This window comes from Dasania marina DSM 21967, assembly GCF_000373485.1.
GTDB lineage: Bacteria > Pseudomonadota > Gammaproteobacteria > Pseudomonadales > Dasaniaceae > Dasania > Dasania marina.
In genome coordinates this window covers 852,345-910,015 of sequence record NZ_KB891575.1, presented here as the reverse complement: position 1 = coordinate 910,015, position 57,671 = coordinate 852,345, and the positions used below count along the sequence as shown (strand labels likewise).

Sequence of the window (57,671 nt, the reverse complement as noted above, 5' to 3'; positions counted from 1 at the left end):
GATTAAAGGGGGATGCCAACACACAGCCCGCTTTAGCGTCGGCAATAAAAGGAGCGTAGCCGCACACGTCGGTGACTAGCACCGGCAGCCCTGCCACCAGTGCCTCTAATAACACGATACCCGCGGCTTCATCCAAGGCAGGGTGCACCAACACATCAGCGCTCAACAAAAAGCGTGGCACATCATCGCGGCCAGACATGAATTTAACACGGCTAGCCACCCCCAACTGCCTAGCCAGCTGCTCAAAGCGTTTCTGCTTATCTTGCCCTAATATAAATAGCTGGGTTTTATTTTGTACAGCTTCAGGTAAGGCGGCCAATGCGGTAATGGCTCTACCCAAGCCTTTTTTAATAAAGCCTGATCCCACAAACAATAGCAGATTGTCGTCTTCGGCCAGGCCAAACTCCCGCCTAAACTGCTGGCGTATCTCTGGGGCATTAGTAGGCGCGCATCTATCTTTGCTAATCCCCGGGGGCAACATATGCATACGCTGCTCTTCGGTATGATAGTGCTTTATAAATTTTTGCTTTTCCGTTTCGGAGATTAACAAAATATCCGTGTGCTGGCCGCGGGTAAATATCGCCTGTTCATAACGGGAAAAATGCTTATAGCGTGCACCTAGGCGGTATAAGAAACCACGGCTATATTTTGCCTTATCTTCATAACAAGAGTCGGCCGCGTAATAAATATCCAAGCCCGGCATTTTATTAAAGCCGAAGACTACATCAACCGGATCTTGCGCTAAATCTTGCTGCACCCAGCGAGCGTATTTTTCATTACGCCTATGATTACTCCAAGCCTTGGCCGGCACAAAACGCAGGTCTACATTGGCCGGTTTGTCACCCTGCCAACTAATACAATAAATACGGCACGGATAACCACGGCTCTGCGCCTCTTGTAAGAAACGGATGAAATCACGCTGCAAGCCACCGTAGGGGAAATATTTATAAAGGCAGAATGCAATGCGCATAATTTATACCGGTAACATGGGTAATAAAGGCAGCAAGCGCTCCGCCACCACTGCCGGTGTTAGCGCGGCCATTTCTTTCGGGTCTATAGCCGTATCATTAACCGGGGTGAAATCTTTAGCGCATAAATGCATTTGGTGGTCGCCATAGGCGCCGATTAAATCGGGGCTGGTGGTGCCATATAAAGATATAGCCGGTATGCCCAAGGCGGCAGTTAAGTGACCCAGCCCTGTGTCCACGGCTACTACCGCGTTGGCCTTGGCTAACACACAGGCTACGCCGCGTATATTTAATTTGGGTAACACTTCTGCACAGTTAGCCTTTTCGGCGATGCGCTGGGCGCGGGATTGCTCCACCTCGTTGCCCCAGGGCAGGTAGACAGCATAGCCTTTGGAGCAAATAATTTTACACAGCTCTACCCAGTATTGTTCAGGCCAGTGTTTATTGTGGCGGGTAGTGCCATGTAAAAACACCACGTTGGGCTTGCTTTCGCCCGAGCCGATAAATTGTTCTTTTCCCACGCCGTAGCAACCTTTGCTGACTACGCCATTTTCTGTGGGTAATTGGTAACCCAGCGACTCGGCAAATAAGCGACGGGTGCGCTCTACTGCGTGCATATCTTTGGGTACAGAAATTTTGTGATGATAGGCCAAGGTGGCTAAACGTTCACGCACCGAGTGTTTGTCGTAGCCAAAGCGCGGGGCGCGGGTATAACGAGCTAGCCAGGCGCTTTTTACCAAGCCCTGGGCGTCGATGACACAATCGTAGTGACGTTGCCGCAGCATTTGTTTGCACTGCTTCCATTCGGCGCTACCTAAACTTTGCCATAAGCTTTTACGCCAGCGCCGTATGGCGACGGGGATGACTTCGTCTACCGCGGGGTGCCAGCTGGGAATTTCTTCAAAGCCCTCTTCTACCACCCAATCAAAACGAATTGTGGGTATGGCTTTAACCGCATCATTTAATGCCGGCAGGGTGTGGATAACGTCACCCATAGAGGTTGTTTTAATGATGAGTACGCGCATTGCAGCGAAAACCTTTTGTATTGTTAATCAGGGCTTTAATAATTGATCGAGTGAAGCTATCACTCGGCTTGCTGGTAAATCTTGCAAGCATTTTAAATGCCCCAGTGGGCACTCGCGTTTAAAACAGGGGCCGCAGTCTACTGCGATTTGCTCAACCCTAACATTATCACTTAATGGTGGAGTGAATTCTGGTGAGGTAGAGCCATACACGACTACCATAGGTCGCGCCAAGGCGGCAGCGATATGCATCAAGCCTGAATCATTACTGACCACAGCATCGGCCTTGGCCAATAAATCTACTGCTTCGGCTAAACTGGTTTGGCCAGCCACGCTAATGCAGTGTTCGCGTAAATCTGCACTGATTAAACCCTGTATGCTTTCGGCTACGGCCACATCATTGGCCGATCCAAATAAAGCCACGCGCCAACCGCGCTCTAAAAATTGTTGTGCGACTGCCGCATAGTGCTGCTCGGGCCAACGTTTGGCCGGGCCAAACTCAGCACCGGGGCACAGCGCCAAAAAGGGCTTATCCGCCAAGCCAAATTTCGCCACAACGGCAGCCGCGTTGGCAGCATCGACTTGCAAGGCAGGCCTAGGTAAATCTTGCGGTAATTCTGCACCCGGCTTATAGGCTAGGGCGACAAAACGTTGCACCATCAGGGGATAACGTTTTTTACTTAACAGGCGTATATCGTTCAGTAAAAAATAACGCATCTCACCACGCCAGCCGGTGCGCTCGGGTATTTCGGCAAAAAACGGCACCAGTGCAGACTTAAATGAGTTGGGCAATAAGATGGCTTGCTGGTAATGCTCGCTCGCCAATTGCTGCCCCAGGCGCTGACGCAAAGCTAAGTCCAACTTGCCATGGCCTAGCGGCATCACTATACCCGCGTGCACTTCCGGCATGCGCTCTAAGATAGGCAGGCTCCACTCGGGTGCCAACACGTCGATAATGCAGTTGGGGTGTTTTTGCTTAAGAGCAATAAATAGAGCTTGCGCCATCACCATATCGCCTACCCAAGAAGGGCCGACGATAAGGATTTTTTTTGCGCTGCTGTTTGCGGCCATAATAACGCCGGGCTATTTAGCGACTGGCGCTAACCAATCACGGTTTTGCGGGCGACGCCCTTTCACTGCATCAAAGTACATACTTTGTAGCTTTTCAGTGACGGGGCCACGCTTGCCGCTGCCGATAACACGGCCATCCAGCTCACGTATAGGTAGCACTTCTGCGGCAGTACCGGTAAAGAAAGCCTCATCGGCGATATAGACTTCATCGCGGGTAATGCGTTTTTCTTTAATGGTGTAACCCAACTCGGCGGCCAATTCAAAAATGGTGCCGCGAGTAATGCCGTCTAAGCAGCTGGTTAATTCGGGTGTGTAGATAGTGTCTTTATAAATAAGGAAGAAGTTTTCGCCGCTACCTTCAGCAACATAGCCTTCGTTATCTAACAATAGCGCTTCTTCGCAACCGCAATCCAAAGCCTCTTTTAAGGCCAGCATAGAATTGATGTAGTTGCCGTTAGCCTTGGCCTTACACATGGTGATGTTGACATGGTGACGGGTGTAAGAGGAGGTGCGCACTTTAATGCCCAGCTCTTTGGCCTCGGGGGACATATACGAGGGCCATTCCCACGCGGCAACCATTACATGGGTTTGCAGATTATCGGCGCGCAGGCCCATGCCTTCTGAACCGTAAAAACACATGGGCCGCAGGTAGGCTTCTTCTAAACTGTTTTCACGCACTACCGCTTTTTGCGCTTCGTTGAGCACTTCTTTATCAAAGGGCATTTTCATGCCCAGTATATGCGCCGAGCGAAACAACCTATCGGTGTGATCGTGTAGGCGAAAAATAGCGGTGCCATCACTCTCGGTATTGTAGGCGCGCACGCCTTCAAATACACCTAAACCATAATGCAGGGTATGGGTTAATACATGCACTTTAGCTTCACGCCAAGGCACCATTTCGCCATCCAGCCAGATTAGACCATCACGATCGGCCATTGACATAACTTACTCCTAAATCTATTTTAAAAATCAGATAATGCGTAGCGCTTTATTACCCTGGTTACTGCGCTGGATCGAGCTCTACAGCCAACAGCTGCTGCCACTTTTGCTGCACGGCTAGGCGGTGCTCAGCCACACTGTCGCCGGCCACCTCTACCTTGTGCTCTTGCAGGCTCAGTTTATGGGTAAGCGACCGAAAAACCTTATAGGCCTCGGTGAGTGCAGCCACTTCCAGCTCACTAAACAAGCCCTCATTTTGAAGCGATTCAAGAATGCGGATATTGTCTGTGTATGTCGCTAATGCAGGGTATTGATGCGACCAAGCTAAAACGGCGTATTGCACCATAAATTCGATGTCAACGATACCTCCCCAGCCCTGTTTAATGGCAAATATTCCGCTTCCGTTAAGGTCGTCCGCTTTTTCGGCCTGCTTGGGTAATAAATGGCCACGCATTTTCTGGCGCATGGCCGCCACGTCCGCTTTTAGGCTTGCCTCATCTCGGGGCTGGGCCAGTATTTCATGGCGCACCTGCTCGAAGTCCTTGGCCAGTACCGCATTGCCCGCCACCACTCTGGCGCGCACCAGCGCCTGATGCTCCCACACCCAAGCATTGTTTTGTAAGTAATGCTGATAGGCGGCTAGCGACGTGGTAAGCAAGCCCGAATCACCGGAGGGGCGCAGCCGCATATCGGCATCGTATAATGCCCCCAGCTGCGTTTGGGTGGTAAGTATATGTATCATGCGCTGGCCCAGCCGGGTCATAAACAGACTGTTATCTATGGGCCGCCCGCCGTTGGTATGCTCTTGATTGGGCACATCGTGGATAAACACCAAATCTAAATCCGAACCATGGCCCAGCTCTATACCGCCCAGCTTGCCATAACCCACCACGATAAAGCGGCGCTCGCAGGGCACGCCCTCAGATTGCTGCGGGCAACCGTGACGCTCTTCTAGATTGTGCCAGGCCACCGCCAGCACATGCTCTAAAATCACCTCGGCTATCCAGGTGAGGTAATCGCTCACCTTCATTAAAGGTAAACGCTCCGCCACTTCGCAGGCCGCCACTTTTAAGGCGTGAGCCAGACGAAAATAGCGCAGGGTTTCCATATGCGCCTCTAGGTCATTTAACGGTAAGCGCAGCACTTGCTGCTGCAGGTCGTCGCGCAGCTCGTCTTTATCGGGCACATGGTAGAGGCTGCTAGCGTTTAATAACTCGTCTAGCAGTACTGGGTGCCTCGCTAATTGGGTGGATATCCACGGGCTGGCGGCGCACAGGCGCACCAGCTCTTTTAGCGCACCTTGGTTTTCTACCAATAGCACTAAGTAGGCCGTGCGCCTAAGCACCGCTTCGACAAAAGGGAATATGCGCAGCAAGGCTTGGGAAGGGTTTTCTACCTCGGTAACCGCTTGAATTAACAGCGGCATAAATTGATCCAACCGTTCGCGGCCGCTGGCCTGCATACGCGCCAACTGCTGGCTATTGCGCAAGCGAACAATGCGCTCGGCAATTTGCGGCGCCTGCTCGTGGCCACCCTGCTCTAACACTATGGCCATTTCCTCCGGGCTGAGCTCGTCCAGCCACAAGCCCTGCCAACGCAGGTCGGCGCTGCGCTGCTCTAAATGCTCGGGAGCATCACTAATCACCGCCGAAAAATGCTGCATCACATGGTCGCGATGTTGCTGCAAGGTTTTTGCAAAGTCCTGCCAGTTAGCAAAGCCCATGCTATAGGCTATGGCCGCTTGGTGACATGCATCCACCGGCAGCTGCTGGCTTTGTTTATCTTGGTAGCCCTGTATGGCGTGCTCGGTGTTGCGCAAAAAAACATAGGCCTCACGCAACTGCTGCACCACCAGCGCGGGCAGGTATTCGTTGTCCATAAGACACTGCAACACTCGCAACAAAGAACGATCTTGCAACTCTAACTCGCGACCACCGCGTATCAGCTGAAAACTTTGCGCAATAAATTCTATTTCGCGTATGCCGCCCGCCCCCAGCTTAATATCCCCGGCTAATTGCCTACGCAGTAACTCCTGCTCAATCATGCGCTTCATAGAGCGCAGCGCATCGATAGCGGTAAAATCTATATAACGTCTATAAGTAAAAGGACGCAGCAGCGCCATTAACTCTGCACCCTGCGCTGCCGGCCCAGCTACGACGCGCGCTTTAATCATGGCGTAACGTTCCCAGTCGCGGCCCTGATCTTGGTAATATTGCTCCATGGCGGCAAAACTTTGCACCAGCGCGCCGCTGTCACCATAGGGGCGCAAACGCATATCCACCCTAAACACAAAACCATCTTCGGTGGGCGCATCCAAGCTTTGGATTAGCCGCTGGCCTAAGCGGCCGAAAAAGGTGTGGTTATCGATAGATTTTTTTTCGCCCACGGTTTCACCGGAATGGGGAAAGCAAAAGATTAAATCGATATCGGAGGAGAGATTTAACTCATAGGCCCCCAACTTACCCATGCCCAACACTACTAAGTGCTGGGGTACGGATTGGCCGTTGATATCGCTGCAGGGCTGGCCATAGGCTTGCACCAATTCCTTATGGTGGAAATCTAAAGCCTGCTGTATGCAGGCATCGGCTAAGTGGCTGATGTCGGCGGTGGTTTCTACCATGTCGGCCAAACGATTAAAGTCGCGCCAAATAATACGCAGCATTTCGCGGTTGCGAAACTGACGCAGCGCGGCATCAAGCTGCTCTTTTGTTGTTAAGCTTTGTAATTTTTGGCTTAGCCGCTGGGCTAGGCTTTTATCATCGTAGCTCACTAAATGCTCTTGCTGCTCTATCAGCTGTTTAAACGCATGGGGTTTGCGCTGACAGTACTCGGCGACAAATACACTGCAACTCCAGGCTGTCGCCAATTGCTGAGCGAAGTCGTCATTGCCTAGCTGCGCCTGCAACCATTCAACGTAATCGGGGCAACGCTCGTTAAAATGTTTGAGCTGGGTTTGAAAAACTTGCTCTAATTTTTGCGGGCGTTTAATGGCGGGGTTATTCTGTGGCAAGAGTAAAGCCCTGTTTGTTTTTTGCTTGATGGGTTGATGAGTGCGTTTTTTGCGTACGTAACAATAATACGTAACAATAAAAAGAGTCGCTATGCGGCGAGTGATTTTTAATCCCTATAAAAAATCACTCGCTCAGCAAAAACTATTTATCCTGCGGTGGCGGCGCGACACGCATCACTTCGGCAATAGTAGTCATGCCTGCAGCGACTTTTTGCGCGCCCGATAAACGCAAGGTGTGCATACCTTCACGTATAGCTTGGTTGCGTATATTGCGTATGCTGATGTCGCCATCTAACTGGTCTTGTATATCGTCCGATAAGGGCAGTATTTCGTATACCCCCTGGCGGCCTTTGTAACCGGTGTTGCGGCATTCTAAACAGCCTACCGGCTTAAACACTTGTTTAGGTAGGGCCGCTTTCCATGGCGCGGTTAATTGCTGCCAAGCTTTTTCATCTATCTCATCGGGTTCTTTGCAATCGGGGCAAAGGGTACGCACTAGGCGCTGGGCCATCACCCCCAACACTGTGGCTTTTAATAAATAGGAAGGCACACCTAATTCCAATAAGCGGGTAATCGCCGAGGGCGCATCGTTAGTGTGCAGCGTGCTCAATACTAAGTGGCCGGTGAGCGCTGCCTGTATCGCCATTTCGGCGGTTTCTAAATCGCGTATTTCGCCCACCATAATAATGTCGGGGTCTTGCCGCATCAGGGCGCGCACGCCGCTGGCAAAGTCTAGGCCTATATTGTGCTGCACCTGCATTTGGTTGAATTGCCCCTCCACCATTTCTATGGGGTCTTCTATGGTGCAGACATTCACTTCTGAGGTAGCTAGCTTTTTTAAGCTTGAATATAAAGTGGTGGTTTTACCCGAACCAGTAGGCCCCGTAACCAAGACTATGCCGTTGGGCTTTTCTATCATGCCTTTCCAGCGCTTATAGTCTTCATCGGCCAAGCCCAGCTCATCAAAGCCGCGCAGCAACACCTCAGGGTCGAAAATACGCATCACCATTTTTTCGCCAAAGGCGGTGGGTAAAGTGGATAAGCGCAACTCTACCTCTGAGCCATCGGGGGTTTTGGTTTTGATGCGGCCATCCTGCGGCTTGCGCTTTTCGGCTACGTTTAAACGGCCCAGTATTTTTAAGCGGCTGGTGACGGCCACCCCAACTTGCGCGGGGAATTCATAGACATTGTAAAGCACGCCATCGATGCGAAAACGTACATGGGCGATGTCGCGGCGCGGCTCTATGTGTATATCACTGGCGCGTTGGTCGAAGGCGTATTGAAACAGCCAGTCGACGATATTGACGATGTGTTGGTCGTTGGCGTCCGGGTCTTTTAACTCACCCAACTCTACCATTTGCTCTAGGTTGCCCACCCCGACATTACCGCCGGGTTCACCGGTGCTAGCGCCGCGCACGGATCTAGCCAGGCTGTAAAACTCTACGGTGTAGCGTTTGAGGTCTTCGGGGTCGACTAACACCCGCTTAATGGGGCGACGCAGTACATGCTCTAAGTCCGCTTTCCACGCGCGCATATAGGGTTGAGCACTGGCTATCACCACTTCCTCGCGGTTGACGGCCACGGCCAAGATACCGTGACGCTGGGCAAACTGGTAAGACATCACCTCGGTGATGGCCGGCACATTTATTTTTAGCGGGTCTATGTTGTAATGGGGCTGCTGGCAGTTGCCGCCCAACCAATCCAACAGCCGCTCTATAGTCAGCAACTTATAGTTACTGGCCATTAATTGTTGGCTGGCAATATAGTTTAAGGGGTGCTGCGCGGCCTGTTCATGGCTGCGGGTACTAGCCAACAGTTGCTGAGCCGCCTCGGCATTAATGACGCCGTCGGCCTGTAAGTCGGCAACAATGCGGCCTAATTGTAAAGGCTGTTCGGGCTTAAACGCCTCAACCTGCATAGCGTATCCTTAGTCTTTATTATTGATCTGTGGGCATGTGTGGTCTGCAGGCTACTATAGCTGTTTCTTAGGGTCTACGTTAGGGTCTGTGGCCGCCGCAGCGGCACTTTTTGTGACATTTAACGGCCAGCGCAACAACTGTCTACAAATAATAAGCCGCTGTAACATTACTGTCATATGAATGTAATAAATTGCCCATTGCTTTAAGCCTTACTCCCCTCAAGCGGGCATGGGCCTAATCTCGGTAGCCATATTTAGGACTAAGCCCTATACTTGGCCAAATTTTTCCAGGAGTCACTCACATGGCAAGAGGTTATCCCTTCGGTAATTTGTTTGGCAAATCACCGTTTCAACCCATACAAGACCATATGGCCAAGGCTCATGAATGTGCTGAAGCCCTTATTCCCTTCCTAGAAGCAGCCATGGCCGATGACTGGGAGCTGGCCACCAAACACCGCAGCATCATCACTAAACTAGAGGATGAAGCGGATGAGTTGAAAAGCGAGATGCGTGCCAGCCTACCCAAAAGCTTGTTTTTACCGGTACCGCGCTCTGATTTGTTAGAAGTCATATCCGCTCAGGATAAAATTGCCAACGCCTCCAAAACTATTTCCGGCTTAATGATGGGCCGTAAAATGCACATACCCGAAGCGATAGCCGCCAGTTTTATGGAGTTTGCACTGGAGTCTATCGCCACGTCTGCCCAAGCCCTCAAGGCCATCAATGAGCTGGATGAGCTGGTAGAAACCGGCTTTAGAGGCCGTGAGGTCAATGCGGTAGAAGCACTGATAGACGAGCTGGATCACCTAGAGCACCGCAATGACGAGCAGGAAATTGCCATACGCGCCAGCTTATTCGCCATCGAGAAGGACCTTCCCCCCATAGACGCGATGTTTCTATACAAAGTTATCGACTCCATCGGTGACCTCGCTAACCGCGCCCAAAAAGTGGGTAGCCGTTTACAAATCCTCATCGCCCGTTAACATATTCAATAGGTACTAACGATGGAAATTATTTCTCAACACGGCCATATTTTACTGGTCCTGGCCTGCCTGTTTGGCTTTTTTATGGCCTGGGGCGTAGGGGCTAACGATGTCGCCAACGCCATGGGCACCTCAGTAGGCTCACGCGCACTGACCGTTAAACAAGCGATTTTTATCGCTATGATTTTTGAGTTTGCCGGCGCCTATTTAGCCGGCGGTGAAGTGACCTCGACCATACGCAAGGGCATCATCGATCCCGCCATGATGGCAGGCACCCCCGAATTATTAGTCTACGGCATGATGGCCGCGCTATTGGCCGCCGGCACCTGGCTGTTAGTAGCCAGCATGATGGGCTGGCCCGTCTCTACCACCCACTCTATAGTCGGCGCACTGGTAGGTTTTGCTGCGGTAGGCATAGGTATTGATGCCGTAAACTGGGGCAAGGTGGGCTCTATAGTGGCAAGTTGGGTGGTCTCCCCCATCTTGGCAGGCACCATATCCTATGGTTTATTTATGAGTGTACAGAAACTCATACTCAATACCGCCACCCCTTTTGCCAACGCTAAAAAATACGTACCCATGTATATGTTTTTAGTGGGCTTTATGATTGCCATGGTCACCCTGTTAAAGGGCCTAAAGCATGTAGGCATAGAAATAGAATTAGGCTTGGGCTCTAAATTTGCCAACGCCATGCCCATTGCCGCCGTTATTGGCTTGATGGTTGCTGGCATAGGCATGATCTTTTTAAACCGCATCAAAGACGAGTCAATCCCCTCTCACCGCAACCGCTTTGGCAATGTAGAAAAGCTGTTTGCGGTATTAATGGTATTCACCGCCTGTGCCATGGCCTTTGCCCACGGCTCTAACGATGTCGCCAATGCGGTAGGTCCGCTGGCGGCAGTGGTGAGTGTTCTTAGCAGCGGTGGCGACATCGCAGCCAAGTCAGCTTTGCCGGGATGGATATTACTATTAGGCGGTGGCGGTATCGTGTTAGGCCTGGCCACCTATGGATTTAAAGTAATGGGCACTATAGGCAAGAAAATCACCGAGCTGACCCCTAGCCGCGGCTTTGCTGCCGAGCTGGGCGCCGCCACCACCGTGGTATTTGCCTCGGCCACCGGCCTGCCTATTTCTACCACCCACACCTTAGTGGGCGCGGTATTGGGTGTGGGCATGGCCCGCGGCATAGGCGCACTTAACCTGCGCGTTATCAGCACCATCTTTATGAGCTGGATTATCACTCTGCCGGCCGGTGCAGGCTTGGCGATTATCTTCTTCTTTTTGTTTAAAGGCATATTTGGCTAAAACCCAATCCAATATTAACCAAAGCATCATCAAGGCGACCCTAGGGTCGCCTTTTTTCTTGTTGCGGATTTACTCGCCGCCAGTGGCGCAAACCTTATACGCTACACTGTAAGCACTACTTATTAAGCACCTTGGATTATTTGGACGTTATTATGCCCAACGCTGTACCACCATTAATGACCATTATGCACGAGTTGGTGAGTGAAATATCGGTAAGCTCCAGCAGCGCCAAATGGGATCACAGCAATCGCAAAGTGATAGACAAACTCGCCGACTGGTTAAGTACGCTAGGCTTTCGTTGTGAGATTCTACCCCTGCCCAACAACCCACAAAAAGCCAATCTTATTGCTACCTTGGGTAGCGGCCCCGGCGGTTTGGTGCTGTCTGGCCATACCGATACCGTACCCTTTGATGAGGCCCTGTGGCATAGCAACCCGCTGGCCATTACCGAAAAGGATAATAAGTTATACGGCTTGGGCTCCACCGACATGAAAGGCTTCTTCCCTATCGCCATAGAAGCGGCGAAGGCGTTTTTGGATACGCCCTTAAAAGAACCGCTAATCATTTTAGCCACCGCCGATGAAGAATCCACCATGGACGGCGCCCGCGCACTGGTACAACACGGCGGCCCCAAGGCGCGCTATGCGGTGATAGGGGAGCCCACTGACTTACGACCCATACGCATGCACAAGGGCATTATGCTCAACGCCATTACCATACAAGGCAAAGCCGGCCACTCCTCCAACCCGGCGCTGGGCAATAATGCACTGGAAGCGATGAATATCGTGATGACTGACCTATTATTGTTTCGCGCCCAGTTACAGCAGCAATATCAAAACCCACTCTTTGAAGTGGCCTTACCCACCTTAAACTTGGGTTGCATACACGGCGGCGACAACCCCAACCGCATCTGCGGCCACAGCGAACTGCACTTCGATATACGCACCCTGCCCGCCATGAACAACGATGAGGTACAGCAATTATTACGCGAGCGCCTCAGCCCTATAGCGCAACGCTTAAACATCGATATCAGCTTGCGAGAGTTGGCCACCGCAGTGCCGCCCTTTGAAGAACCGGCCGACTCCGAACTGATTAAAACCGTAGAGCAATTAACCGGCCACGGCGCACAATCAGTAGCCTTTGCCACCGAAGGGCCGCTGCTGCAACAACTGGGTATGCAAACGGTGGTGATGGGGCCGGGCAGCATAGACCAGGCCCACCAACCCAATGAGTTTATGCCCTTGGCACAAGTGCAACCGGCCATCGCTATACTGCAACAGCTAATACGCCGCTACTGCTTGTAACCGCTACGCTTTATACGCACAATAAAAGCCTACAAACCTCATTAGGAACACGCCGTGTCTGACAGCAAGACGCCACTCAACAGCAAAAACTACGTAAAATGGTTTCGTAACTCCGCGCCTTATATTAATGCCCACCGCGGCAAAACCTTTGTGCTGATGTTTGGCGGCGAAGCGGTAGCCCACGACAATTTTGCCACTATTATTCACGACATCGCGCTGCTAAACAGCTTGGGCGTTAGGCTGGTGTTAGTGCACGGTGCCCGTCCACAAATTGAAGAGCGCGTAGCCCTGCGCGGCATTGACAGTCAGTTTGAACACGACTTACGCATTACCTGCCCACAAACCCTGGAGTCAGTCAAAGACGCCACCGGCTCACTGCGCTCACAAATTGAAGCGCTGCTCACCATGGGGCTGGCCAACTCGCCCATGCACGGCTCACAAATTCGCGTGTGCTCGGGCAATATGGTGATCGCCAAGCCTATAGGGGTAAGAGGCGGCATAGATTATCAACACACCGGTGTAGTGCGTCGCATAGACAGCCAAGCTATACAAAGCCACTTGCAGGATAACGCCATCGTTTTACTATCGCCCATAGGTTATTCACCCACCGGCGAAGTATTTAACTTATCACTGGAAAACGTGGCCACGCAGACCGCTATTGCCCTACAAGCCGATAAGCTGATTGCCTTTTCCGACAAGCCCGGCCTGCTCAATCCCGATGGCAGCCTTATTAATAACACTGACATTAGCACCGTTAAGCAATTGCTAGATGACAGCAGCGACCTGCAAGAGCAGGTGCTCATGCGCGCACTCATCAATAGCGCCGAAAAAGGTGTGGAGCGCTGCCACTGCATTAGCTATCAAGAGGACGGCGCCTTATTAGCCGAGCTATTTACCCGCGATGGTTCCGGTACTCTCATCGCCCAAGATACCTACGACCAAATGCGCACCGCCTGCATAGACGACGTGGGCGGCATCTTGGAATTGATAGAGCCGCTAGAAGCCAACGGCACCTTGGTAAAACGTTCACGTGAGTTATTAGAAAACGAAATTGATCATTTTACCGTGCTAGAAAAAGACGGCATGATCATCGCCTGCGCGGCACTCTACCCCTACCCGCAAGAAAAACTGGGCGAGGTCGCCTGTGTTGCCACTCACCCCGATTACCGTGGCGGCGAGCGCGGCCTGCGCGTATTACACGCGCTACAGAAACAAGCCGCAGCACTAGGCCTGCTGCAATTATTTGTATTAACCACGGTAACGGCGCACTGGTTTCAAGAGCAGGGCTTTATAGAGGGCAACCTAAGTCTGCTGCCCGCCAAAAGGCAATCGCTGTACAACTACCAACGCAATTCGAAAATCTTTGCCAAAGCCATTACTGGCTAGGCGATCACCACCCCAACTGGAGCCACCCTTGACCAAAAGAACCAAGATTGTTGCCACCCTAGGCCCCGCCACAGACAAAGATAATGTGTTAGAACAGATTATTCTGGCGGGCGTGAATGTTGTGCGCCTAAACTTTTCTCACGGCAGTGCTCAGGATCACATAGACAGAGCCAAGCAAGTACGCGCACTAGCTAAAAAACACCAGCGCAGTATTGCCATACTGGGTGACCTGCAAGGCCCCAAAATTCGTATTTCCTGTTTTGCCGACGGCCCCATAGAGCTGGCGGTAGACGATCATTTTGCCCTAGATGCCAAGCTGGAGCGCAACGCCGGCAACCAGCGCGAAGTGGGTATAGATTATCAAAGCCTGCCCGAGGATTCGTCAGCCGACGACCTGCTGCTGTTAGATGACGGCCGCATTGTGTTAAAGGTGTTATCAGTAGCCAATGGCCGCATAGAAACTCAGGTGTTAGTGGCTGGTACGCTGTCTAACAACAAAGGCATTAACCGCCAAGGCGGTGGTTTATCCGCCGACGCGCTCACCGAAAAAGATTTTGCCGATATTAAATTAGCCGCACAGATAGAGGTGGATTACCTAGCAGTGTCCTATGTGCGCACCGCCGACGACATAGAGCAGGCTCGTAAATTACTGCACGAAGCGGGCGGTGACGCCGGCTTGGTCGCCAAAATTGAACGCTCAGAAGCGGTAGCCCACGACGTGCTAGATAGCATTATCCGCGCCTCCGACGCAGTAATGGTCGCCCGTGGTGACTTGGGTGTAGAAATAGGCGATGCGGAATTAATCGCCGTACAAAAACATATCATCAGCCGCGGCCAAGAGCTCAACACTCCCGTGATTACCGCCACTCAGATGATGGAGTCTATGATAGACAGCGCCCTACCCACCCGCGCCGAAGTATTTGATGTCGCCAATGCCGTGCTAGATGGTACCGATGCGGTAATGCTCAGTGCCGAAACCGCCGCAGGCTCCTTCCCTATAGAAGCAGTAGAGGCCATGAGCCGCATCATCTTAGGGGCCGAACGCCAGCCGCAAACCCACACCTCCAGCCATCGCCTGCATGAACACTTTGGCGCCGTGGATGAGGCTATAGCGCTAGCCGCCATGTATACCGCCAATCATTTAACCGGCGTTAAAGCTATTATCAGCCTTACCGACACCGGTAAAACACCGCTGATTATGTCGCGTATTAGCTCCAGCCTGCCGGTATTTGCCTTTACCAATAAGGCCCGCACCGAATACCGCGTAGCGCTGTACCGCGGCGTGGTGCCGGTCACCTTCGACACCTCGGCGATAGCGCCGGCGGAAATGAACCAAAGCGTGGTGAATGAGCTGCTACGCCGTGAGGTGGTGAGCGCCGGCGATTTAGTAATTATCACCAAAGGCGATTTTATCAACGCCCTAGGCGGCACCAACTCCATGAAGATAGTGAAAGTTGGCGCGACCATACAGTAAGCCCTGTTTTTAACACTTTAGAGGTAACGCTCTGTGGACCACAGCAAACCCATCATAGGCATAATCAGCTGCTTGATGGGTGAGGCCGTGCGCTATGACGGCAGTGATAAAAAGCAGCCCCAGCTGCTGGCCGACATCAGCGGCCATTTTCAGCTACAAGCCTATTGCCCCGAAATGGCCATAGGCTTGGGCGTACCCCGCGAGCCTATACATTTGGTAGAGCGCGATGGCCACATCCGCTGCGTGGGCACAGCCACCGCTAGCCTAGATGTTACCGAGGCTTTGCAACAACTGGCGCAACAACACGCCCAACAGCACCAACAGCTATCCGGCTATATCTTTAAACGTGGCTCCCCCAGTTGTGGCAGCCGCAATGTTAAGCTACTCAAAAATCGACAACTACAGCGCAACGCGGTGGGCCTCTACGCACAGCAACTCATGGCCAACTTCCCCGAATTACCCGTAGCCGATGAAGATCAGTTGCAACTGCCCCAGCAGCACGCACAGTTTATTCAAGCGGTCTATGCCTATCACCGTAACAGAGCCTCACCCTAACTATCGAAGAGGGATATTTTTCGTTATAGTAAGCGCTCTGCGGCCGACCCGGTCCAGCTCATTTATCCATCAACAACAATGAGAGTTATGCATTGAAAACCCTGCACTTTGTTATCCACCTTATTACCGTTTCTCTGCTGTGTGGTTATGCCCATAGCCAGGTTGAAACTGAAGCCGAATCCCAAACCAAAGCCCAAGCCGAGTTTAATTGCCCAGCCGACAGCAAAAAAATAGGCCTAGCGCCCCCTAACGGCAGCCAAATAAAGTGCGTTAACGAACAAGGCGAGCGGCACGGCCCGTTTTGGATGTGGTATAGCAATGGCCAAATGATGCAGGCGCTACACTTTAAAAACGGCCTGGAGCACGGCAAACAAAAAGCCTGGTTCCCCAATGGCAATATTATGATGAAAGGCGTTAGCATTGAAGGCGGCCGCAACAAAGGCTTCAAGTACTTTAACTACTACGGTGAGCCCGTGGCCATAGAGTTTAAAGCCGAGCAGTAAGTACTATTGTTGCTACACGGCCCGTGTACTTTGCCAATACTCTGCTACCTTTATAACAGCTATTTTTATTACTTCAGGTCTAGCCTCGCTAGCCTTGGGCCACCATAAAAACCACAACTGCACTAATGAGCAAACAACTCTAATAACTGGCGACCTTAAAAGATGACCCACACCGGCCATACACACCCGCTCATAGCATGTCATTAACGGTACAGGGAAGGACCCGCAATGCTGCAATTTAGTGAATCTGGCTTTTTATATTATTACCTGCTAGGCATATTGCTGGTAGCCACATTGATCATTAGCGTTATTGTGGCCCACAAACTACAGCTTATCACCAAAATCAAGCAACTGTTCTCAGGTAAATCTTCAGGGCTATATACTGCCCCCTTTTTAGAACGTGAGTTAGAGCGCACCAGCAAACTCATAGAAAAAGCTGGCAAGTCTAATAAAGAGTATCAAATACAAGGCCTCTCTCTACGCAAGCAGCTATTAACCATAGAGCAAGATTTCCTCATAGAAAAAGGCTTACAGCCATCCGACTTAAAAGCTATTAACTATAAACTGGTTAGCTATTTAAAATGTGGCAGCTCAGCCAGCCCTACCACCGACCCCAAGCTCTCCAAAAACTCGGACTATCAATTAAAAAAACTCCGCGAGCAGTTAGAATTACAAAAAAGCATCACCAAAGAACTTAGAGAAAAATATCTAGGCAAAGAAAGTTCTTTCGATGAAATAGACGCCCTCAATAAAAACAACAACATCATCGAAGTGCAAGCCACCCTAAAAGAAGCCCGCGTAGCATTCGACAAACTAGCTATCAGCGATGACCCCGAAGCCAATAAACGCAACGCCAGCAGCTATGACCGCGACACTATCAGCCACCTTATTTCCGACATCAAACAAAAGTACAGCCACTCCTTAAAGGAAATAGGCAAGTTAGCAGAGAATAACAACGAAAAACGTAAATTGATCTTGCGCTTAGAATCTGAATTAACAAAAAATCAAGGTGCCGGTGAAGGTCTATCCGACGACCTAGTAGAAAAATTAAAAACGCAGTTGCGCGATTCGGAAATGTGCACAGCCACGCTGGAGTATGAAACTGATCACTTACGCCAAAAATTGATGGAGCTAGAAGAAGACGATCTAGCAAAAGCGCAACTGCAGCAAGACATGAGCGATAGCGCAGCACCCCCATTACATAATGAAAATATTGATTTCGACAACATGGCGGGGGGCGAGTTTTCTAGCGCGCTGGCGCAAGGCCTACAAGATATTACCGACGCCGCAACAGAAAAAACCGTATTAGAGTGCCTATTAGCCACTAGCAAACGTCTTAAGCTAGACGCCACCTTATATTGCAAAAGCGAAGACGAACATATTTGGCTATGTGCTGACGACAATATTATTAAAGACACTAAAGAGCTAATACGCTCAGCCTCCGACAATAAAGACAGAGCATGGACTGATAATCATAGCGGCACTATTTTTAAGAACGGGGCGTTAAGTTGCTATCTCAAGGATATGTTTCACAGCTCTTCACCTGAATATTTATCACAACTGGCCAGCCTGTTAATCGCCGCCGCCGGTAATATCAAAAACTTTAGACTACGGGCACAATCAGAAGAAAGAAAAGAATTTCTCAGCTCACTAACCAGCAGGGCAAAATCGTCCATAGACTCACTGGATGAACAAAATCGCTATTTGGCAGAAGAAGGCAAAGTTATTGTTGACGACTTTATAGAAAACTTAAATGACTTTGTAGGCAATCTTAAAATGACCGAAATTCAAAGTGATATGTATACCGACATAGAGCATGAATTTAAAACCCGCATGGAGCTGATGTTTGTTGCGGGCAGCACCATGGATGAAGAGTTTATTAACCTGATTAATTTATTAGACTCTGAAATTACTAATGACGAATCAGCGAAAAAAGCGTCAAACTAAACTCACGCCTGTTTTAGGCTCAGGGCTGTTTTAAGCTCAGGGCTGTTTTTCAAATAACAAATCCCACACACCATGGCCTAAACGTTGGCCGCGCTGCTCAAACTTGGTTAGCGGCCGGTAGTCGGGGCGCTCTGAATAACAAAAAGGCTGCGCCTGATTGGCAAAACCTTCAGCAGCACTCATCACCTCCATCATTTGCTCGGCGTAGTGCTCCCAATCCGTAGCCATGTGCATCACCCCACCGACTTTTAGCTTGCGGCGTAATTGCTGCACAAACGACGGTTTAATTAAGCGGCGTTTATTGTGCCTCTTTTTATGCCAAGGGTCGGGGAAATAAATTTGTACGCGGTCTAGGCTGGCATCGGGTACGCACTGGGCTAACACTTCTACGGCATCGTGACAAAACAGCCGTATATTTTCTACCCCCTGCTCTTCCATCAAATGCAGTATGCGGCCCACCCCCGGTGAGTGCACTTCCACACCTATATAATTGTTTTGCGGCGCAGCGGCTGCCATCGCCGCCAGCGAGGCACCCATACCAAAACCAATTTCCAACACTACCGGACCGTTATTGCCAAACACCACCGGCCAATCCAACATGCCATCAGCTACGGTTAAGCCCTTGCTGGGCCAATATTTATCGTAGGCTGCTTGCTGGCTTTCGGTCATGCGGCCAGTGCGTAACACATAGCTTTTAATCGGCTTGTGCATAGGGTTATTGGGGTCAGCGGGTCGGTGTTTTTTGTCTATCAAAATAAGCTCGGTAACTCTTTCTTAATTACTGGGAATGATAAAGGCCTAGGGCCATGCTTAACCAGGCCGCGATAAACGCTAATCCGCCCAGAGGGGTAATTGCACCCAGCCAGCGCAGGCCGGTGAGCGCGAGTATATATAAGCTACCCGTAAAAAGGCAGATGCCCGCTATAAATAACCAGCCGCTGCACTGCAAATAGCGCGAAGTTGGCCACTGCAATAACAGTAGGCCCACTACCGATAGCGCCAATAAATGGTAGAAGTGATACTGCACAGCGGTTTGGTATACCACCATCAGGTCAGGTGTCAGCTTGGCCTTTAACGCATGGGCACCAAAGGCGCCTATGGCCACGGCTAGCAGGCCGTTTAACGCGGCGACAATCAAAAATATCTTAGCCATACCTAACTACTCTTGTGCTTATAAAACTTGGCGGAACGATCCCAGATATAGCAATCATAAAAAAACCGCCGGCGTAGGGCGGTTTTTGGGTCGTGGCTATCATCAGCGGGCTATAGCTCTATAGAACCTTTCAGCTTTTTCATAGCATTGGACTCTAGTTGACGTATACGCTCTGCCGAAATCCCGTATTTATCAGCCAGCTCATGCAGCGTAGCCTTGTTTTCGTTTAACCAACGCGCCTGTAAGATATCACGACTGCGCTCGTCTAGAATATTTAACGCGGCCAGTAATTGGCGCTGGCCATTTTCTGCCCAGTTGGCATCTTCTAGCTGTGCGGCCGGATTAGCCGAGCGGTCTTCCAGATAATGGGCAGGGGCGACAAAGCCATCTTCGTCATCATCATTGCCCATATCAAAGGCCATGTCGGTAGCCGTGAGGCGACCTTCCATACGCTGCACTTCTTTAATATCGACGCCTAGATCATCGGCCACAGCTTGCGCTTCGTCAGCCGTAAACCACGCCAAGCGCTTTTTAGAACTGCGCAGATTAAAGAATAATTTACGCTGCGCCTTGGTAGTGGCCACTTTGACTATGCGCCAGTTGCGCAGTACGTATTCGTGCATTTCGGCTTTAATCCAATGCACCGCAAAGGACACCAGACGAACACCTTTTTCGGGGCTAAAACGCTTAACAGCCTTCATCAGGCCTACGTTACCTTCTTGAATGAGATCGGCTAAGGGCAAGCCATAGCCCTGGTAGGATTTAGCAACATGCACCACGAAGCGCAGGTGGGACATAACCAGCTCACGGGCTGCCTCTAGGCTCTCGTGGTAAAATAGCTCTTCACCCAGCTCTTTTTCGCGCTCGGCAGACAATACTGGAAAGCTATTAACAGTCTGCATGTACGCATTGAGATTACTCCCCGGTACTAAATGTACAGTCTGTAAGGCTGTTGTCATTGTTTACCTCCAAAAAATCAGTGCCCAATACTATCACCCCTAGCTTAGAGCGCCAAGGGCAAAAAAGTTCCTCACTACAAACCAGTGGAACAGAGTACCACCCCCTGCACCAGCGGCGTTGATGCTAATCAACGCAAGCGCAAAATAGTGCTTTCTTGCCTTAATATCAAGGGGTTCACGGCTTTTTAAAAGGCAAAAATAAAAAACCCCCGATCGCGTACGACCGAGGGCTAAAGGTGAAGAGACCATAGATGAATCATTATGAGCAGCGCAGCAGCTAGTGCATGTCCATGATTACACTCAGGATTGTGCCGCGGCTCAAATCTATGGCAGCGATATTACTCTTATAGGTTTTTCTGGCAATAACCCCTAAGGGGTAGCCAAATAACAAGCTGATTACCTACTAATAGCGATATGCCCAGTGCTTTACCCTGCAAAATCAACCAGGCACCTGTAAATACATCACCAACGAATCCCGCGTATAGTCCTCATCTAAGCACGACAGCGAGTCTATAAACAGGTGAAACAACTCACTCTGAGAACTGATATCCAGCTTGGCATAGGCATTTTTGCGATGCAGCTTAACGGTATTAATAGAGATATCTAAGTGCTCGGCGATAGACTTGGCCGAGTAGCCTTTGAGTATCAGGTGGATAACATGGGTTTCCCGGCTGGTAAGCACCGAAGTGCCAAACAACTCCAACACTTCGGCCATCATTTTGTGTAACGGCCGCTTTTCTTCGGCTATGCGACTGATGTGCTGGCGCAAATACTCCTTTACCGCCGCCGCCACTACAGGCTCTATCTGCTGCAACAGGGCTTTTTCCTGGGCATTAAACTCCGGCGAGCTTTCAAATCGGGCCAGCGAAATATTAATAAAGCTTTCGCCTTCTCCCTCTATTAAATAACCCGCCTCATCCAACATGATCGACTGCGCGTGGTAGATACTGTACAGCTCGCTGTCGTAAAAACCGTCCGGGGCGATATCAACAAAACTATAGTAACCCCACTGCTGACGTCTGGCGGCTTGGAAGCAAGGATCCAACACATAGGCGCCATTGATATAAGACTTTTCCAGCAGACTAATTTCCGTTTGCGAAGAGCGACCATGCAATATCACCGGGATTTGCCCGCGCATAAATAACAACACCATACAATCATCTATGGCGACAACACCGGCAATTAAATCGGCCAAGCAGGGCCAGAAAGCATCACTGCCCAACTCGGAGATCACCGCAGCCACCCGCTCTACCCAAGGGCCATTATTGTTACAGTCTTTTACATCACTCATCGCTTAACCGTTCGCCTAACCTAGATAGATAAATAGATAGCTTTCATTAAACACTATTATAGGGAAGCTGTAATATAAGACGTCCCGCCTTTTGACTGGCACATCTGCGCAAAAACACCTATATACAGTAACCGACATACAGCAACTTGCGGTTAACTTTTAATAAAACCCGTTAATAGCTGCGAAACACTGGTAAACGCATCACCCCTAAAGGGTATATAAAACCCTTTTAAACTCCTTCAAACTCATTTCAACTTAAATACACAACCTTTTTGTTTTACGGAGCAGACCATGTCTTCTAACAACACAGCGGCCCACAAAGGCCAATTGAGTGCTGATGAAACGCAAGCCATTATTGATATGGATAGGGACCACCACTTACACCCCTATCAAATCTTCGATGTATTTCCCGAAGAAGGCGCACTGCCTATTGCCAAAGGTAAAGGCTGTTTAATTTGGGATGCCGAAGGTAATCAATATTTAGATGCCGTGGGTGGCTTATGGTGTAACAACATCGGTTTAGGCCGCGATGAAATGGCCGACGTTATCGCCGATCAAGTACGCGAGCTATCCTATGCCAGCCCCTTCGTTGACATGACTAACGTACCCGCGGCAAAACTAGCTAAAAAATTAGCTGACTTGGCCCCCGGCCACTTAAATCATGTGTTCTTTACCTGCGGCGGCTCTACCGCAGTAGACTCGGCCTACCGCACCGTACAAATGTACAACAACTGTCGCGGCAAAAAAGATAAGAAGCACTTTATCTCTCGCAAAGATGCTTACCATGGCACCACCTATGCGGCCATGTCTTTAGGCGGCAAAGCCGGTGACCACCCCGACTTTTTCGATTTTAAATCTGATGACATACATCACCTAAGCTCACCCAACCACTACCGCTACAGTAAAGGTTTATCTGAGCAAGAATTTGCCGATCAGCTGGTAGCCGAGTTTGAAGCTAAAATTGAAGAGATAGGCGGTGCTGATAAAGTAGCAGCGTTTATTGCCGAACCTATTATGGGAGCCGGCGGCGTGGTATTACCGCCCGCCAACTACCTAAAGCGTATTTGGGAAATCTGCCAAGCCAACGACATCCTGTATATCTCTGATGAAGTGGTTACCGGTTTTGGTCGCCTAGGCCAATGGTTTGCCTCTGAGTCTATATTTGGCATCGTGCCCGACATTATTGTCTGCGCTAAAGGTTTATCCTCAGGCTACCTACCCATAGGTGCGATGATCTTCTCTGACGCTATCTTTGCCGGCATCTCACAACCCGACCAAGGTTACTATTACGCCCACGGTTACACTTACAGCGGCCACCCGGTTAGCTGTGCCGCCGCGCTGAAAAACATAGAGATTCTTGAAGACGAGAAGATCTTAGAACATGTGCGCGAAGTAGGCCCCTACTTTATGGAACAGCTCAATACCCTGCGCGACCTCGATATGGTAGGCGACGTGCGCGGCTCACACCTAATGGTGTGTGTGGAGCTAGTTAAAAACAAGGCAACCAAAGAGAACTTCCCTGAAGAACTTGATATAGGCAAGCAAGTGTCTAACGAGGCTGATGCCATGGGCTTAATCGTACGCCCCATCATTAACCTAAACGTTATGTCACCGCCATTAGTGCTCACCAAAGAGGAGGCCGACTTTATCGTCAGCACCTTGCGCAAGGCGATTATCGACGCCGGTGCGAAAATGAAAGAGCAGGGCCACTGGTAACCCCTACTTTTTACAGTACAAATGAGCAAAACACCCCTTATATGAGGGGTGTTTTGCTCTAGCCCTTCCGTATATTCTCCCCTACACTGGCTCGCATTCTTTTAACAAGATGTAACCCCCATTTATATTAATAAAGAGAGGCCCCCCATGGATGCAATAACCCTTGCGAATATAGACAAGTACAACGTCACCGAAGAAACCCGCAGCTTCCTCGGCAAACACCACAAAATGTACATCAACGGTGAATTTGTTGAATCGGCTAGCGGCCAAGTGTCTAGCATTGAAGACCCCGCTACCGGTAGCGAATTAATTACCGTTACCATGGCTAATGAAGCCGATGTCGACACGGCTGTTGCCGCCGCGCGTCAAGCCTTTGAAGACAGCGAATGGTCACGCCTCAGCCCCATGGACAGACAGGCGCTACTATTAAAGCTAGCCGACCTTATGGAAGCTAACGCGCAAACCTTAGCCGAACTAGAAAGCCTAGATGCCGGTAAAGCCATTAGCGGCTGCATGCCTGTAGACATCATGGGCTCTATAGATTTTTTGCGTTACATGGCAGGTTGGGCGACTAAAATCGACGGCGCCACCCGCGACGTTTCCACTCCCAATGCCTTCGGCTTCACCCTAAAACAGCCTGTCGGTGTGGTTGGTGCTATCGTGCCATGGAACTGGCCTTTAAACATGTCTATGTGGAAACTAGCCGCGCCCTTAACGGTTGGTTGTACCGTAGTATTAAAGCCTGCCGAAATCACCCCGCTCAGCATGCTGTATTTTGCCCGACTATGTGACGAAGCCGGTATCCCTAAAGGTGTTGTAAACATCGTAACCGGTAAAGGCAGCACCGTTGGCAACCACCTTGCCTCTCACCCCGGCATCAACAAAGTCTCATTCACCGGCTCTACCCCTGTAGGCAAACTCGTCGGCAAAGCCGCGGTTGAAAACATCACCCACGTCACCCTAGAGCTAGGCGGAAAATCGCCTATGGTTGCGTTTAATGATGCGAAAATCGCCGATGTGGTAGATAGCTGCATTAATAGCGTATTCTTTAATTCGGGCCAAGTGTGCAGCGCAGGCTCACGCTTATATGTACAGCGCGACATTTATGAAGAAACTGTGCAGGCCATAGCCAAAGCCTTAGAAGACGTAGTGATAGGTGATCCACTGGACCCAGAAACCACTCAGGGCCCACAAATCTCCAAAACCCAATTTAATTCGGTGATGAACTACATCAACATAGGCAAAGAAGAAGGCGCACGCCTGGTAACTGGCGGTGCAGCCATCGATCGTCCTGGCTACTATATACAGCCTACGCTTTTTGCTGACACCACTAACGACATGCGCATAGTACGCGAAGAAATCTTTGGCCCCGTCTTGGTTGTTCAGCCCTTCGACACCGAAGAAGAAGCCATGCACTTAGCCAACGACAGCCAGTTTGGCTTGGCTGCCTCGGTGTTCACTCAGGACATTAGCCGCGCCCTGCGCTGTGTTAAGAAGCTGCATGCCGGTGGCGTTAGCGTTAACACCCACGACGGCGGTGACTACAGCTTACCGTTTGGTGGCTTCAAGCAATCGGGTATTGGTAAGGACATGGGGCCAGAGCAATTGGCTTACTTCCTAGAGACCAAAACGGTCTTTATCCAAATGTAATTGCCAATCGCGTGACTCAAAAGGGGCTGATTTTTCAGCCCCTTTTTTATTTTCGTTATTATTCAAAAATATCGACATTTACTCTGTAATATTGATCCACAACAAGGCTATACTCCCTGCCATGCATTAAAAAGTAATAACAATACAGCTAACTGGAGCCCCCTTATGAATGCATCTACGCAATCGTCCACACAACCATCCATTCAGCCCTCTATGCAGGAAATGCTTGCCAAAGCACGCACCGCGCTACAAGGCATAGAGCACTACTCACAAGAGCAAATCGACGCCCTAGTGCGCGCCGTGGGTAAAGTGGTGTTTGATAATGCCGAAGAGCTAGCCATAGATACCTTTGAAGAAACCGAAATGGGTAACATCAAAGATAAGACCCTCAAAAACCAGGGCAAGTCGCGCAATGTCTGGAATTATCTCAAGGGCAAAAAGTCGGTAGGTATTATTGAACCTAAAAATGCTGAGGGCATGGTGACCATCGCCAAACCAGTAGGCGTAGTAGGTGCAGTTATCCCCACCACCAGCCCGGTTATGACCATTATGTGCAACGCTATGTTTGCCCTAAAAGGAGGCAACAGCTTAATTGTAGCGCCGCACCCGCGCGCGAAAAAAACTACGCTCAAAGCCACCAATATGATTAATGCCGAGTTAAAAAAACTGGGCGCGCCCGACAATTTAATCCAATGCATAGCCGAACCGTCGCTGCCGTTGACTAATGAACTGATGTCCAGCGTTGACGTGCTAGTCGCCACCGGCGGCCCAGCGATGGTGACCGCAGCTTATAGCAGCGGCAAGCCCTCTTTTGGTGTAGGTGCAGGTAATGTGCAAACTATTTTTGATAGCGGCATAGACCACAACAGCGCAGCCAGCAAAGTGATTACCGGCCGCGCCTTTGATAACGGCATTATCTGCTCTGGCGACCAAACGGTTATTGCCCCACGCAGCGAATTTGCCAGCGTTATCGCCGCCTTTAAAGCCAATGGCGCCTTTTATAGTGACGATCAAAACATCGCCGATAAATTTCGCAAGGTGATTTTTGAGAACGGCTACAACACTAAAGAAGTGGTAGGCCAAACCGTGCAAACTATTGCCAAGCTCGCAGGCGTGGACGTCCCGGAAGACACCCGCGTGATTATGTTGAAATCCAACGGCGACGCCGACGATGTATTACGCAGTGAAAAAATGTGCCCGGTACTCGCCGCCTTTGAATACGACACACTGGATGAGGCCATAGCCATAGCCCGCGCCAATTTAGAGATTAAAGGCAAGGGCCACACCTGCGCTATACACTCCAACTCCGAAGAGACCATTGCCAAGATAGGTTTAGCGCTACCCGTTAGCCGCGTTGCCGTTAACGAGCCAGCCTCACTGTCAGTCGGCGGTTCACTGAAAAACGGTTTTATCCCCACCGGCACCTTAGGTTGCGGCTCTTGGGGTAATAACTCTATTTCTGAAAACTTTAACTACAAGCACATGATTAACACCCAGCGCATAGGCTACACTCAAGACGATAAATACGTACCCAGCGATGAAGAAATTTGGGGTTAATGGTAAAAACTCAACCCTTGTTAACGGCCCACTATGGGCCGTTTTTGTTTCGACTATCGCTTTACTTATGCTAGGGTAAATCTTTTAGATAAGCCCATTACATACGTTCACCACATAAGCCCCGTACTGACATTCACCTTATGAACTTAGCCTTGCATAACCAGCAACAATGCCTAGATCAGCTAGGTACCGCGGTTGCCAGTTTAGGCAGTGATGCCTTTTACCCTGCGCTGTGCCAAGCCTTTACTTGTTTTGCAGAAGTCAGCGATCTACTCTTTTTATATTTTCCCGATCAACAGCGGCCACAATGTCTTTACTCCAACCTGGCCAATGAAGACCAATACGCCCTGCAAGTCAGCAGCTATATTAATGGCCCCTATATTTTTGACCCCTATTACCAAGCCAGCCTTAAGGGCGCAGCTAATGGTGCGTATCGCTTAAAAGATATAGCCCCCGACAACTTCAAGAAAACCGAATTTTTCCGCCACTATTACAAAGCCACCCATGTGAATGATGAAGTGAGCTACATAACCGCCCTGCCGAACAACCAACACCTGCACTTCTCCATTAGCCATGCGCAGCCCAGCAAACTTTTTAGCGCTAAAACCTTGAGTTTTTTTTATAGCCTTAGCCATATTATTACCGAGCTGCTCAGCAAGCATTGGTTGTTGCAAGACGCTAGCAGCCGCCCCAGCAACAACACGCAGCCCGATGAGCGTAATCTTAATCAAGCCCTACAACAGGCTCTCAAACAATTTGGCAGCACCTTGCTAACCCCCAGAGAGCATGATGTTTTGCAATTAGTGCTACACGGCCACTCCAATAAGGCCGCCGCTGAACGCATGGCCATATCCTTGTCTACGGTAAAGCTGCATCGTAAGCGCATTTATCAAAAGCTAGACATTAGCTCGCAGGCCGAACTGTTTTATTTATTTATTGATGCCCTATCCTCTGCCAAAGCCTCAGATAGCGGCGACCCGCTGCAAGCGTATATGAACGTAAGCTAGCGGCTGTCAGCTATCCCAAGTGGGTATAGCAACTCTACTCAAACCCCATACACTGCGAGGCGTAGCTTAAAACCAATGGTGTATGCCCATGCTCAAAGCTTTTGCTCAATACCTTAATCCGAATGGTAGCCTTAGCCTGTTACTGATTGGCCTAATCGGCACTATAGGCCTTTACCCATTAATGATACTGCCCATTCTGGTGGGCGCTTATATCGACTACTTAGGCTTTGACGAAGATACCGCAGGTTGGATCTCTGCCATTAATTTGGCCGGCGTTGCCATTATCACCCTAATCGTTTCGCTTAAAACCAAGCGCTGGCCGCTGCACAAAGTAGCGAGCATAGGTTTGATGCTAATGGTGGTATTTGATGTACTCAGCCTGTACTTCCACGATTTAACTATGTTTGCCGTTGTGCGCTTCTGTTCGGGTATGGCTGGCGGTGCCGCGATGGCAGCAGCAGGCGCGGCTATTGCCAGGCTTAGCCATTCAGAAAAAGGCTACGGCATTTATATAGGCTGCCAATTTTTATTCCCCGCTATAGGCATGTATTTCTTAGCGGAGTCATTAGCGAGCATTGAGTTTAATGGCATGATGCTCATCATTATCGGCCTAGAACTGCTAGCTTTAATCGCTACGCCTATCTTTATGAATTACCCTTTACCCGCCAATAACAACGAACTAGACACACTGGAAACTAAATTAATTTTTCAACGCCCTGCGCTACTTTCGCTTATCGGCCTCTGTGTTTATGGCGCGGCTACTGCTGCTATTTGGGCTTACGCCGACCGCATCGGTATAGACGCCAGCTTAAGCGTTAAAGCCTCGGGTAATATTATCGCTATCATTACCGGCATTTCAGTTTTAGGCGCCATATTGGTAATTTATTTAAAAGATAGCTTCGGTTATATCAAGCCACTCAGCGCGGGGCTTATCCTGCAAATAATCGGCTTGCTGATATTAATGAACATACATACACCCATAGGCTACACCATAGGCATAGGCACCTTCTCTATAGCTTGGGCATTTTGCTGGCCCTACTTTTTAAGCATACAAGCCAATTTAGACCAAACCGGTACCGTGGTCGTCGCCGGGCAATTTACCAACCTGTTAGGTAATGCTGCGGGCCCCGCTATTGCCGCATTTTTAGTAGGCGGCGGCCTTTACAGCCCCGCTATTTGGATGGCCTGTGGATTGACCGCATTAAGCTTACTTATTATGCTGTTAATTCCTTCGGCAAGGCGCGCGCTACTCACTACGAATTAATTTTATTTTATCACCCTAGCTAACATAGCGTTGTTATTGCGATGCTCACAGCCACATCTGGGAGGGCGAAGACGGCCGCATAGGTCACGGCACCCTGTTTACCACGCCGCCGCAGGGCCTAATCAACCCCGCGACGTCAGCCTACGTAGATATGCGTATGACCAACCCCGACAGCCACGGCTTTAACGCCAAATGGATACACGATAACGGCATAGCAAAAACTGCCGCCGTGATTCAAGACATAGTCGGCGACACCCCCTGCTACCTCACCTTCGATATAGACTGCCTAGACCCCTGCTATGCCCCCTGGCACCGGCACACCGGTGGTAGGGGGCCTATCCACTCACCAAGCCCTACATATTGTTCGCGGCCTGCAGGGCATCAACTTGGTGGGTATGGTCTTAGTCGAAGTGACCCCTGCCTATGATGTTAGCGAGATGGCCGCTTTAGCAGGTGCCTCCATAGCGCTGGATTTATTGTGCTTATTTGCCACTAGTCAGCCCGTACAACAGTCACCGCAAGGTATTTTCACTTCCTCATTATTGGTGGTTTTACCGGTCAGGATTTTTAGCCATCGGCCGGTTTTTTATGCCTATCACCTTTTAATCGGTAAAACTTCGCATTTACGATGCTTGCCTGCTACTTTTGTTTATTAAATCGAACAAACTTTTACATTCTGCTTATATTAATTGCGCTCCGATGTTAGTTACTATTCAAGTGTTATAAATAATAACTAATAAAGCACTTTTACATACTAAATAGAAATAAAAGCCTTCCACCTTCTCGCATTATTCGATAACAGTACGTCTGCGAGCGGTAAAAAGCCTTATCACTATTACAAGGGGATCACATTATGTTCCGTCGAAATAAAATTGCTCAGGCCGTTTTACTCGCAACAGCAACTACCGCCGCGGCTCATAGCCACGCAGCGGGCTACTTAGAAGAAGTTGTTGTTACCTCCACTAAAAGCTTTGAAAGCATGCAGGATGTTGCTATATCCGTGCAGGCGATGGGTGAGGAAAAGCTAGAACAGCTCAACATCACCAACTTTGATGATTACATCAAGTATCTACCTGGCGTAAATGCCGGCGGCCGCGGGCCCGGTCAATCCACTATTTTTATACGTGGTATGGCCACCGACTCCTCAGACCAAACCTCGGTAGAGATAGGCGCGCCGGTACCTAACGTAGCGCTATACCTAGATGAGCAACCAGTTAGTTCTACAGGCCGTAACCTAGACGTATACGCCGCCGACCTTGAACGTGTGGAAGTATTACCAGGACCACAAGGTACTTTATTTGGCGCCAGCTCACAGGCCGGTACCGTGCGTTTGATTACTAATAAGCCTCAGCTCAATGAGTTTTCTGGCGGGGTTGATGTAAGTTTATCAACCACTAAAGATGGCTCTGAAAGCCATAGTTTTGAAGGCGTTGTTAACTTGCCGCTAATTGAGGACAAGCTAGCCGCCCGTCTTGTTGGCTACCGGGTGACTAAAGGTGGGTATATAGACAACGTTTATGGTGAAAGAACCTTTAATGAAAATGACCTTGCTTTCCCAACTGGCGCCATAGCAGAAACGGTTAACAACTCAAGGTTGGTTGAAGACGATTTTAACGAAACTGTTTATACCGGTGCCCGCTTAGGCGTAGCCTTGTCTATAAACGATGATTGGGATGCATTGTTTCAATACATGAATCAAAAACTAGACGTTGATGGTGTATTTGACCATTCACCCAACTTCATTGAAGAGTTAGATCCTAATAGCAAAGGTGTAGGCGATTTAGAAGTTATTCGCTTCTCCCCCGATCAAAACGAAGATAAATTTCAACAATATGGTGTAACGATTAACGGCCATATTGACGACTTCGACTTAGTGTATGCAGGCTCTTACTTAGATCGCGAAGTTAACAGCAACTATGACTACACAGGCTACACCGCTATAGGTAGCTACGCCGCTTATTATATCTGTAATTACCCCACATATACCGTTTGTGGTGACCCTACCCAAAGCGTTGATAGCTTAGTTGAAAACACCCGCCAAACTCATGAATTTCGCTTTAGCTATATAGGCGAGCGCCTTAACACAGTTGCCGGCATCTACTACGATGACTCTGAAACCTCTGTAGATACACAGTTTGTTATTCCGGGCTCCATAGGCGCGGGCTTATTCCGCAACGCACCACTATCTACAGCCACACAGTTTAAATCAGGGTTAAGACCTGCTGGCACCACTTTTATTAACGATGCAACGCGTAGCGAAGAGCAATTAGCAGCCTTTGGTGAAATTAGTTACGACGTTGTACCTAACTTTTTATCGGCAACCGTTGGTTATCGTTACTACGATATCGAATACGATTTAGTAGGCTCATCCAGCTTTGCTTCCAGAGATGACGGCGACTACGGTAGAAACTATGACGAGATTCTACAAGATGTTGCCCCTGGTAAAGAGCACGGTGACGTTTTTAAAGTAACGGTTGAATTAACGCCTGCTGATGACGTACTGCTTTACTACACCTATTCAGAAGGCTTCCGCCCTGGCGGATTTAACCGTGCAGCAGGCGTTCCTGAAAGCTACAAATCCGATGAAGTAACCAGCCAAGAAATAGGCTGGAAACTGGACATGCTAGATGGCAGCTTACGCATTAACGGTGCGCTCTATCATGTTGACTGGAAAGACATGCAGATTGGCGTATTGGATATTGCCAACTTTGGCGTACTCACATTCGTTTCCAACGCTGCAGACGCTGAAATATGGGGTGTAGAGGGTGATATTAGCTACGCTGCCACCGATGAATTAACGCTATTCGCTTCTTTTTCATGGAATGACTCAGAAATGGCTTTAGCCCCCACGCTAACTGATGATGGCACCCCTGGCGGCAACCTGCTATTCATCGAAAAGGGTGAACAGCTAGCGCTAGCCCCTGAGGTGCAATATACCTTAAGAGCACGCTATGAAATGAGCGACTCTCAATATTCACCTTATGGTCAGCTTGTCTATTCCTATACCGATGAGCAATACAGCTCTATCGTAGCTGCAAATCGCTATAAACAAGACTCCTATATAGGCGTGGATGCATCCCTAGGTATGCAGCTAAACGATTCTATCGGCCTTGAGCTATTTTTTGAAAACCTTACCGATGAGCGTGCTGAGTTATTTATTAACTCCTTAGATTCACAATTACGTGTAACAACTAACAGACCACGTACCGTAGGCGTACGCATGGCTTATGATTTTTAACTTATAGACATTTAAATCTATATAAAGGGGTAGCCATTGCGGTTACCCCTTTTTTTTAGGCCCTAGCCCTTATAGTATAAGAGTCAGGCCCTAGGAATAATAAAAGCTTTATAAGCTAAAAGTATAACTATATGAATGATGTAACCAATCAAGAAAAAAATACCGATATAAGCTCAGCATTAGCAAAAGCACAACAACTGCTACAGACTGGCAAGCTACAAGAATCTTTATTGGCTGGCCAGGAATTAATCAAGCAATCACCAACAAATATCGACATTCTATATTTAATAGCTGTTTGCCAACGCTATCTCAAGCAACCACTGCAATCACTTGACACGCTATCTAAATTACTGAGTATCAACCCGAGTTATGGCCGTGCCTATCAGGAACAGGGACATAATTTAAAAATAACAGCTTCACCTCAAGAGGCCCTTGTTGCCTTTGAACAGGCAGTTAAACATAACCCAGCTTTACACGCCTCATGGCGTGAGCTTATTCAGCTCTATCGATTAGATAAAAACCAACGAGGCTTAAACCTTGCTGAGTCAGAATATCAGCGCTTATCCAAGCTGCCAAAAGAGTTGCTCACTGTAAGCTCGCTCATACAAGAAGAGAAACTCTACCAAGCAGAAAAAATTTGCCGTTTGTTTTTAAAGAAAAACAAAACTAACGTTGAGGGCATGCGACTACTGGCTGACCTTGGCATGCGCCAATATGTCTACGACGATGCAGAATTTTTATTAGAAAACTGCGTTAAATTTGAACCTGACAACTGGTTAGCTAAACACGATTACGTCACTATATTACACAAGCGACAAAAATTCGAACAGGCCTTGCAACAGGCAACAGAGCTTTGTGAAAAATATCCAGGAAACCTTGCTTTTGAAACATCGCTAGCAGGCCAATATGTCTCACTAGGCAGACACGAATCGGCCCTTGATATTTATGCCAAGGTTATAGAGAAAAACCCGCAACTAGAAATGCCACATCTTATGGTAGGTCACGCTTTAAAAACTATAGGGCGTGTAGAAGAGGGAATACATGCTTATAAAAACGCCTATAAAGCCAGGCCAGACTTTGGCGATGCCTATTGGAGTTTAGCTAACTTAAAAACCTACCATTTTACTGATGAAGAAATTGATAAAATGAAAACGTTTATCGAACAAGCCAGCACGGCTTTAGCCGATAAGTTTCATATGTGTTTTGCGTTAGGTAAAGCCTACGAAGACAGAAAAGATTACCAGCAATCGTTCCAATTTTACGAGCAAGGCAATCAACTTAAAAAAAGCCAGCTACGCTATAGTGCTGACGTAGTTGATGACGCTCTTAAAAAACAAAGCCAAATTTGCAACCAAGCGTTTTTTGATAAAACACAAGGCTATGGCAGCTCTCGTAAGGACCCTATATTTATCGTAGGCCTACCCAGAGTAGGCTCAACGCTATTGGAGCAAATACTAGCCTCGCATTCGCAAGTAGACGGCACCATGGAGCTTCCCAATATTATAGCCTTAGCTCACAAGCTCAATGGCCGGCGCATGCACAATGAGGAGAGCCTTTACCCACAAATATTAACCGAGCTCAGCAATGAGCAGTTCATCCAATTCGCCGATGACTTTATTCGCGAGACTCAATGCTTTAGGCAAGACGCTCCGTATTTTATTGATAAAATGCCCAATAACTTCCGCCATATTGGCTTAATCCATACCATGTTCCCCAACGCTAAAATCATTGATGCTAGACGCCACCCCATGGCCTGTTGCTTTAGCGGTTTCAAACAACTATTTGCCGATGGTCAGGAATTCACCTGTGGCCTTGAGGAAGTTGCTCGCTATTACAAAGGCTATGTAGCATTAATGGACCACTGGGATAAAGTTTTACCCGGCAGGGTATTACGCGTTCATTATGAGCATGTGGTTGACGATTTAGAAACGCAGGTACGACGCATACTAGACTACTGTGAGCTTCCCTTTGAAGAAGCCTGTTTAAGCTTCCATGAAACGGAGCGTTCCGTTAGAACACCAAGCTCTGAGCAGGTTAGGCAACCTATTTATAAGGGTGGTCTAGAACAATGGAAAAACTTTGAGCCTTATTTGGATACCTTAAAAGAACACCTTGGTGATATGATTGATAGTTACCCTTTACCAAAATAACCCTTATTAGTAATTCAAGGATGAATAACAATGAAATATTTTAGCCTCTTTTTAAGCTTGTTGATTATAGGTTGTGCAGGCCATAGTGACAAATCGCTCATTATAGAAAACGACCCTATTACAACGGCAGCTATTGCTGTCAGCATTGATGAACTTCCAAAATATTGGCAGCACAGTATAATTGCAAAACTCAATAACCCTCAATTAAATAGAGATATCAAAAAATCAAACTGTATTAACGTTGCCTTTATCATTGGAGAAGATGGATTAGTACACAACCCAAAAGTAATAAAAGCCACCACCAATATCAGCAAACGATTTCATAAAGCCGCAATCAAAACTATTAAACAGTTTACTTTTACCCCGGCTGATACTAATGCAGACAGAAAACCTGTTATTAGCAATTATATTTTCACATTCTTTAACGAATACACTAATCTAACTAGCAGGCAATTTGAACACCTCTTAACTAAGTTAAAATATAGCTGCGCGGTTAAAGATAATCATATTAAATCTTAACAACGGAAAAATCATGATAGATTTTGACAAGTCAGAAATATTTAAGCTTAAGCCTATTGCCAACGATAAGGCTCATCAACATATACCTAGCTTTCTTATAGATGGCGAGGCTATTTTCGCCACATTTAAAACCGTTAGGGATCAAGTGGTTTTTACCAATAAGCGTATTATTGCCGTCAATGTGCAGGGGCTCACCGGCTCCAAGGTAGATTTCACATCCATACCCTATAGCAAAATTCACTGCTTCTCGGTAGAAACCTCCGGCACGCTGGATTTAGATTGTGAAATTGAATTATATGTTAGCGAGGTTGGCAAAGTACGCTTTGAAATAAATGGCGATTTTGACTTAGTCAGCTTTAATAAAATTATTAGCAGCCATGTATTAAGCTAGCATTAATAATAAAGTCGTACACTGCAAAGCTTTGTTGCTCTATATTTATCCTCTAACTATTTCATTAAAAATAATATGGATATTATTCGATACCAAGAAGAATATTATTACGCAGCTATAGCATTAATGGCTGAGCTGCAAGATCACGAACACCAGCTATGCCCTGAGTTGATTCCTACGGGCAGCGCTGTCGCTGAAGCGCACCTTAATTATTTAATAGGTCATTCCAGCAAAACCACGGCGCTATTTATTTAGCTATAGACGGTATCCAAGCCTTAGCGTTTACCTAGATGAAGAAGACGCCGACGCGCAGCATATTTACCCCGAGTACAAACGCTATGGCTATGTCGCCGATTTAGTGGTTGCCCGCACCCATCGTCGGCAGGGATTGGCACAGCAGCTTATGCGGCAAGCGGAGCAACACTGTAAAACGCTAGGCTTAACAACTATTAAAGTATCCAGCTTGGCCTGCAATACCAGCGCTAGTGACTTTTATCAGGCTATAGGCTACCAGCCCACAGAAAGGGTGTTTACTAAGGCCCTAACGCAATAGCAAAAAGGCAGATGACAGTAGCTGACAAATTGACGTTGCGCTCAACAGTTTACCGCAGCAACTTGTTATAAACTGCGCTGTAGCAAGTTACTTACCCTCTCAAAAATAATAAAAGGTTATCTCTTGGATATATTTACCCTCACTATTGCCATTAGCATAATCATCTTTGTCGCTATAGGTAGTTTTGCTGGTCGCAATATCAAACATTTGGATGATTACTTTGTCGCGGGCAGGCGCGCGCCCACGTTATTAATAGTGGGCACCCTGGTGGCCAGTGTATTCAGCTCCACAATTTTTTTAGGCGAAGCTGGCTTTACCTATAGCGGCCAAATGGGACCCTATTTGTTAATGCCCGCGGTAGCCTGCACCGGCTATATTTATGGCGCGCTATTATTTGGCCGCTACCTGCGCCGCAGCCGCGCGCCTACCGTAGCCGACTTTTTTGGCCGGCGCTTTAACAGCCACCGGGTGCAACAAATTTCTGGTTTAACCATTATTGTCGCCCTAGGGGGTTATTTACTAGTGGTCACCCAAGGGGCGGCGCTGCTGCTCTCTGACCTTACCAACCTCAGCTTTACCCAAAGCCTATTAATCGCCTGGGTGAGCTACACCCTATTCACTATGTATTCAGGCTCGCAGGGGGTCATACTTACTGACACCCTTATGTTTTTATTATTCGCTGTTGCCACGGTGTTTTTCATTAGTTTTATCGTTACCGATTTAGGCGGTATTGCTGCTGCGATAGAAAACCTCAGTGGTTTAGAAAGCAAGCCCGGCATAGCCTCTTGGCATGGCGTGGTTGGCCCCGGCACTGAATGGCCCACCCCCATGGATTATTTAATCTGGACACTGATATTGGATATCGCCTGGAGCGTGGTCTATGCCGTTAGCCCTTGGCAATCCAGCCGCCATTTAATGGCCAAAAATGAGCACGTGGTTATACGCGCTTCGGTTTACGCTGCGCTGGCGGTGATTGTATTGCAGCTAATGATTTATGGTGCCGGCGGGCTGATTAACTTGACCAACCCGCAGATAGAGCCCGCCGAAAGCGCAATGATTTGGGCCGCCAAGAATATGGTACCTGAATTTTTAGGGGCGCTATTACTGGCCGGTATCATGGCAGCAGCACTCTCTTCAGCCTCTACCTTTTTATCCCTAATAGGCTTTAGCGCCAGTAATGACATGGTGAGGCATAAAGAAGCTAGTGAGGCCTTGAGTTTGCGCTTTACCCGTGGAGTGATGCTAGCCATAGGCGTCATTGTTTTAGTCGCTAGTTTTTACTTCCCCGCCAATATTTTTTGGTTGATGCTGTTTATAGGCACGGTGTTTACCTCTTCATGGGGGCCGGTGGCGCTTATGAGCGTATGGAGCAAAACCATTACCGAAAGCGCCGCCTTTTGGGGCATGGCAACGGGCTTTGTCTTTAATGTGGTGCCCGCCGGCCTGCAAGCCTTTGGCTTTATTGATTTACCCAGTTACCTAGACCCGGTATTAATTGGCAGCGTCGTGAGCCTATGCACCATTATTATTATCTCTAGGCTAGGCAAAGTCAGCCGCAAGGAAGCGTTGTATAGAATGCGCTTGCACCGCACCCCCGCACAAGAGGTAGACCTTAAAGCCGTTAAGACGACCCTATTAGCCCCCGCCATCTTAATACTGTATGGCTGTGCCATGCCTTTTATTATGAGCCACTTTTATGTGCTGCCGTATCAAACTGGCAGCGGTGAGTTATTGGCCGACGGTTCTATCAACTGGCTTACCGGCGAAGCCCTACTCAGCTTTAGTTGGGCATTGGTCTACATCCCGCTGGGTTTAATTACCGCAAAAGTCATCATCAACAGTTACAGCCCCAGCGCCAAAATAAAAAACAGCTATACTCAAACGGCGGTAAAGCATTAACAAAACAGCGCAGTAATCGACTGCTAGCTGCCGCCACCTATAATAAAGAAAATAAAAGGCAGTATTTTGGATATATTCACTCTCACTATTATTGTCAGCATTGTTATTTATATTTTTATTGGTAACTACGCCGGCCGCAGCGTTAAACAAATAGATGATTATTTTGTTGCTGGTCGGCAAGCCCCTACGCTATTAATTGTTGGCACTTTAGTAGCCAGCGTGATGAGCTCTACGGTTTTTCTTGCCGAGTCGGCTTTTACTTACGACGGCCAAATGGGGCCCTTTGTTTTATTTCCGCAAATGGGCACGGTGGGTTACATCTACGGGGCGTTATTTTTTGGCCGCTATCTACGTCGCAGCCGCACAACCACGGTTGCGGCTTTTTTTGGCGAGCGCTTTAATAGCCACCGGGTGCAACAGGCGGCGGGGCTAAGCATTATTGTCGCGCTGGGCGGTTATTTACTAGTGGTCACTCAGGGCGCGGCCATTTTATTATCGGACTTAACCGCACTCACTTACACCCAAAGCTTGTTGATTGCCTGGTTAAGCTATACCGCCTTTACTTTATATTCCGGCTCCAAGGGTGTGCTATTAACCGATACCTTAATGTTTTTATTATTTATGGTCGCCACACTGCTATTCACATTTTATCTAGTGTCTGACTTAGGCGGCATTAGTGCCGCGATTCAAGGGCTAAGCCAGCTGGAACACAAGGCCGACATCGCCTCTTGGCACGGCGTTATTGGTGCGGGCACCGAATTCCCCACGGCTATGGATTATTTAATCTGGGCCATCATTATAGATATTTCCTGGGGCATCGTGTTTGCGGTTAGCCCTTGGCAGTCTAGCCGTCACCTAATGGCTAAAAATGAACACGTGGTTTTGCGCGCGTCCATTTATGCTTGTATCGCAGCAGGCGTATTGCAGGTATTAATTTATGGCATAGGTGGCTTTATTAATTTAGCCAACCCCGATATCACGCCTTCTGAAAGTGCGATTATTTGGGCCGCCAAAAATATGGTGCCCGAATTTTTAGGTGCTTTATTATTAGCGGGCATTATGGCGGCGGCATTATCTTCAGCCTCTACCTTTTTATCTCTGGTAGGTTTTAGCGCCAGCAACGATATAGTGAGGCCCTCTAGCCCTAAAAAAACATTAAATTTACGGGCCACCCGTTGGATTATGTTGGCGATAGGTTTACTGGTGCTAGGCGCCAGTTTGTTTTTGCCTCCCAGCATTTTTTGGCTAACGTATTTTGTCGGCACCGTGTTTGCTTCCTCTTGGGGGCCGGTAGCCTTTATGTGTATATGGAGCAAAACCATCACCGCTTCTGGTGCCTTTTGGGGCATGATTAGCGGTTTCTTTTTAAATGTTATTCCCACTGCCCTGCAATACTTGGAGCTGATAGATTTACCCAGCTATATGGACCCTATCTTAATTGGCGCAGCGTGCAGCTTAGTGGTGACGGTGCTGGTGTCGCGCTGTGGCCACGTTAGCCGCCAAGAAAAAGTCTATCGTATGCGCTTGCACCGCACGCCGGCGGGTGAGCGTGATTTAAAACAAACCAAAATCAGTGTGATTGCCCCCGCTATACTGGCGCTGTACGGCTGTGTAATGGCCTATCTTATGGTCACGTTTTACGTCACCCCTTACCAAACCGCTAGCGGCCAGCTGCTGCCCAACGGCCAAGTTGACTGGGCCACCGGTGAAGCTTTTTTATCGGTTAGCTGGGCGCTGCTATATATACCGTTGGCGTTACTCACCTATATTCTTATATGGCGTAGCTACAGCCCCGGCGCCAAAAACATTGAGCAGGCACAGACAAAGGCTTAACCACTACGTTTTTTTGCTCTATGCTAATTAACACGCTTGTTGTACACCGTTAAATCGGTGTAAGCCTACTCTTCACTATGGCTATGCAGGTAACGACTATGGAAAGCGAAACCCTCGGCCTTACTGCCATTATTGGCACCATAGGCGCTGTACTTACGGTCTTAATCAAGCTGTTTGATATGATTAGCTCGTGGAAAAAAACCCGCGATAAAGCTAAGCAAGTCAATAAAGAGATCGACCATACCCTGAAAGAAATAGAATTTATTAATGGTTGGTTGGCCGCTGTTGATAAGGTCAGCACCGATGAAGACGTTAAGCAGCGTCAAAGCATCGCCCTCAAACGCTTAGATCAACTGATGCAAAGTTACCAACACTACTGCCGCGGTGAAAAGCTGCCACCGCCACAATTGCAAAGCGAAAAAGGCAATGGTTGGTTTTATGCCATCAGCGCCTTTATGCTGCTGGCAATTATGGGGATGTTTGTTGATGATAATGATGAGTGGTCGTTGCAAGCCTTTAAGCACAATATGGATTCTGATGCCGCTATAGGGCTGGGGTTTTTTCTTTTTGTATGGGTATACTTTTTTATTAACAGCCGCTTTTTTAAACGCAGCACTGCATAAGCGAATAAGCCATGAGTCTTACCGGATCCTGCCTCTGTGGCGCTATCGCCTATCAAGCCAGCGCCATTAATAACACGATCAGCCATTGCCACTGCCAAATGTGCCGCAAGTTTCACGGTGCCGCTTTTGCTAGCTATGGCAGCATCGCCCCGGCTAACTTTAAATGGCTACGCGGCGAACAGGCGTTAAAAAGTTATACCGCTAGCAATGGTACGATTAGGCAGTTTTGCCAACACTGTGGCTCCAGCCTTACCTTTACGAGCAAGTCACAGCCCACCATAGAGCTGGCCCTGGGCAGCTTGGATGTAGACATCACACAGCGGCCGGTGGCGCATATTTTTACCGCCTATAAAGCCAACTGGTATAGCATTACTGACGGCCTACCCTGCTTTGCAGAAGACGCAGATGAATAGGCGATAAATAAATAACGCCACCACTATTGCGCAAGATTCGGCTCGTATTTAATACCATTGTCCGCCACACTATAGCCTATTCACTTATTACTTTTAACGCCCCGTTTTTATGAGCGACTACGATAAAATTGCCAAGGCCATCAGTTACATACGCAACAATGTTAGCCAGCAACCCTCGTTGGATGATATTGCCGCGCAAGTAAACTTAAGCGCCTTTCATTTTCAAAAGCTATTCTCTCGCTGGGCCGGGGTCAGCCCCAAGCGCTTTCTGCAAGCGCTCACCTTGGAGCACGCCAAACAACTACTAAAAAAACATAAGCTATCTACGCTTAATGCGTCAAATTCCCTGGGCCTCAGTAGCAGCTCTCGCCTATACGATCACTTTGTACAGTTAGCAGCGGTAACCCCCTCCGAATATAAACAAGCCGGCGCAGGCTTAACTCTACACTATGGCTACCACGAGACGCTTTATGGCCATGTTTTTATCGCCATTACCGATAAAGGCATTTGTAAATTGCTTTTTATTAACGACGGCTCAAAAAAAGAAGTGCTACAGCAACTCAAACAAGAGTGGCCAAAAGCGACACTCATTAACCATCAAGCAACAACTAGCCATGTCATTACTAATATTTTCAATCACCCCCCTGCTGCCAACAAACCCATATCACTATGGGTGCGAGGCACCAACTTTCAAATTAATGTGTGGCGGGCACTATTAACCATCAAGCCTGGCGAGCTGGCCTGTTATGGCGACATTGCCACATTAATTGGCAAACCCAAAGCGGCCCGCGCCGTTGGCACGGCAATAGGTGCCAACCCAGCCGCCTTTATTATTCCCTGCCATAGGGTGATACAACAAAGTGGTGGTTTGGGCGGTTATAGATGGGGGGAAGTTCGTAAGCAAGCTATGCTGGCCAAAGAGACCGCTGAAAGGGAATGAGTAAGGCTTAGCGGGTGAACTTGATTGGGGTAGTCACTCTTGTCTCATTCAAGGCCCACCACCTTGTGCCCAATAACACTCCCTGATTACCACTTGATTGTGCCCAATATATTGTTTTTATGGTGAGATATCCAACCTCGTTAATGCACGACAGAATTATGCGCTTTATGGTTAGCTGAAACCGCCACAATATATGCGTCACTCCGGCGCAGGCCGGAGTCTAGATTGCAGCCTACACCGCAATGACAGGCTGACAACAATCAATTTAAAGCTTTTTCACTACGCAACTTCTCCGCCAACAAATCAACAAACGCCCTGACCTTTACTGCCGCATTACGCCCTTCTCGATGCACTATGTGCACGGGCTTTGCTGCTGGCTCATAATTTTCCATAATAATTTTTAATTCGCCCGATACTAACTGCTTCGCCACTTGATATGACAATACGCGAGTAATGCCAAAACCCTGTGTGGTAGCCTCGATAGCAGCATCGTTGGTGGTTACAGTTAAGCGCGGCTTAACGGCAATGAGTTTATCTTTACCCGCTATGGGGAAGCGCCAGTTCATTGCGCCGCTACCTGCCTTAGAGGCAATAATAGTGTGGTTTAACAAATCACTGGGGTGCTTGGGCAAACCGTGCTGCGCAATGTAGCTGGGCGAGGCGCATAACAACAATCGCACCGAGCCAACCCGCAAGGCTCGCATACTTGAATCTGGCAGCTCGCCTATACGTACGCCTACATCCAAGCCTTCCTCTAACAAGTTAACCACGCGATCAAGAAATACAGCATCGACATCCATTTTAGGATAGCGATTTAGGTAATCGACGATACCGGGGGTTACAAAATAACAGCCAAATAACACCGGTGCGGTTACCACCAAATGGCCCTGTGGCTCGGAATTAATACCTGCCGCTGCCTCATCGGCCGTGGCCAGCTCCTGCAATATGCGCCGAGCATCTTCCAAGTAGCGCAGGCCCGCCTCTGTTGCCCGCACATAGCGGGTGGTGCGATTAAGCAGCTTAACCCCTAGTTGGTCTTCCAGCTCTGCTACCGCCCTAGTCACCGCCGGCGGCGACATGACCAAGCGCCTAGCTGCTGCAGCAAAGCCCTGCTCTTCGGCCACGGCCACATACACTTTTAACTGATGGAATCTATCCATTAAACATTCCTAGGGCTTGTGCCTTAAAACAACTTATTTAGGGAGTATTGCTACTGAGTCATTGCCAATACTCCGGATTCTGGCTCGGGGGCCGCAATGCTTGATCTTAAGTCAGCGCCATTAGCGCCAAGAAAGCTGGCCAGACCATTATTCCATTTTAAGGAATAATATATTGCAATTTACACCTATTCTTCTCCCGTGTGAAATTTGGCAGAGTATCACCACTGGCACAGCGCAAACAAACTTCACGTTGGCCACAGCACAACCCCACTATTTTTCATTTAAGGATTTAATCATGAGCCGCATACACGTTATCGACCAACACAACGCCAATACTGAACAACAAGAACTACTCAACGCCATCCAAAGCCAATTGGGCATGGTGCCTAACTTTTTAAAGGTCTTCGCCAATTCCCCTGCTGCCTTACGCGCCTTTTTAGGCTTACACGGCATCGCCGGTGAAGGCAGCTTAGACGCAGCAACCCGTGAGCGCATTGCGCTAGCGGTGGCCCAACAAAACCAATGCCAATACTGCGTTTCAGCCCATACCGCAATCGGTAAAAAAGCTGGCCTTAACGGGGCAGAAATTGAGGCCAACCGCGCCGGCACCAGCCAAGATGCCAAAGCCGCCATAGCGGTTAAATTCGCCCGAGCCCTTAGCGAACACAACGGTGATGTCACCACCGAAGAATTAGCTGAAGTTCGTGCTGCGGGTTATAGCGAATCCGATATTGTTGAAATTATTACTCACGTAGGTATGAATGTGTTGACCAACATTTTGGGTAAAGCCAGTCAAATTGAGATTGATTTCCCGAAGGTTGAGCTGGCACTTGCATCATAATTTCAGGTAATACCGGCGCAAGCCGGTATCTAGCTGGTTTAACACTATGGCTGATCTGATATTTTTTTGTGCTACGCCACTACGACAAACGACGCCATGGATGGAGGAGGCATGCCACACAGAAGTCAAAGCCTTGAAGTAAGCATAAAAAGTTAGGTAAAAAATATGGGTATCAGCTTGCGCCGGTAGAGCCTTCCCCATGAGCGTAGCGAATGCTTTGGGTATGACAAAAAATTAACTACGGAACATCCACTGACTCTAATTAGCCGCTGGATAACAGAAACATAAGGAGCACCGCATGGGCCACAAATACGCAGAAATAATGTTTACCGATGCCGTAAAAAACGTCCAACAGCAAAAACGTAGCCGTGATAATTATACTCGTATGGAACAGGGCGAGGATTACAATTATTTACTCAGTGAGGTGGAGGCTGAATTCATTAGCGAACGCGATAGTTTTTACATGGCCAGCGTTAGTGAAGCCGACTGGCCCTATGTGCAACACCGTGGTGGCCCTGCAGGCTTTATGAAAGTACTAGATGCTAAAACCCTAGGCTTTGCCGATTTTAGTGGCAACCGCCAATACATTAGCACGGGTAACTTTACTCACAATAATCGTGTGTCACTTTTTTTTATGGATTACCCCAACCGCCGGCGTTTAAAACTATTAGGCCGCGTGGAAGTGCTTGGACAGGAACACCACGAACACCTAGAGCTATTAAAACCACAACACTACCGAGCCAAAATTGAACGCGGCTTTATTATTCACGTTGAAGCTTTTGATTGGAACTGCCCACAGCATATTACCCCACGCTATACTGAGGACGAGGTTGAAAACCTTATACAACAACGCATAGCCAGTAACGACTACAGTCAACAAGTGCCATCCGTTTTTGGCAATGGGAATTTGTCATTAATCATTACCGGCATACGACAACTAACACCTACTGTACGCGCCTATGAATTGCGCAGTGCCAATGGTGACCAGTTACCCAACATAACGGCAGGCTCACATATAAAAATGCCTATCACCTTAAACGATGGTAGCAAAACCCACCGGCATTATTCTATTTGTTCCAACCCTGCTCGCCGGGATATTTATGAGATTGCGGTGCAAATAAAAGCGCATAGCAGCGGTGGCTCTGCGGCTATACACCAGCAATATCAATTAGGCACACAGCTTAATTGTGCCTTGCCAGCCAATTACTTTGATATGCATATAGAGAAGCAACAACCGGTTATTTTAATTGCCGGCGGCATTGGTATTACCCCTATCAAAGCTATAGCACAGTTATTAATAGAAAACGGCAACCCTGTGCATTTACATTATGCTGGCCGCAGCCTTAATATGATGGCGTTTGCCGATAGGCTGCAACGCGTCTTGGGAGAAAATATATCGCTATATCCTGCCGACCAACAACCACGGCTCAACCTACAACAGCTGATAGAACAGGCTCCTACCAACGCTATTTTTTATGCCTGCGGGCCAGAAAAGTTATTACAAGCGCTAAGCCAAATTACCACTAAGGTAAACATCGATAAAAGCCGTGTACGCATAGAGCGATTTAATTACCAGCAACACACTGACGATCAAGCCATCACGGTTACTATTGCCAGCACCTCACAGCTTATTCAGGTTGCCGCCGACCAAAGTGTGCTGGATGCTTTAATTGATGCCGGCGTCAATGCCAACTACAGTTGTAAAACCGGGCAATGTAAACAATGCGTCGTCGATGTTATTGACGGCGAGGTCGACCACCGCGATGTGGTACTCAGCACAGTCGAACAAAAAACACAATTTTGTCCCTGCGTATCACGATCAAAAACAAAGTATTTAACCATCAATATGTGAACTTTTATTTTTCACCTCTACGCTAACACTAGTAAATCGCTATAGGATAAATATATGAGTAACTCAGAAGCACGGCCGCCACTTCCCCCCTTTAACCATGAAGACGCGGTAATCAAAGCCCGCAAAGCCGAAGATGCTTGGAATACGCAAAACCCTGAGGCTATTGCCATGGCCTATACAGCGGATTCCCAGTGGCGCAATCGCTCGGAGTTTATTCAGGGCCGCGAGCAAATCATTGCCTTTTTACAACGCAAATGGGCTAAGGAATTAGAGTATCGTTTGATTAAAGAAGTATGGTGCCACACCGACGACCGTATAGCGGTGCGTTTTGTTTATGAGTGGCAGGATGAGGCTGGCCAGTGGTACCGCAGCCACGGCAATGAAAACTGGCAGTTTGATAAGCAGGGCTTAATGGCTGCCCGCCATGCGAGCATTAATGATGTGGCCATCACCGAACAGCAGCGCAAATTTCACTGGCCTTTAGGGCCAAGGCCCGAGAGCCACCCCGGCTTATCGGAGCTGGGCTTGTAGTGGATAAAAGTAGTCGGTGATAGGCGCGTTTATTCCAATACCGGATAGCCCTCAAGGCTACCGGTATTATTCATTAACAACTCTTTTAATTTGCCGCTTTGATGCAGCTTGATAAATTCTTCATTAAAGATGGCCAGCATTGCTTGGCCGTGGCTGCTTTTAGTAAATACCGCAAAACTAGGGGTTTTGATTACCCCTAATTTAATTTCAAAGTTTGCGGCCTCACCCGAGAGTTGTAATTCACGCTGTATATCGGCCTCATAATCCAGTATCGCGTCTATGCGCTGGTGGTTAAGCATTTTCACCAAGGATTTGAGCTTAGAAAGCTCCTTGTACTGTATGCTCACCGGCACAAATTCATTAAAATCATTGCCTAGCACCGCGCCTACTTTTTTATCGGCCAAAGACTCTAAGCCACTCCAAGTGGCAGCTAAAGCTGGGCTTATCGCCGCATCCACCACATCCATTTCTAAGGGCTGATCGGCATAGCTACCGGGTAGATTTTCACTCTTATAAACCCCCAGCACCACATCTGCTTTATCACTCTGCATCATTTCAACCGAGCGCTTATAAGGCACATACTTAACCACTACTTTAATACCACGTGGTTCATATATTGCTTTGAGTATATCGGTGTAATAACCACTGCCATCGGGATTACTAAAGTCCTCCCATATATCGGTAGCAACCACAATCTGCCCAGCAGCAAAACTTAAGCTTTGCAGACAGCTTAAAAAGAGTAGTGTTAGATAGCGACGATATTTCATTACACGGCCTATTTATTATCGATTAAGGGACTCAGTGCTAAACTGTACGTTTTTTATCCGTAGTTTAATACCCCTTTTTACCTTATATGCCCCTATTGGGGTAAAGGGCTGGCTAGCCGGCGTATTTAGGATTATCGCGTTATTTAATAGTAAACGTTGATGGGTTACGGCCTAGCCTTCTGCGCCTGATACGCACTATCATGGTAGCGCTACTCGCTGTATTCACCCGTAAGCGCAAACTCTATTAGGACGATTTATGCTTGTATCACGCCTGCTAACGGCCATGTTAATCATCGGCAGTATCTTAACCAGCCCAGCCTATGCGATAAGCGAATCCGAGCGCGCGATGCAGCTCTACGACGCTATTTATGACGAGGCGGTAGACCGCGATCCGGTATGGCAAACCTATTTAGGCATCAAAAAAGATTACAATAAGTGGAACGATATATCGGAGCAATTTTTACTGGCCGAAGTCAATCATGCCAAAAAAAACCTACAACGTTTGGCAACCATTGATACCACGCAACTAACGCCACAGGCCCTACTTAGCCATCAACTACTGAGCCTAAACCTGCAAAACCAAATTACCGATTATCCATGGCGCCATCACAGCTATCCGGTTAATCAAATGTTTGGTACCCATTCTGAAATACCTGCGTTTTTAATTAACCAACACAGCATCGCTAACCGGAAAGAGGCCTTAGATTATATCGCCAGGGTTGCAGCCAGCCAGCATTTACTGGCACAACTGATAGAGCAATTAAAAATCAGGGAGGCTAAGGGCATTATCCCCCCTAGCTTTGTCTTCCCCCATGTTATACGCGACGCCAAAAACTTAATAAGCGGCCAGCCCTTTAGCGAGGGCGAAGACAGTGCCCTGCTAGCTGACTTCAGCAGCAAGCTCAAGCCACTAAAGTTGGACGGCACTGAAGCCACGGCACTGCTTAAGCAACTTAAGCAGGCACTGCTCACCCAGTTACAACCCGGCTACCAACAACTCAGAGCCCACTTACAAATACTGCAGCAAAAATCTGATAGCCGCGCAGGGGTATGGAAGCTACCCGAGGGTGAAGCGTTTTATAATAATGCCTTAGCCCGTACTACCACGACTACGTTAACGGCAGATCAAATTCATACCCTAGGATTACAAGAAGTAGCACGCATACACGACGAGATGCGTGCGATTATGCAGCGGCTAAAATTTAACGGCAGCCTACAAGATTTTTTCACGTTTATGCGTGACGACCCACAATTTTATTACCCTAGTACTATGCTGGGCCGGCAACAATATTTAACCGAAGCCACTGCGCTTATTGATGATATGGCCGGCCGTTTAGAGCAATTATTTTTAACCCTACCCAAGGCCCCGCTAAAAGTTAAGCGAGTGGAAATCTTTAGAGAAAAGTCTGCCGGCAAGGCCTTTTACCAAATGCCCGCACCCGACGGTTCGCGACCCGGCATCTATTACGCCAACCTGCATGACATGGCCTCTATGCCCAACTATCAAATGGCGGCACTGGCCTATCACGAGGGTATACCCGGCCACCATATGCAAATAGCCATTAAGCAAGAAATGGACAGCCTACCTAAGTTTCGTAAATTTGAAGGCTATACCGCCTATACCGAAGGCTGGGGTTTATATGCCGAAATGCTGCCCAAAGAGCTAGGCCTATACCAAGACCCTTACGCCGACTTCGGCCGCCTAGCGATGGAGTTGTGGCGCGCCTGCCGCCTAGTGGTAGACACCGGCATACACGCTAAGCGCTGGACCAGGCAACAAGGCATAGATTACTACGCCAACAACACCCCCAACGCCTTAGCCGACGCGGTTAAAATGGTGGAGCGCCATATCGTCATGCCCTCACAGGCCACCGCCTACAAAATAGGCATGTTAAAAATTATTGAGCTGCGGGAAAAAGCCCGGCTGGCCTTAGGGGAACGTTTTGATATCCGCGAGTATCACGATGTACTGCTGCTTAACGGCGCCGTGCCATTAACGGTGCTGGAAACGCTAGTAGATAGCTATATCGCCAAACAGCTAGGCCCAGCACATTAAAACAAGCTAGGCTCAGCTTGCTGTAATAATTGGCTGGGACGCAGCAAGTGCTGGCTAATCAAGTCAATGGCCGCCTCGCTATCACGCTGTAATAACGCCGCCACCAGCTCATCGTGCTCTTGGCGGTTGGCGTGGTAGACGCTGCGCTCAGACATATTCTGGTTAAGCCACAGGTTGCGGTAGCGCGAGGCTTTTTCGTATAACGATCTGCGCACCTGCATCAAAGTGCCCGAGCCACAGCCGCTGGCTATAGCCGTGTGAAAAGCCTGATGGCGCAACTCCCACTCCTGCACGTCATCCGCCGCCTTTGCTAATAATTCCCCCGATTTATTCAACCGGTGGGAAGCCGCCACAATTGCTGCCTCCCAATTATCATCCCCGCGCGCTATGGCCTGCCTTACACACAGCGCCTCAATCTGGGCACGGGTATCATAAATATCCTTCATCTCTGCCAACGAGATAGGGTGCACCCTAAAACCACGTTGATTCTCTACCACCACTAGTTGTTCTACCAATAGCTGTGAGAGTGCCTCACGCAGGGGACTGACACCCACTTGATAGCGTTCTTTTAAGGTAGCCATTTTCAGCTTTTCACCGGGGCCAAAATAGCCATTGAGAATATCTTTTTTTAATTGACCTAATACCTGAGAGGCGTAATTGTCTGAATTTTCGGGCGCTGTAGTAGCGTATTGGGCAACGGTAGGCATGCAAATTCTCATCATTATTAGGCTAGCGGCCATTTTAGGCTTATTCGACACAAAAGTTAAATTACTCCGGCTTACATTTTTGTTGACATTAATCAATAATGTCGACATTATTGATCGCAACTACCCGCCAGCACAATTTATATGCCTAGCGGTAGGCCACATGAACACCAGGAGAAAGCCATGAACGCATTAGCCATACAACAACCTGCTTCCGTTAGCCCCATCGGCTTTACCATAGCTCCCTACCCCGCCAGCGAACGCCTGCAAGTGGTAACACTAAGCGCCGCAACCGTTAAAACCTTTAAAAGCAGCTGTGAAACCCTGTCTGTGCAAGCAGTGGAGTACAAGCCCTTCCTACGCTTTGCCTTGGCTGAAGCGCTGGATAAAATCACCGATTACAGCTTGGGTGCCTTTTTACACGCCACCCTACGCAACCGCAACACCGGCGGCTTCCTATTAGAATATGAAGGCCAGCCTACTGACGCTGAGCAAGCCAACCAAGAGGGCGACTTTCACGTACAGCTGTCTACCGCCATCTCCCATATGTGCGGTATCCCCAACCATGACGCCATGTACGGTAAATTCTACGCCCGCTTCACTGTAGAAAATAAAGACAACAGCGACAGCTACTTGCGCCAAGCGCACCGTCGTATGGAGCTGCACAACGACGGCACCTTTGTTAACGAACAAACCGACTTTGTGTTAATGATGAAGATGGCCGAAGAAAACATGGAAGGTGGCGACTCGCTACTATTGCACCTAGACGACTGGCAAGACCTTAATAAGTTTTACCACCACCCACTAGCCAAGCAAGCAATACAATGGGGTGCGCCACCTAGCAAGAACGTTACCACTAAGATTCATCATCCGGTATTTATTGATGAAGATGTTAACGGCAACCCGCAGCTTTCCTACATAGACCAATTTGCCGAGCCACAAAACCGCGCCCAGGGCTTATACTTACACGCCATGGGTGAGTCGCTAGAGAGCGAAGAAAACTGCATTAACGTGCGGGTTAAAGTAGGCTCTATGCTGGTGATACAAAACTATATGTGGCTACACGGCCGCGACAAGTTTGTTGCCCATGATGGTTTACGCCGCGAGCTATTAAGACAGCGTGGCCACTTCACTCGATAAGCTATTTTTTAAAACTTATAGCCATTTTTTTACTTTTTTGGAGCTAGCCCTGTGAGCGACGTAGATTACGATTACCTTATTATCGGCGGCGGCATCGTGGGGCTTGCTACCGCTATGCAGTTGCAGCAGCGCGACCCCAGCAAAAAAGTGCTATTGCTAGAAAAAGAAGATCAGTACGCCAAACATCAAACCGGCCACAACAGCGGCGTTATCCACGCCGGCGTTTACTATGCCCCCGGCAGCTTAAAAGCCGATTTTTGTAAGCGCGGCGTGGATGCCACACTTACGTTTTGCGCAGCAAATAATATCAAGGTAGAACAATGCGGCAAGCTACTAGTTGCCACCAACGACACCGAAGTTGAGCGCATGCAGGCCCTGTTTACCCGCTGCCAAGAAAATGGCTTAGACGTAGAGCTGTTATCACAAGCAGAGTTAAAAGAGCGCGAACCAAATATAGTCGGCCTAGGTGCCATCTTTGTAAAAACAACCGGCATCGTCAACTACCAACACGTCAGCATCGCCATGGCTAAGCAGTTTCAAGCACTGGGTGGTGAAGCGCGATTAAATACCGAAGTGACCGGCCTACAGGAAACCGCTGACAATATTAGGGTAACGGCGAACTGCGGCGGCGAGATTAAAACTATCACTGCAGGGTTTTTAATCACTTGTTCCGGCTTAATGGCCGACCGCACCACGCGCATGTTAGGTATAGAAACCGACTTCCAAATTATTCCCTTTCGCGGCGAATACTATCAACTACCCGCCAAGCACAACGATATTGTTAAGCATTTAATATACCCCATCCCCGACCCTGAGCTACCGTTTTTAGGTGTGCATCTCACCCGCATGATCGATGGCTCTGTCACCGTAGGCCCCAATGCAGTACAGGGCTGGAAGCGCGAAGGCTATGGCAAAATTAATATCAGCCTACGCGATGTCATGGATATGATTTGCTTTAAAGGCTTTTGGAAAGTATTACAGGCTAATTATAAAACCGGCTTAGTGGAAACCTGGAACTCTTGGTGGAAACCCGGCTATTTAAAGTTAGTACAAAAATACTGCCCGCAATTAACCCTAGCCGATTTAAAGCCCTACCCCGCCGGCATACGGGCACAAGCGGTATTAAGTGATGGCAGCTTAGTACATGACTTTTTATTCGCCGAAAGCCCACGTAGCCTGCATGTGTGTAACGCCCCATCACCGGCAGCCACCTCGGCTATTCCTATAGGTGAATTCATTGTCGCTAAGCTGCCTGCATAGTTTATAGCCGTGACAACCCTTAATTGTTAACATACTTTTAGATCACTCATGCTATAACAATTAAGGTTTTCACAATGAAGCCACTACTACTCTCCGCGTTTGTTTTCCCTGGCGCTGGTTATTTTCTGCTAAAAAAGCCGATACAGGGTGTTATCTCTGCGCTAGTAACTATTGCGGTACTCATCGTCTTTATTAAAGAAGCCGTCTACAAATCCAATATTATCAGCCAAGGTATAGTTAATGGCGAAATTGCTATCGATATAACCGCTATACAGCAAGCCGTACTCAATACACCGGGGCAAATATCGCCGCAAACCTTGGGCGCACTAAGCTGGCTGCTAGCTGCGGTATGGCTATGGGGCATGATAGATTGCTACCGATTGGCAAAAAAATTAAAGACTTAACACCCAACAGTTTGAATGTTTTTCCCCTTACCAGTTAGACCTCAATCACCCATATCTTAAACATACACTTTTAACTATAGCGATAGCGCTAAATTCGTTACGCTGCTTTAGTTCACCTTCGTAATTTTTTAGCATAAAAAAACCCCGCTGGTTTGCACCAGCGGGGTTTTAGCTAAGGCCGTAACGAATTACTTGTTAGCTTGTCTTTCTTTTTCAGCAGCGATAACTTCTTCAGATACGTTTGCTGGACAAGGGTTGTAGTGTGAGAACTCCATAGAGAACTGACCACGACCTGAGGTAATAGTACGCAAGTGACCGATGTAACCAAACATTTCTGATAGTGGCACGTCAGCTTTAATACGCACGCCGGTTACACCTGCTTCTTGGTCTTTAATCATGCCGCGACGACGGTTTAAGTCACCGATTACATCACCTACGTGATCATCAGGCGTGAACACGTCTACCGCCATGATAGGCTCGATCAACTGTGGTCCAGCCTTAGGCATGGTTTGACGGAAAGCACCTCTAGCAGCAATCTCAAACGCAACCGCAGACGAGTCAACCGCGTGGAAGCCACCGTCGTACAATTCAATTTCAACGTCTAATACCGGGAAGCCCGCTAATGGACCTTGGCCCATCATGCTCTTAAAGCCTTTCTCGATAGCTGGGAAGAATTCCTTAGGAACGTTACCACCCACAACCTTAGACGCAAAAGTAAAACCAGAACCCACTTCGCCAGGTCTGATGCGATAATCGATTTTACCGAACTGACCAGAACCACCCGATTGTTTCTTGTGGGTGTAGCTGTCTTGAGTTTCTTGAGTAATAGTTTCGCGGTAAGCAACCTGTGGCTTACCTACATCTAGCTCAACGCCATAGGTACGCTTTAAGATATCAACTTTGATATCCAAGTGTAATTCACCCATACCTTTCAGAATGGTTTCGCCTGAATCTTCATCAGTTTCAACAATAAAGGTGGGATCTTCAGCAACCATCTTACCGATCGCCAAACTCATTTTCTCAACACTGGCCTTATCTTTAGGCGCAACAGCGATAGAAATTACTGGCTGCGGGAAAATCATAGGCTCTAGAGTACAAGGGTGCTTAGGATCACACAGAGTGTGGCCTGTTTGTACATTCTTCATACCCACAATAGCGATGATGTCGCCGGCGTGAGCAGAGCTTATCTCGGTACGCTCGTCGGCGTGCATCTCAACCATACGGCCAACACGCTCAGTTTTACCGGTGAATGAGTTAAGGATGCTATCACCCTTGTTCAAGGTGCCGGAATAAATACGGATAAAGGTTAACGCGCCATAGCGGTCATCCATTATTTTAAAGGCCAATGCACGTAAAGGCTCATCAAGCGATACCAAGGCTAATTCACCGTTAGGCTCGCCAAATTCGTCAGTCAAAGGCTGAGGTTCAACCTCAGTAGGCGAAGGCAAGTAGTCTACAACCGCATCCAATACTAATTGTATACCTTTGTTTTTAAACGCAGAGCCACAGTAAGTGGGGAAGAAGTCTAGCGCGATGGTACCTTTGCGTATGCAACGCTTGATATCGTCTATCGCAATCTCTTCGCCGTCCATGTAGGACATCATCAGATCGTCGTCTTGCTCAACCGCAGTCTCAATTAACTTCTCACGGTATTCAGCTACTAGTTCAACCATGTCAGCGGGAACGTCTTTAACTTCATAGTTTTCAGGCAGGCCTGAATCATCCCAAATAAATGCTTTTTGAGTAAGAACATCAACCACACCGACGAATTGGTCTTCTGTGCCTATAGGCAGTGTCATAACCAGCGGGTTAGCACCCAATACTTTTTCTACCTGTTTAACAACACGTAAAAAGTCAGCGCCTAAGCGGTCTAATTTGTTTACGAAAATAACACGGGCAACTTCTGAGTCGTTGGCATAGCGCCAGTTAGTTTCTGACTGTGGCTCTACACCACCAGAACCACAGAACACACCTACACCGCCATCGAGTACTTTTAAAGAACGGTAAACTTCTACAGTGAAGTCAACGTGCCCTGGGGTATCGATGATGTTGAAGCGATGGTCTTTCCAGAAACAGGTAGTCGCTGCTGACTGTATGGTTATACCACGCTCAGCTTCCTGCTCCATAAAGTCAGTAGTTGATTCACCGTCGTGAACCTCACCGGTTTTGTGGATTTTACCGGTCAATTTCAAAATACGCTCAGTCGTTGTGGTCTTACCCGCATCAACGTGTGCGAAGATACCTATGTTTCTGTAGTGTGATAATTCTGCCATTGCGTCACTCAATATGTCAGGGGAAAAATTGCGGCGAAGTATACAGGATTTTCCAAGCATTGTTGAAAAAATTATCAACATAACGACCCCGTCACTACCTGCGATGGCAGCCTAAAAGAGTCGCTAAGTGCTTGTTTTCAAAACAGGAAAGGCTTGCCTGCGCAAGCCTTTGATTTCATTGAACAAAAAACAACCGCCGTAGCGGACGGGAAGGATTAGCCGTAGTAATCCGCGCCTAATCCACCAAACCTTTAGCCCTAAGTTCGCCTATCTCTGCCTCACTATAACCCAGCTCAGCCAGTATTTCTTCGCTGTGTTCACCCAGCAACGGCGGCGGCTGCTCAGTAGTCACCGGTGTGCGGCTTAATTTCATCGGGCTACCCACCAGTTCCAAGCTGTCATTGTACGGATGCTTAACCCGTGTGCGCATATCGCGCGCCAGCACTTGTGGGTCAGCCATCACCTTATCGATGCTGTTGACTGGGCCACAAGGCACGCCCCTAGCGGTTAGCTCCTCCAGCCAGTAGCTTTCACTGTGCTGGGCAACTAACGCCGTTACCTGTGCACACAACGCCTCACGATTGTGTACGCGGGCCTGGTTAGTTGCATACTCCGCTTGCTCGGCCAATTCGGGCCTGCCCGCTAGCTCGCAAAAACTGGCAAACTGCTTGTTGTTACCCACCGCCAAGATGATAAAGCCATCACTGGTGGCAAAGGCTTGATAGGGCACAATATTGGGGTGGGCATTGCCTAAACGGCCAGGCACGATATCACCCACCAAGTAATTACTGGCTTGGTTGGCCAACATGGCCACCTGTGAGTCCAGTAAGGCCATATCTATATGCTGGCCCAGCCCCGAGCGCTGGCGCTCTAGCAGGGCGCCCTGTATCGCGATGGTGGCATAGAGGCCAGTAAAAATATCGGTAACTGCCACCCCCACTTTTAAAGGGCCGCCCTCAGGCTCGCCGGTAATACTCATCAAGCCACCCATGCCTTGTATCATAAAGTCATAGCCAGCACGTTTTTGATAGGGGCCGGTGTGGCCAAAGCCGGTGATAGAGCAATACACCAGGCGCGGGTTAATAGCGCTGAGGCTAGCGTAATCTAAGCCGTATTTTTTCAGGCCACCGACCTTATAATTTTCCAGCAACACATCCGACTCGGCAACCAGCTTTTTAATCACTGCCTGTCCCTCTGGCGAGGTAATATCGAGAGTGAGCGATCGCTTACCGCGGTTGGTGCAGAGGTAATACGCGGACTCAGAAGTGGGGTTACCTTCATTATCGGCAAGAAAGGGTGGGCCCCACTTACGGGTGTCGTCACCCTCGCCAGGCCGCTCAACCTTAATGACATCGGCACCCAAATCAGCCAAGGTTTGGCCAGCCCAAGGGCCCGCCAAAACGCGACTCATGTCTAGAACTTTGTAACCGCTTAGGGGTGAGGACATAGTAGGTGAGTCTCTAGTTAGACAGTCGCTAGTCGCTAGTAAACAGTATCTAGTAGCTTGTGCTTCCACTAGGAACTAGCGACTTTGAACTAGGAACTGATTCTAAAAGAACGACTGTATGCCTGTTTGCGCACGGCCCAGAATCAAGGCGTGAATATCAGATGTACCTTCATAAGTATTCACCACTTCCAAGTTCACCATATGACGCATCACTGGGAACTCATCAGAAATACCGTTACCGCCGTGCATATCACGGGCTTCACGGGCGACTTCCAAGGCTTTTTGACAGCTATTGCGCTTCAACATTGAGATAAGCTCAATACCCATTTTGCCTTGGTCTTTCATAGACGTGGCGCGCCAGCAACCCATCAAACCCAAGGAAATATCAGTTTGCATGATGGCTAGTTTCTTTTGAATTAACTGGTTGGCCGCTAATGGACGATCAAACTGTTTGCGGTCCATGGTGTACGTACGGGCGGCATGCCAGCAATCTTCGGCGGCGCCTAAGGCACCCCAAGCTATGCCTAAACGAGCGCTGTTTAAGCAACTGAACGGGCCTTTCAAGCCTTCAACACCAGGCAGTAAGTTTGCTTCGGGGACGAACACTTCGTCCATCACGATTTCACCGGTGATAGAGGTGCGCAGCGCTAGCTTACCTTCAATTTTAGGTGCCGACAGGCCTTTCATGCCTTTGTCTAAAATAAAGCCGCGGATTTTTCCGTCGTCAGTTTTGCCCCACACAATAAAAACATCGGCTACCGGCGAATTGGTAATCCACATTTTTGCGCCGGATAGGCTGTAACCGCCCTCTACCGTGCGAGCGCGGGTAATCATGCTGCCGGGGTCAGAGCCGTGATCAGGTTCGGTTAAACCGAAGCAGCCTATCCACTCGCCTGTCGCTAATTTAGGTAAGTACTTCTCTTTTTGCGCTTCGGTACCAAACTCGTTGATAGGGTGCATCACCAAGCTAGACTGCACGCTCATCATAGAGCGGTAGCCAGAATCCACACGCTCGACTTCGCGGGCAATCAAGCCGTAAGCCACGTAGCTCACGCCGGGGCAGCCGTAACCCTCGATGGTGGGGCCCAATAAACCCAATTCACCCATCTCTTTAAAAATCTCTAAGTCGGTGTGCTCGTTAGCAAAGGATTCTCTAACCCGAGGCAGCAACTTTTCTTGGCTGTATTGTCTGGCCACGTCACGCACCATGCGCTCTTCTTCAGTGAGCAGGTCGTCCAACAAGAATGGATCTTCCCAATTAAATTTACCGTATTGACTCTTAGACATGCCTGACTCCTATCGAAAATCTCTGCCGTTTTATGGGCTAGTGTTTTGGCTAAATACCGCGCCTCTCTTCACCTTAGCTGATTGTGCAGAGCCTGCTCGGCGGATGTTATACCGCTGTAAATTGTACAAACTGTAGCCCAAACAACCTATAAGCGATAATATATACTTTATATTTGATCTATATATTTTATATATGCCAATATCACGAGAACGCCATGGATAATCGTCAATTACAAATCTTTCAGTGTGTCGCCAGCCAGCTCAGCTTTACCCAGGCGGCCAAGGCCCTGCATATGGCGCAGCCTGCTGTTAGCATTGCGATAAAAAAATTGGAAAGCGAACTCAACAGCCAATTGTTTGACCGCGCCGAAAAGAAAATCAGCCTCACCCCCGAAGGGCAGGTATTGC

Annotated in this window: 49 protein-coding genes and 1 pseudogene (2 of these 50 cut by a window edge); 34 read left to right on the top strand and 16 right to left on the bottom strand. The window is 48.5% G+C overall.

Annotated features, from left to right (window positions below; translation table 11 throughout):
- The 6 genes from B067_RS0104225 to tfpB form a co-directional block, all read right to left on the bottom strand.
- Positions 1 to 970: the 5' portion of a glycosyltransferase family 4 protein gene (locus tag B067_RS0104225; protein WP_019528812.1), read on the bottom strand. Its footprint begins 173 nt before the window's first position; 970 of the gene's 1,143 nt are visible here — the first part of the coding sequence; it begins with the start codon at positions 968 to 970; the stop codon falls past the left edge of the window.
- A gap of 3 nt (positions 971 to 973) precedes the next feature.
- Positions 974 to 1,993: a lipopolysaccharide heptosyltransferase I gene (gene waaC / locus B067_RS0104220; RefSeq protein ID WP_019528811.1), complete on the bottom strand. Its 1,020-nt coding sequence runs from the start codon at positions 1,991 to 1,993 to the stop codon at positions 974 to 976.
- A 27-nt stretch (positions 1,994 to 2,020) separates the two neighbouring features.
- Positions 2,021 to 3,061, bottom strand: coding sequence for a lipopolysaccharide heptosyltransferase II (gene waaF, locus B067_RS0104215; protein WP_019528810.1), 1,041 nt, complete (start codon positions 3,059 to 3,061; stop codon positions 2,021 to 2,023).
- A 12-nt stretch (positions 3,062 to 3,073) separates the two neighbouring features.
- Positions 3,074 to 4,003, bottom strand: coding sequence for a branched-chain amino acid transaminase (locus tag B067_RS0104210; protein ID WP_026244401.1), 930 nt, complete (start codon positions 4,001 to 4,003; stop codon positions 3,074 to 3,076).
- Between the two features lie 58 nt (positions 4,004 to 4,061).
- Complete coding sequence (gene glnE / locus B067_RS0104205) at positions 4,062 to 7,010, bottom strand: bifunctional [glutamate--ammonia ligase]-adenylyl-L-tyrosine phosphorylase/[glutamate--ammonia-ligase] adenylyltransferase (protein WP_019528808.1); 2,949 nt, start codon at positions 7,008 to 7,010, stop codon at positions 4,062 to 4,064.
- A 142-nt stretch (positions 7,011 to 7,152) separates the two neighbouring features.
- The gene (gene tfpB, locus B067_RS0104200) at positions 7,153 to 8,928 is read right to left on the bottom strand and encodes a type IV pilus assembly ATPase TfpB (RefSeq protein WP_019528807.1); all 1,776 of its coding nucleotides are present in this window, start codon (positions 8,926 to 8,928) and stop codon (positions 7,153 to 7,155) included.
- Positions 8,929 to 9,230: 302 nt separating this feature from the next.
- Here tfpB and B067_RS0104190 point away from each other — a divergent pair, with 302 nt between their 5' ends.
- The 8 genes from B067_RS0104190 (at position 9,231) to B067_RS0104155 (ending at position 18,385) form a co-directional block, all read left to right on the top strand.
- Positions 9,231 to 9,911, top strand: a complete 681-nt coding sequence (locus B067_RS0104190; RefSeq protein WP_019528805.1) for a TIGR00153 family protein — start codon at positions 9,231 to 9,233, stop codon at positions 9,909 to 9,911.
- A 21-nt stretch (positions 9,912 to 9,932) separates the two neighbouring features.
- Positions 9,933 to 11,216: an inorganic phosphate transporter gene (locus tag B067_RS0104185; protein WP_019528804.1), complete on the top strand. Its 1,284-nt coding sequence runs from the start codon at positions 9,933 to 9,935 to the stop codon at positions 11,214 to 11,216.
- Positions 11,217 to 11,368: 152 nt separating this feature from the next.
- Positions 11,369 to 12,520 (top strand): acetylornithine deacetylase, encoded by a 1,152-nt coding sequence (argE, locus tag B067_RS0104180; RefSeq protein ID WP_019528803.1) that lies wholly within the window; start codon positions 11,369 to 11,371, stop codon positions 12,518 to 12,520.
- Between the two features lie 54 nt (positions 12,521 to 12,574).
- Positions 12,575 to 13,906, top strand: coding sequence for an amino-acid N-acetyltransferase (gene argA / locus B067_RS0104175; protein ID WP_019528802.1), 1,332 nt, complete (start codon positions 12,575 to 12,577; stop codon positions 13,904 to 13,906).
- A 28-nt stretch (positions 13,907 to 13,934) separates the two neighbouring features.
- Entirely contained in the window at positions 13,935 to 15,380 is a 1,446-nt protein-coding gene (gene pyk / locus B067_RS0104170; RefSeq protein WP_019528801.1) for a pyruvate kinase, read from the top strand.
- A 33-nt stretch (positions 15,381 to 15,413) separates the two neighbouring features.
- Complete coding sequence (locus B067_RS19635) at positions 15,414 to 15,935, top strand: 2-thiouracil desulfurase family protein (protein WP_019528800.1); 522 nt, start codon at positions 15,414 to 15,416, stop codon at positions 15,933 to 15,935.
- A gap of 92 nt (positions 15,936 to 16,027) precedes the next feature.
- A complete protein-coding gene (locus B067_RS0104160; RefSeq protein ID WP_019528799.1) occupies positions 16,028 to 16,438 on the top strand; it encodes a toxin-antitoxin system YwqK family antitoxin in 411 nt (136 codons plus the stop codon).
- 228 nt (positions 16,439 to 16,666) lie between these two features.
- Positions 16,667 to 18,385 carry a hypothetical protein gene (locus B067_RS0104155; RefSeq protein WP_019528798.1) on the top strand — a complete coding sequence of 573 codons (1,719 nt, stop codon included), beginning with the start codon at positions 16,667 to 16,669 and terminating at the stop codon, positions 18,383 to 18,385.
- Positions 18,386 to 18,421: 36 nt separating this feature from the next.
- On the opposite strand, the gene trmB is transcribed toward B067_RS0104155, so the two are convergent.
- The 4 genes from trmB to B067_RS0104135 all read right to left on the bottom strand — a co-directional run bounded on the left by trmB (position 18,422) and on the right by B067_RS0104135 (position 21,788).
- Positions 18,422 to 19,096 (bottom strand): tRNA (guanosine(46)-N7)-methyltransferase TrmB, encoded by a 675-nt coding sequence (trmB, locus tag B067_RS0104150; protein WP_019528797.1) that lies wholly within the window; start codon positions 19,094 to 19,096, stop codon positions 18,422 to 18,424.
- Between the two features lie 67 nt (positions 19,097 to 19,163).
- Positions 19,164 to 19,538, bottom strand: a complete 375-nt coding sequence (locus tag B067_RS0104145; protein WP_019528796.1) for a DUF423 domain-containing protein — start codon at positions 19,536 to 19,538, stop codon at positions 19,164 to 19,166.
- Between the two features lie 110 nt (positions 19,539 to 19,648).
- Positions 19,649 to 20,497 (bottom strand): RNA polymerase sigma factor RpoH, encoded by an 849-nt coding sequence (gene rpoH, locus B067_RS0104140; RefSeq protein WP_026244400.1) that lies wholly within the window; start codon positions 20,495 to 20,497, stop codon positions 19,649 to 19,651.
- Positions 20,498 to 20,936: 439 nt separating this feature from the next.
- Entirely contained in the window at positions 20,937 to 21,788 is an 852-nt protein-coding gene (locus B067_RS0104135) for a response regulator transcription factor (protein ID WP_019528794.1), read from the bottom strand.
- Positions 21,789 to 22,079: 291 nt separating this feature from the next.
- Between B067_RS0104135 and B067_RS0104130 the strand changes: the two genes are divergently transcribed.
- The 18 genes and pseudogenes from B067_RS0104130 (at position 22,080) to B067_RS0104050 (ending at position 41,541) form a co-directional block, all read left to right on the top strand.
- A complete protein-coding gene (locus B067_RS0104130; protein ID WP_019528793.1) occupies positions 22,080 to 23,504 on the top strand; it encodes an aminotransferase in 1,425 nt (474 codons plus the stop codon).
- Between the two features lie 147 nt (positions 23,505 to 23,651).
- Positions 23,652 to 25,154, top strand: coding sequence for an aldehyde dehydrogenase family protein (locus tag B067_RS0104125; protein ID WP_019528792.1), 1,503 nt, complete (start codon positions 23,652 to 23,654; stop codon positions 25,152 to 25,154).
- Between the two features lie 165 nt (positions 25,155 to 25,319).
- Positions 25,320 to 26,711 (top strand): aldehyde dehydrogenase family protein, encoded by a 1,392-nt coding sequence (locus B067_RS0104120; protein ID WP_026244399.1) that lies wholly within the window; start codon positions 25,320 to 25,322, stop codon positions 26,709 to 26,711.
- Between the two features lie 140 nt (positions 26,712 to 26,851).
- Positions 26,852 to 27,718: a response regulator transcription factor gene (locus B067_RS19630; RefSeq protein ID WP_019528790.1), complete on the top strand. Its 867-nt coding sequence runs from the start codon at positions 26,852 to 26,854 to the stop codon at positions 27,716 to 27,718.
- A gap of 88 nt (positions 27,719 to 27,806) precedes the next feature.
- A complete protein-coding gene (locus tag B067_RS0104110; RefSeq protein WP_169335540.1) occupies positions 27,807 to 28,982 on the top strand; it encodes an MFS transporter in 1,176 nt (391 codons plus the stop codon).
- Between the two features lie 55 nt (positions 28,983 to 29,037).
- Positions 29,038 to 29,229, top strand: a pseudogene (locus B067_RS22100) (agmatinase); the annotation flags it as partial.
- Between the two features lie 52 nt (positions 29,230 to 29,281).
- Entirely contained in the window at positions 29,282 to 29,638 is a 357-nt protein-coding gene (locus B067_RS22095; RefSeq protein WP_019528788.1) for an arginase family protein, read from the top strand.
- 197 nt (positions 29,639 to 29,835) lie between these two features.
- Positions 29,836 to 32,220, top strand: coding sequence for a TonB-dependent receptor (locus tag B067_RS0104100; protein WP_019528787.1), 2,385 nt, complete (start codon positions 29,836 to 29,838; stop codon positions 32,218 to 32,220).
- 131 nt (positions 32,221 to 32,351) lie between these two features.
- A complete protein-coding gene (locus B067_RS0104095; protein ID WP_019528786.1) occupies positions 32,352 to 34,370 on the top strand; it encodes a tetratricopeptide repeat-containing sulfotransferase family protein in 2,019 nt (672 codons plus the stop codon).
- 30 nt (positions 34,371 to 34,400) lie between these two features.
- Entirely contained in the window at positions 34,401 to 34,889 is a 489-nt protein-coding gene (locus B067_RS0104090) for an energy transducer TonB (protein WP_019528785.1), read from the top strand.
- Positions 34,890 to 34,902: 13 nt separating this feature from the next.
- The gene (locus B067_RS0104085; RefSeq protein ID WP_019528784.1) at positions 34,903 to 35,280 is read left to right on the top strand and encodes a PH domain-containing protein; all 378 of its coding nucleotides are present in this window, start codon (positions 34,903 to 34,905) and stop codon (positions 35,278 to 35,280) included.
- A 75-nt stretch (positions 35,281 to 35,355) separates the two neighbouring features.
- Complete coding sequence (locus B067_RS21770; protein WP_020700271.1) at positions 35,356 to 35,535, top strand: hypothetical protein; 180 nt, start codon at positions 35,356 to 35,358, stop codon at positions 35,533 to 35,535.
- Entirely contained in the window at positions 35,504 to 35,833 is a 330-nt protein-coding gene (locus tag B067_RS22315; protein WP_083921354.1) for a GNAT family N-acetyltransferase, read from the top strand. Before B067_RS21770 ends, B067_RS22315 begins: the two co-directional genes overlap by 32 nt.
- A 123-nt stretch (positions 35,834 to 35,956) precedes the next feature.
- On the top strand, positions 35,957 to 37,732 hold the full coding sequence (locus B067_RS0104070) for a sodium:solute symporter family protein (protein ID WP_019528781.1): 1,776 nt from the start codon (positions 35,957 to 35,959) through the stop codon (positions 37,730 to 37,732).
- Positions 37,733 to 37,798: 66 nt separating this feature from the next.
- A complete protein-coding gene (locus B067_RS0104065; RefSeq protein ID WP_019528780.1) occupies positions 37,799 to 39,565 on the top strand; it encodes a sodium:solute symporter family protein in 1,767 nt (588 codons plus the stop codon).
- 98 nt (positions 39,566 to 39,663) lie between these two features.
- Positions 39,664 to 40,188 carry a hypothetical protein gene (locus tag B067_RS0104060; protein WP_156820734.1) on the top strand — a complete coding sequence of 175 codons (525 nt, stop codon included), beginning with the start codon at positions 39,664 to 39,666 and terminating at the stop codon, positions 40,186 to 40,188.
- A gap of 11 nt (positions 40,189 to 40,199) precedes the next feature.
- Complete coding sequence (locus B067_RS0104055) at positions 40,200 to 40,601, top strand: GFA family protein (RefSeq protein WP_019528778.1); 402 nt, start codon at positions 40,200 to 40,202, stop codon at positions 40,599 to 40,601.
- Positions 40,602 to 40,710: 109 nt separating this feature from the next.
- Positions 40,711 to 41,541, top strand: a complete 831-nt coding sequence (locus B067_RS0104050) for a methylated-DNA--[protein]-cysteine S-methyltransferase (protein WP_019528777.1) — start codon at positions 40,711 to 40,713, stop codon at positions 41,539 to 41,541.
- A 260-nt stretch (positions 41,542 to 41,801) separates the two neighbouring features.
- On the opposite strand, the gene B067_RS0104045 is transcribed toward B067_RS0104050, so the two are convergent.
- Positions 41,802 to 42,701, bottom strand: coding sequence for a LysR family transcriptional regulator (locus B067_RS0104045; RefSeq protein WP_019528776.1), 900 nt, complete (start codon positions 42,699 to 42,701; stop codon positions 41,802 to 41,804).
- A gap of 295 nt (positions 42,702 to 42,996) precedes the next feature.
- Here B067_RS0104045 and B067_RS0104040 point away from each other — a divergent pair, with 295 nt between their 5' ends.
- The 3 genes from B067_RS0104040 to B067_RS0104025 all read left to right on the top strand — a co-directional run bounded on the left by B067_RS0104040 (position 42,997) and on the right by B067_RS0104025 (position 45,925).
- Positions 42,997 to 43,542: a carboxymuconolactone decarboxylase family protein gene (locus B067_RS0104040; protein WP_019528775.1), complete on the top strand. Its 546-nt coding sequence runs from the start codon at positions 42,997 to 42,999 to the stop codon at positions 43,540 to 43,542.
- A 298-nt stretch (positions 43,543 to 43,840) separates the two neighbouring features.
- Positions 43,841 to 45,394 carry a 2Fe-2S iron-sulfur cluster-binding protein gene (locus tag B067_RS21585; RefSeq protein WP_019528773.1) on the top strand — a complete coding sequence of 518 codons (1,554 nt, stop codon included), beginning with the start codon at positions 43,841 to 43,843 and terminating at the stop codon, positions 45,392 to 45,394.
- A 54-nt stretch (positions 45,395 to 45,448) separates the two neighbouring features.
- Positions 45,449 to 45,925 carry a nuclear transport factor 2 family protein gene (locus B067_RS0104025; protein ID WP_019528772.1) on the top strand — a complete coding sequence of 159 codons (477 nt, stop codon included), beginning with the start codon at positions 45,449 to 45,451 and terminating at the stop codon, positions 45,923 to 45,925.
- A gap of 29 nt (positions 45,926 to 45,954) precedes the next feature.
- Here B067_RS0104025 and B067_RS0104020 read toward each other — a convergent pair whose 3' ends face one another.
- A complete protein-coding gene (locus tag B067_RS0104020) occupies positions 45,955 to 46,692 on the bottom strand; it encodes a substrate-binding periplasmic protein (protein ID WP_019528771.1) in 738 nt (245 codons plus the stop codon).
- Between the two features lie 256 nt (positions 46,693 to 46,948).
- Here B067_RS0104020 and B067_RS0104015 point away from each other — a divergent pair, with 256 nt between their 5' ends.
- Entirely contained in the window at positions 46,949 to 48,748 is a 1,800-nt protein-coding gene (locus tag B067_RS0104015) for a DUF885 domain-containing protein (RefSeq protein WP_019528770.1), read from the top strand.
- Here B067_RS0104015 and csiR read toward each other — a convergent pair.
- Positions 48,745 to 49,455 carry a DNA-binding transcriptional regulator CsiR gene (gene csiR / locus B067_RS0104010; protein WP_019528769.1) on the bottom strand — a complete coding sequence of 237 codons (711 nt, stop codon included), beginning with the start codon at positions 49,453 to 49,455 and terminating at the stop codon, positions 48,745 to 48,747. The genes B067_RS0104015 and csiR overlap by 4 nt on opposite strands.
- A gap of 180 nt (positions 49,456 to 49,635) precedes the next feature.
- On the opposite strand from csiR, the gene glaH reads away from it, so the two are divergent.
- From glaH to B067_RS21135, 3 genes are all read left to right on the top strand, one after another.
- Complete coding sequence (gene glaH / locus B067_RS0104000; RefSeq protein ID WP_019528767.1) at positions 49,636 to 50,592, top strand: glutarate dioxygenase GlaH; 957 nt, start codon at positions 49,636 to 49,638, stop codon at positions 50,590 to 50,592.
- A 51-nt stretch (positions 50,593 to 50,643) separates the two neighbouring features.
- The gene (gene lhgO, locus B067_RS0103995; protein WP_019528766.1) at positions 50,644 to 51,852 is read left to right on the top strand and encodes an L-2-hydroxyglutarate oxidase; all 1,209 of its coding nucleotides are present in this window, start codon (positions 50,644 to 50,646) and stop codon (positions 51,850 to 51,852) included.
- Between the two features lie 74 nt (positions 51,853 to 51,926).
- Entirely contained in the window at positions 51,927 to 52,256 is a 330-nt protein-coding gene (locus B067_RS21135; protein WP_019528765.1) for a hypothetical protein, read from the top strand.
- A gap of 188 nt (positions 52,257 to 52,444) precedes the next feature.
- On the opposite strand, the gene fusA is transcribed toward B067_RS21135, so the two are convergent.
- From fusA to B067_RS0103975, 3 genes are all read right to left on the bottom strand, one after another.
- Complete coding sequence (gene fusA / locus B067_RS0103985) at positions 52,445 to 54,529, bottom strand: elongation factor G (protein ID WP_019528764.1); 2,085 nt, start codon at positions 54,527 to 54,529, stop codon at positions 52,445 to 52,447.
- Positions 54,530 to 54,764: 235 nt separating this feature from the next.
- The gene (locus tag B067_RS0103980; RefSeq protein WP_026244395.1) at positions 54,765 to 55,976 is read right to left on the bottom strand and encodes a CaiB/BaiF CoA transferase family protein; all 1,212 of its coding nucleotides are present in this window, start codon (positions 55,974 to 55,976) and stop codon (positions 54,765 to 54,767) included.
- Between the two features lie 102 nt (positions 55,977 to 56,078).
- Positions 56,079 to 57,263, bottom strand: coding sequence for an acyl-CoA dehydrogenase (locus B067_RS0103975; RefSeq protein WP_019528762.1), 1,185 nt, complete (start codon positions 57,261 to 57,263; stop codon positions 56,079 to 56,081).
- Between the two features lie 215 nt (positions 57,264 to 57,478).
- Between B067_RS0103975 and B067_RS0103970 the strand changes: the two genes are divergently transcribed.
- On the top strand, positions 57,479 to 57,671 hold the 5' portion of the coding sequence (locus tag B067_RS0103970; RefSeq protein ID WP_019528761.1) for a LysR family transcriptional regulator. The gene runs 686 nt beyond the window's last position; only the first 193 of its 879 coding nucleotides appear in the window; its start codon is at positions 57,479 to 57,481; its stop codon lies beyond the right edge, outside the window.

What these genes read in the sequence shown, in the direction of transcription:
- waaC (WP_019528811.1), bottom strand. Translation starts at nt 1,993, where the DNA reads ATGCGCGTACTCATCATTAAAACAACCTCTATGGGTGACGTTATCCAC.
- waaF (WP_019528810.1), bottom strand. Translation starts at nt 3,061, where the DNA reads ATGGCCGCAAACAGCAGCGCAAAAAAAATCCTTATCGTCGGCCCTTCT.
- B067_RS0104210 (WP_026244401.1), bottom strand. Translation starts at nt 4,003, where the DNA reads ATGTCAATGGCCGATCGTGATGGTCTAATCTGGCTGGATGGCGAAATG.
- tfpB (WP_019528807.1), bottom strand. Translation starts at nt 8,928, where the DNA reads ATGCAGGTTGAGGCGTTTAAGCCCGAACAGCCTTTACAATTAGGCCGC.
- B067_RS0104190 (WP_019528805.1), top strand. Translation starts at nt 9,231, where the DNA reads ATGGCAAGAGGTTATCCCTTCGGTAATTTGTTTGGCAAATCACCGTTT.
- B067_RS0104185 (WP_019528804.1), top strand. Translation starts at nt 9,933, where the DNA reads ATGGAAATTATTTCTCAACACGGCCATATTTTACTGGTCCTGGCCTGC.
- argE (WP_019528803.1), top strand. Translation starts at nt 11,369, where the DNA reads ATGCCCAACGCTGTACCACCATTAATGACCATTATGCACGAGTTGGTG.
- B067_RS0104155 (WP_019528798.1), top strand. Translation starts at nt 16,667, where the DNA reads ATGCTGCAATTTAGTGAATCTGGCTTTTTATATTATTACCTGCTAGGC.
- trmB (WP_019528797.1), bottom strand. Translation starts at nt 19,096, where the DNA reads ATGCACAAGCCGATTAAAAGCTATGTGTTACGCACTGGCCGCATGACC.
- B067_RS0104145 (WP_019528796.1), bottom strand. Translation starts at nt 19,538, where the DNA reads ATGGCTAAGATATTTTTGATTGTCGCCGCGTTAAACGGCCTGCTAGCC.
- rpoH (WP_026244400.1), bottom strand. Translation starts at nt 20,497, where the DNA reads ATGACAACAGCCTTACAGACTGTACATTTAGTACCGGGGAGTAATCTC.
- B067_RS0104135 (WP_019528794.1), bottom strand. Translation starts at nt 21,788, where the DNA reads ATGAGTGATGTAAAAGACTGTAACAATAATGGCCCTTGGGTAGAGCGG.
- B067_RS0104130 (WP_019528793.1), top strand. Translation starts at nt 22,080, where the DNA reads ATGTCTTCTAACAACACAGCGGCCCACAAAGGCCAATTGAGTGCTGAT.
- B067_RS0104125 (WP_019528792.1), top strand. Translation starts at nt 23,652, where the DNA reads ATGGATGCAATAACCCTTGCGAATATAGACAAGTACAACGTCACCGAA.
- B067_RS0104120 (WP_026244399.1), top strand. Translation starts at nt 25,320, where the DNA reads ATGAATGCATCTACGCAATCGTCCACACAACCATCCATTCAGCCCTCT.
- B067_RS19630 (WP_019528790.1), top strand. Translation starts at nt 26,852, where the DNA reads ATGAACTTAGCCTTGCATAACCAGCAACAATGCCTAGATCAGCTAGGT.
- B067_RS0104110 (WP_169335540.1), top strand. Translation starts at nt 27,807, where the DNA reads ATGCTCAAAGCTTTTGCTCAATACCTTAATCCGAATGGTAGCCTTAGC.
- B067_RS22095 (WP_019528788.1), top strand. Translation starts at nt 29,282, where the DNA reads ATGCCCCCTGGCACCGGCACACCGGTGGTAGGGGGCCTATCCACTCAC.
- B067_RS0104100 (WP_019528787.1), top strand. Translation starts at nt 29,836, where the DNA reads ATGTTCCGTCGAAATAAAATTGCTCAGGCCGTTTTACTCGCAACAGCA.
- B067_RS0104095 (WP_019528786.1), top strand. Translation starts at nt 32,352, where the DNA reads ATGAATGATGTAACCAATCAAGAAAAAAATACCGATATAAGCTCAGCA.
- B067_RS0104090 (WP_019528785.1), top strand. Translation starts at nt 34,401, where the DNA reads ATGAAATATTTTAGCCTCTTTTTAAGCTTGTTGATTATAGGTTGTGCA.
- B067_RS0104085 (WP_019528784.1), top strand. Translation starts at nt 34,903, where the DNA reads ATGATAGATTTTGACAAGTCAGAAATATTTAAGCTTAAGCCTATTGCC.
- B067_RS21770 (WP_020700271.1), top strand. Translation starts at nt 35,356, where the DNA reads ATGGATATTATTCGATACCAAGAAGAATATTATTACGCAGCTATAGCA.
- B067_RS0104060 (WP_156820734.1), top strand. Translation starts at nt 39,664, where the DNA reads ATGGAAAGCGAAACCCTCGGCCTTACTGCCATTATTGGCACCATAGGC.
- B067_RS0104055 (WP_019528778.1), top strand. Translation starts at nt 40,200, where the DNA reads ATGAGTCTTACCGGATCCTGCCTCTGTGGCGCTATCGCCTATCAAGCC.
- B067_RS0104050 (WP_019528777.1), top strand. Translation starts at nt 40,711, where the DNA reads ATGAGCGACTACGATAAAATTGCCAAGGCCATCAGTTACATACGCAAC.
- B067_RS0104045 (WP_019528776.1), bottom strand. Translation starts at nt 42,701, where the DNA reads ATGGATAGATTCCATCAGTTAAAAGTGTATGTGGCCGTGGCCGAAGAG.
- B067_RS0104040 (WP_019528775.1), top strand. Translation starts at nt 42,997, where the DNA reads ATGAGCCGCATACACGTTATCGACCAACACAACGCCAATACTGAACAA.
- B067_RS21585 (WP_019528773.1), top strand. Translation starts at nt 43,841, where the DNA reads ATGGGCCACAAATACGCAGAAATAATGTTTACCGATGCCGTAAAAAAC.
- B067_RS0104025 (WP_019528772.1), top strand. Translation starts at nt 45,449, where the DNA reads ATGAGTAACTCAGAAGCACGGCCGCCACTTCCCCCCTTTAACCATGAA.
- B067_RS0104020 (WP_019528771.1), bottom strand. Translation starts at nt 46,692, where the DNA reads ATGAAATATCGTCGCTATCTAACACTACTCTTTTTAAGCTGTCTGCAA.
- B067_RS0104015 (WP_019528770.1), top strand. Translation starts at nt 46,949, where the DNA reads ATGCTTGTATCACGCCTGCTAACGGCCATGTTAATCATCGGCAGTATC.
- csiR (WP_019528769.1), bottom strand. Translation starts at nt 49,455, where the DNA reads ATGCCTACCGTTGCCCAATACGCTACTACAGCGCCCGAAAATTCAGAC.
- glaH (WP_019528767.1), top strand. Translation starts at nt 49,636, where the DNA reads ATGAACGCATTAGCCATACAACAACCTGCTTCCGTTAGCCCCATCGGC.
- B067_RS21135 (WP_019528765.1), top strand. Translation starts at nt 51,927, where the DNA reads ATGAAGCCACTACTACTCTCCGCGTTTGTTTTCCCTGGCGCTGGTTAT.
- fusA (WP_019528764.1), bottom strand. Translation starts at nt 54,529, where the DNA reads ATGGCAGAATTATCACACTACAGAAACATAGGTATCTTCGCACACGTT.
- B067_RS0103980 (WP_026244395.1), bottom strand. Translation starts at nt 55,976, where the DNA reads ATGTCCTCACCCCTAAGCGGTTACAAAGTTCTAGACATGAGTCGCGTT.
- B067_RS0103975 (WP_019528762.1), bottom strand. Translation starts at nt 57,263, where the DNA reads ATGTCTAAGAGTCAATACGGTAAATTTAATTGGGAAGATCCATTCTTG.